Genomic DNA, 55,428 nt, shown 5'->3' with positions numbered 1-55,428 from the left:
AGTACTTCCGGCCGACAGGGGAACCCGACGCCGAGTACGACACCTACAAGCACCACCTGTAAAGGGCCTACCTGTAAATGAGCGCTCGCAACGTTGCGGTGGTCGGCTTTGCCCACGCGCCGCATGTCCGCCGCACCGACGGCACCACCAATGGCGTCGAGATGTTGATGCCGTGCTTCGCCCAGCTTTACGAGGACCTCGGAATCACCCAGGCCGACATCGGCTTCTGGTGCTCGGGTTCGTCCGATTACCTTGCGGGACGGGCGTTCTCGTTCATCTCGGCAATTGACTCGATCGGCGCCGTCCCGCCGATCAACGAGTCGCATGTCGAGATGGACGCGGCCTGGGCGCTCTACGAGGCGTACATCAAGCTGCTGACCGGGGAGGTGGACACCGCGCTGGTGTACGGATTCGGCAAGTCCTCGGCCGGGATTCTGCGGCAGATCCTGTCGCGGCAGACCGACCCCTACACCGTCGCGCCGCTGTGGCCCGACTCCGTGTCGATGGCGGGGCTCCAGGCCCGCATCGGGCTCGAGAACGGCAAGTGGAGCGAAGAGCAGATGGCGCGCGTAGCATTCGACTCCTTCGAGAATGCCCGGCGGGTGGACTCTGTGGAGCCGGCGATCAGCGTGGCCGAACTGCTCGAGCGGCCGTTCTTCGCCGAGCCCCTGCGGCGCCACGACATCGCGCCGATCACTGACGGCGCCGCCGCCATCGTGCTCGCGGCGGGTGATCGTGCGCGCGAACTACGCGAAAACCCGGCCTGGATAACCGGAATCGAGCACCGCATCGAGACGCCCTCGCTGGGTGCGCGCGACCTCACCGAATCCGTGTCCACCAAGGTGGCGGCCCAAGTGGCCACCGGCGGCAGAACCGACAACCTCGACGTTGCGGAGATCTGCGCTCCCTTCACCCACCAGCACCTGATCATCGCGGATGCCATCCGGATACCGGGGCCGACGAAAGTCAATCCGTCGGGCGGCGCGCTGGCCGCCAACCCCATGTTCGTCGCGGGCCTCGAGCGCGTCGGCTTTGCGGCGCAACACATCTGGAATGGGTCGGCCGAGCGGGTGCTCGCGCACGCCACCAGCGGGCCGGCGTTGCAACAGAACCTGGTCGCGGTCATGGAAGGAATGAACTGATGGCCGGTGCAGGGCCGAACCTCGCCGCGGTACTCGGTACCGGACAAACGAAGTACGTCGCGAAGCGACAAGATGTCTCGATGAACGGGCTGGTGCGCGAAGCGATCGACCGCGCGCTGGCCGACTCCGGCTCCACCTTCGACGACATCGACGCCGTGGTAGTCGGCAAGGCTCCCGACTTCTTCGAAGGCGTCATGATGCCCGAGCTGTTCATGGCCGACGCCATGGGAGCCACCGGCAAGCCGCTGATCCGGGTGCACACCGCAGGTTCGGTCGGCGGGTCCACCGGGGTGGTGGCCGCCAGCCTCGTCCAATCGGGCAAGTACCGGCGTGTGCTGGCGATGGCCTGGGAAAAGCAGTCCGAGTCAAACGCGATGTGGGCGTTGTCGATTCCGATCCCCTTCATCAAGCCGGTCGGCGCCGGGGCGGGCGGTTATTTCGCCCCACACGTGCGGTCGTACATCCGCCGATCGGGCGCACCGCTCAACATCGGCGCCATGGTCGCGGTCAAGGACCGGCTCAACGGGGCCCGCAACCCGCTGGCCCACCTGCACCAGCCCGACATCACCCTGGAGAAGGTGATGCAGTCGCCGATGCTGTGGGATCCCATCCGTTACGACGAGACCTGTCCGTCGTCGGACGGCGCCGCCGCGGTCGTGATCGGCAATGAGGAGGCCGCCGAAGCCCGTCTGGCGCAAGGACAACCGGTGGCATGGATCCATGCCACCGCGCTGCGCACCGAACCGCTGCAGTTCTCGGGCCGCGACCAGGTCAGCCCGCAGGCCGGGCGTGACGCGGCCGCCGCGCTGTGGAAGGCGGCGGGCATTACCAGCCCGATCGACGAGATCGACGCCGCGGAAATCTACGTGCCGTTCTCGTGGTTCGAGCCGATGTGGTTGGAAAATCTCGGGTTTGCGCCCGAGGGTGAGGGCTGGAAACTCACCGAAGCCGGCGAGACGGCGATCGGCGGACGGCTGCCGGTCAATCCGTCCGGCGGTGTGCTGTCTTCGAATCCGATCGGCGCCTCCGGCCTGATTCGGTTCGCCGAGGCAGCGATTCAGGTGATGGGCAAAGGTGGGGATCACCAGGTTCAGGGCGCGCGCAAGGCCTTGGGGCACGCCTATGGCGGCGGCTCGCAGTACTACTCCATGTGGGTGGTCGGTGCGGACAAGCCGACGCCTGAGAAAGTCGGCTCGTGAGCGAACACCCGGCGCACGAGGCCGGTCGGCGCTCGCGCGAGGCGGTCATAGCCAGGGACAAAGAGGCATGGCTGGCGGTGTTCGCCGACGACGCCATTGTGGAGGACCCGATCGGACCGTCGGCCTTCGACCCGGAGGGCAAGGGCCACCGGGGCCGCGACGCGATCTCGGCTTTCTGGGACAAGGCCATCGCCCCCACCACCAGAATCGAGTTCGTCTTCCGCGACACCTACCAATGCGGCAACGAGGAAGCCAACGTCGGGCACATCCTCATCACCCATGGTGACTACCAGGTGACCGCCGAAGGCGTGTTCACGTACAAGGCCGACGACGAGGGCAAGATGACCGCCCTGCGTGCGTACTGGGAGATGGACCGGGCGACAGCCACGTTGAAGAAGGTAACCAGCTAGGTCGGGGGGCGAGCATCGCACGTTAGTGCTGAATTCCCCTCGCTGCTCCGATTCTGCCGACCGTCGGCCCCGTCTGCTGGCAGGCTATCTTCATGCCCGGCAAGCACGCCGTTCTCGTGCACGGCTCATGGAGCCGCGGGGAGCAGTGGGCACCCGCCCGGGCGGCTTTTGCGGAACGTGGCTTCACGGTGCACACGCCGACATTGCGTCATCATGAATTGCCCCTGCACGACGGTGCGGCCAGGATCGCGTCGTTGAGCATCCGCGACTACACAGACGATCTCGTCGCGCTGGTCGCATCGTTGGATTCCCCGCCGCTGCTGGTCGGGCACTCGTTGGGGGGCCTGTTGGTTCAGCTGGTCGCGGCACGGACGGCACATGCCGGCGTCGTCGCCGCCTGCCCGTCGTCAGTGGGGCCCTCGGGTCTGAACGCAACGACGATCGGCATCGCGCTGCCGCACGCCCGTAAGCCACGGCCATGGGCCAGGGCCGTCTATCCCCCGGCGTGGCAACGGTTTCGGCGAGGGATCGCGAGCGCACAGACCGACGAAGCGGCTCGCGAGGTGTTCGACGACCTGGTCTGCGAATCCGGGCGGGTGCTGTTTTTCGAACTGGCGATGCCGTGGCTGGACCGGAATAAGGCCGCAAGAGTGGATTTCGGCACCGTCACGGGACCCGTGCTCGTCATCAGTGGCGCCCGCGACCGCATCATGCCGCCGCGCCTGGCGCGCCGGGCGGCGGACCGGTTTGCCAACGCGAGTTACGTGCAGATTCCGGGGTCTGACCACATGGTGTTTTCCGGAGCGGCGCTACCCGCCACCATGGGCCTCATCGACGATTGGATCGCGACGCATCGCCTTTTCGCCGGTGTCTGACGCGTTGGCGGCCGCGTCAGCCGGGAAGGTCTAGAGCGGCTCGAGCCCGGCCAGGTGCCGCTGAGCCAGCTCGCGATAGGCCTGCGGATTCACCTTGACCCACATCTCGGCGCCCGTCCCGGCGACCGGGCCCTTGATTTGCGCCGGTGCACCGACCGCCAGCATGCCGGCCGGAATCTGGGTGCCGGCCGTCACCAGCGAGTGGGCCGCGATCAGGCTGCGTGCGCCGATCACCGCACCGTCGAGAACGGTGGCGTGGTTGGCGATCAAGGCCTCGGATCCGACGTGCACCCCATGAATGCAGCACATGTGCGCCACCGTGGCGCCGGGGCCGATGTCGACCGGAATGCCCGGCGGAGCGTGCAGCACGGACCCGTCCTGCACGTTCGCGCCCTCCCGCACCACGATGGGCCCGTAATCGCCGCGCAGAACGGTGTTGAACCACACCGAGGCGCCGGCCTCGACGACAACGTCGCCGATCAGGGTGGCGGTCGGGGCCACGAACGCGGTGGGATCCACCCGCGGCGCCCGCCCCTCGAAAGCAAACAGCGGCATCGTCTAGATATACCCCGAGCGCGCACACGCCGCGGGAAAGCTCAGCCAGATTCGCCATCGTTGCGCGCCACCGCCGCAAAACTGTAACGTGTTCTAGTTAGAGGGGTCGTGAGTTGGAGGTGACTGGTGAGTACCGACACCAAAGCGGTCGGCATCCGGGAAATCGATCCCGGCGCGTTGCCGACGAGGTACGCCCGGGGCTGGCATTGCCTGGGCGTCGCGAAGGATTTCCAGGACGGTAAGCCGCACTCCGTCGAGGCGTTCGGTACCAAGCTCGTGGTGTTCGCCGACTCAAGTGGGGACCTGAAGGTGCTGGACGGTTACTGCCGGCACATGGGTGGCGACCTCTCGGAGGGCACCATCAAGGGCGACGAGGTGGCCTGCCCGTTCCACGACTGGCGCTGGGGCGGTGATGGGCGCTGCAAACTGGTGCCGTACGCCAAGCGCACACCCAAGACGGCGCGCACCCGCTCGTGGACGACCGATGTGCGCGGCGGCCTGCTGTTCGTCTGGCACGACCACGAGCAGAACCCGCCGGACCCCGCGGTGCGGATTCCCGACATTCCGGAAGCAGCCAGCGACGAGTGGACCGAATGGCGGTGGAACCGGATCCTTATCGAGGGCTCGAACTGCCGCGACATCATCGACAACGTCACCGACATGGCGCACTTCTTCTACATCCACTTCGGTTTGCCGACGTACTTCAAGAACGTTTTCGAGGGCCATATCGCGTCGCAGTATCTGCACAACGTGGGGCGGCCGGACGTCAACGACCTGGGCACCTCGTACGGTGAGGCGCACCTCGACTCGGAGGCGTCCTATTTCGGGCCGTCCTTCATGATCAACTGGCTGCACAACAGCTACGGCGGATACAAGGCCGAGTCGATCCTGATCAACTGCCACTACCCGGTGACCCAGAACTCGTTCGTGCTGCAGTGGGGCGTCATCGTCGAAAAGCCCAAGGGCATGGACGAAAAGATGACCGAGAAGCTGTCGCGAGTGTTCACCGAAGGCGTCAGCAAGGGCTTCCTTCAGGACGTCGAAATCTGGAAGCACAAGACCCGCATCGACAACCCGCTGCTGGTCGAGGAGGACGGCGCGGTTTATCAGCTGCGTCGCTGGTATCAGCAGTTCTATGTCGACGTTGCCGACATCCAGCCGGAGATGGTGGAACGCTTCGAGATCGAGGTGGACACCACGCGCGCCAACGAGTACTGGAACGCCGAGGTCGAAGAGAACCTGAAGACCAAAGAGACCGAAGACGTTCCTGCGGAGCAACACTGACCGATATGCCCGGTGATCAGGTTCCTGACGTCGATCGGCTCGCTCGGTCGATGTTGTTGCTGCACGGCGATCACCACGATCACGACGAGCGACCGGTCAGTTCCGAAAACAATGGCGGATCTTGGTCGAAGTCAAGGGATTTCGCCAACGATCCGCAGCGCGCCGCCGCCGTCGCCGAGGCCAGCCGCGCCGACCGAGAACGCTACCTCAGTTCGGGGTTGCTTCCGGTGGACTGCCGGTTCTGTCACGTCACGGTTACCGTCCGAAGGCTGGGCCCGGGCCACACCGCCGTTCAATGGAACACCGAAGCCTGGCAGCGCTGCGCGCACTTCGCCGAGGTGCGTAGCTCCGGTGGCGATACCGCACGCACCCGGTCGTGCCCCAAACTGAGCGACAGCATCGAGCACGCCGTCGCGGAGGGCTATCTAGGCGAGCCAGCGCCCGAGGACGACTGATCTACAGCCCGGCGAACCGCTCCTTGACGGTTTCGACGGTCAGCCCGTAATCGGCCAGCGAGTAGCGGTGTTTCGGCGCCCGCTCGCCGGACTGGCTGTCCGCGTGCGCCTTTTCCATCGCCGCCCGCGCCTCCTCGGTCAGCGACAAACCGAAGTGCCGGTAGATGTCGGCCACCGTGCCGATCGGATCGGCGATCAGTTCCTTGTAGTCAACGTCATAGAACTGTGCAGGCGAGTACTTGGCGCGGGCGGTGTTGAAGCGCTCCAGTCCACGCGACCAGGTATCCATTGCGTCAGCCCCGATTTGAGCTCCGTCGAACGATGTCGACCATCCCTCCGCGGTGTGCTGGGCAAGCGAGCACATCGAAGCCATGATCGTCTCGACCGGCCGATGCGTCTGAATCACCAGCGCGTCGGGATAGGTCGCCATCAAGGCGTCCAACGCAAACAGATGGCTGGGATTTTTCAGCACCCAACGCTTTTCGGCGTCGTTCAGTCCGATCAGCTGGAGGTTCTTGCGGTGCCGCTGGTAGGACGGCGTCCAGTCCTGCTCTGACAGCCACTGTGCGTAGGTGGGCACGTGCGCCAACGTCTCGTAGGAAACCGAATGCAGCGATTGCCGAAGCAGCTGCCAGCACTCCTCCAGTTCGTATGCGGCCATGAAATGCAGGCCGGTGTAGCCGGGGTTGTCGCGATGGTGCTGGTTGAATTGCGCGTCGAGTTGGCGGTAAAGCGGGTGCGAATCCCAGGTTTCACGCGGTGGACGCGGCTGTGGGAATTCGGCCAGCCACATGTGCAGGCCCTGATGAGCGGGGTCGGCGCCGAGCAGGCGGTGCAGCGCGGTTGTGCCGGTGCGCACCAGGCCGGTGACGAAGATCGGGCGTTCGATCACCATGTCGGCGTGCTGCGGATACTGCTTCCACGAAGCCTCGGAAAGCAACCTGGCCACCAGCGCGCCGCGTAAGAAGAACCGATTCATCTTGCTGCCCAACACGGTTAGGCCGGCTTCGCGCCGGTAGGAGTCCAGCAGGACCTCCAGCGCTTCGAGATAGTTGTCGTCGTCGGTGCCGAAGTCGTCGAGGCCGGTCAGCTTGGTGGCCGACGCGTGCAGTTCGTCGACGGTGCCGATATCGGTGCGATCGGTCATCAGTTGTGGTACTCCCCGCAGTTGACGTCCAGGGTCTGCCCGGTGATGCCGCTGGACAGATCGCTGGCCAGGAAAAGGATCGCCGAGGCGACTTCGTCTTCGGTCGGCAGGCGCTTCAGGTCGGAGTTCGCCGCGGTGGCCGCGTAGATCTGGTCCGCCGTGGTGCCGTACTTGCCGGCCTGGTGCTCGAAATAAGCCTGCAATGTTTCACCCCAGATATAGCCGGGGGCAACGGAATTGACGCGGATTCCCTTTTCACCCAGCTCGGTGGCCAGGGATTGCGACATGGACAGCAGCGCCGACTTGGCCATCTTGTAGGCGCCGTATTTGGCTTGGGAGTGCCGTAGCACCATGGAGTTGACGTTGACGATCGATCCGTGTGAGGACTCCAGCGCGGGCGTGAAAGCTTGGATGAGCCGCAACGCGCCGAGCGCGCTGAGCTCGATCGCGTCACGGATGTGCTGAAAGCTGGTGCCGGCCAACGGCTTCATGGACGGCACCCGGAACGCGTTGTTGATCAGCACGTCGACCTTACCGTAGGTCGCCATAGTGGTCTCGACGAGATAGTTGACCTCGTCGTCGTCGGTGATGTCGGCACGCACCGCCAACGCCTTGTTCCCGGTGTCATTGATCTGCTTGGCGACGCTTTCCAGCCGCTCCACGGTCCGCGCCGCCAACACCAGGTCTGCGCCGTCCTGGGAACACCGGTTCGCCAGGGTGGTACCGAGCCCCGGTCCGACGCCACTGATGACGACGACCTTGTCCTTGAGCAATCCTGACATCGTCACCCCAGCATCCTGGCCGCAATTTGTTGTTGACGCAGCGCTATTCGCGCGCGCCATTCGTCGTCGGAGATCTTGTTGTGCTCGAAGTACGGCAACGTGGCCGGTACGGCGTCGAAGTCGACCAATTCCACGGTCGGGCCGTCGGCCTCGGTGAGCTGACGGGACACCCGCTGCCAACGGAACTGCAAAAAGCCCCGCCGATGGTTCAGCGTCTCCACCCAGTTGGTCACGCCCGGGTTCTGGTCGGACACGACGATGCGCACCTTTCCATCCGGATCCGCTTGCGCCTGAGTGTTGTTCAGCGACGTCTGATGGTTGATGTAGTCCAGCGAGATGTACCACAGGCTGCCCAGCTGGAAGCCGAGATAGGGCGCGTCGGAGACCGGGATGGTGATCACCAGGGCCTGATCGGGCCGCAGGTCGTAGTGGCCCACCGACGAATACTGCGTCGCCAAGCCGCCCGGCGTCAGCCGGGGCGCGACCATCGTGTTGACCGGAAGGTCGAGATAAAACCACTGCGGAAATTGCAGCCAGGTCTTCACCCGGTTGACGAGCTGCTTTCCGGCTGTGACATAACGCTTTTCGATGGTTTCGCGGGTCAGCGGCGGCGGGGCGGTGCCCGCGGTGTCCAGCCGGGAAATGGCCAACGTCCCGCGCTGTGCCGACCAGTCGCCGTAGACCTCGCGGATGACCAGCTGCCCATTGCTGGTGGGCCGCACCCGCCACTCGAAGCTGCCGTCGGCCGCGATCTCGAGCTCGCGGTCGTCGAATGCGGCCTGGCTGGCCGGCACGTTGTCGTCGGTGTATTCACCACCGAGCAGCTGGAAGCTCAGGTCAGTCGTAGTGCCGCGCCGGCCCGTGACGACGTAGTCATGATTGGCGCGCACCCGGGTCCCGAAGTAGAGGGTGTCGGGATTGTCCAGACCCATCTTGGTGAACGGGCCGGTGCCCGACTGCAGGAACGGGTGGTCCCGGTCGTAGTCGAAGGCCAGGTGTACGCAGGCCGAGACGCAGCCCGCCAGGTACTGCAGCCCTTCGAGCAGGTCTGCCTCGGTCTCGATGAAGGGCGCATCGACGACCAGTTTCTCGGCTTCGGCGATCGCGGCGGTGAGCGGGCGTGAAAAAGAATCTGCGGACACGCCTAGACGCTAGAACGTGTTCTACTTTTTCGTCAATGGCGAACGTTCCCGCGCGTCGGCCGCACGTTCAAAGACGAGGCCGACTCGCTAGGGTGCGCACTGCTGCGACAGGTCGATCAGATGCTGCCGCACGTCGGGATGCCGATTCAGGTAGTCCATGACGTTGCCGTTGCCGCCCTCCGCCTCAGACTTGGCCTGCAACTGCTGATGGAGCTGGGGATGCTGCTTCAGGTACGAGTCGATGGAATTACCGACGGTCTGATTGCACTGGGGAGCCGCGTTGACTGTGCCCGCCAGTGGCACGGCGATCACCGCGGCGGCGGTAGCGGTCATCAGCCCCCCGGCGAGCAGGCCGTACAGCCCACGGCGGCGAGCGCCGACTGTGTTGGATGTGCTCATGCGCGCCAGCGTACTCGCGGCAGCTTTGCGTAGCCTGTGCGTTGCCGTCGCTCAGGGAGAAACTGTCAGCGCGAGGTCGCGGCACCGCTCTCTTGTTCGCGCTTGATTTCCAGCGCGATGTCGATGAGTTGGTCTTCCTGGCCGCCAATGAGCTTGCGCTGGCCCGCACGGTGCAGCAGCTGGTGGGCGGGCACGCCATAGCGCTCGGACTGGCGGATGGCGTGCTTGAGGAAGCTCGAGTACACCCCGGAGTAGCCCATGATCAGCGCGTTGCGGTCCAGCAGGCACTCGGCGGGCATGGCCGGGGCGACCACCTCTTCGGCGGCGTCGGCGATGTCGAAGAAGTCGATCCCGGTCTTGACGCCGATCTTGTCGAACACCCCAATGAGCGCCTCGACGGGCGCGTTGCCCGCGCCGGCGCCGAACCGGCGGCACGAGCCGTCGATCTGCTTGGCGCCGGCCCGCACGGCCTCCACCGAGTTCGCCACGCCGAGCCCGAGGTTCTCGTGGCCGTGGAAGCCGACCTGGGCGTCGTCACCGAGTTCGGCGACCAGCGCCGCGACGCGGTCGCGCACCCCCTCGAGAACCAGCGCCCCGGCCGAGTCGACCACGTAGACGCACTGGCAGCCGGCGTCGGCCATGATGCGGGCCTGGGCGGCCAGCTTCTCCGGCGGAATCGTGTGCGACATCATCAGGAACCCGACGGTTTCCAGCCCCAGCTCGCGGGCCAGGCCGAAGTGCTGAATCGACACGTCGGCCTCGGTGCAGTGGGTGGCGATCCGGCAGATCGAGCCGCCGTTGTTCTGGGCTTCCTTGATGTCCTCCTTGGTGCCCACGCCGGGCAGCATCAAAAAGGCGATCTTGGCTTCCTTGGCCGTTTCGGCAGCCAGCTTGATCAGCTCCTGCTCGGGCGTCTTGGAGAACCCGTAATTGAAGCTCGACCCGCCCAGCCCGTCGCCGTGGGTGACCTCGATGACCGGCACACCCGCGGTGTCCAGGGCCGCCACGATGGCCCCCACCTCTTCTTTGGTGAACTGGTGGCGCTTGTGGTGGGAGCCGTCGCGCAGCGACGTGTCGGTCAACCGCACGTCCCAGATCGGGTTGAAGAAAATGTCGGTACTCATGCCTGCGCTCCCGGCGCCGTTGCGGATAGGGACTCCTTGGCGATCTCCTCGCCGACCTTGGTGGCCGCGGCGGTCATGATGTCCAGGTTGCCCGCATACGGGGGCAGGTAATCGCCGGCGCCCTCGACCTCGACGAACGTCGTGACGACCGCCTGGCCACCGGAGTTCATCGACGGCTCGTCGAACTGCGGCTCGTTGAGCAGCCGATACCCCGGCACGTAGGTCTGCACCTCGGCCACGACATCGTGGATGGATTTGGCGATCGCGTCCCGGTCGGCGTCTTCGGGGATGGCGCAGAAGATGGTGTCGCGCATGATCATCGGCGGGTCGGCGGGATTGAGGATGATGATCGCCTTGCCGCGCTTGGCTCCGCCGATCGTCTCCACACCCTTGCTGGTGGTCTTGGTGAACTCGTCGATGTTGGCCCGGGTGCCCGGCCCCGCGGAGACCGACGCCACCGACGCCACGATCTCGGCGTACGGCACGCCGCCGTGGTCGACCAACGCGCGACTGACCGCGTACACGATCGGAATGGTCGCCTGTCCCCCGCAGGTGATCATGTTGACGTTCGGAGCATCCAGATGTTGGCGGAGGTTGGCCGGCGGGATGACCGCGGGGCCCACCGCGGCCGGCGTCAGGTCGATCGCCCGGATTCCCGCGGCCTCATACTTCGGCGCCGCCTCCCGGTGCACGTAGGCGCTGGTCGCCTCGAACACCAGGTCGGGCTTCTCGGACTGGGCAAGCAGCCAGTCCACCCCTTCGTGCGTGGTCTCCAGGCCCAGCTTGCGGGCCCGCGCCAGGCCTTCGCTTTCCGGGTCGATGCCCACCATCCAGCGCGGCTCCAGCCAGTCCGACCGCAGCAGTTTGTAGAGCAGGTCGGTGCTGATGTTTCCCGACCCGACAATGGCCACATTCGCCTTAGTCGGCATGACGCTCCTTTGCGAAGCTCTCGATATTTAAGTCCGACGATTTAATTCGAGACTATTCGAACGACAACTGAACGGAACCCAGGCCCGTGAAGTCGGCCACAAACTGGTCGCCGGCGTGCGCGTCGATCGCTCGCGTGCACGATCCGGGAAGCACCAGGTCGCCTTTGCGCAGCCGCACGCCGAAGCCCTCCACCTTGCGGGCCAGCCAAGCCACCGCGGTGACCGGGTTGCCCAGCACCGCGTCGGTGCGGCCCTCCGCGACCACCTCGCCGTTGCAGCGCAACACGGCGTCGATGCCCTTCAAGTCGACGTCGCGCGGCGAGACGCGCGCCTTGCCGAGAACGAAGCCCGCGGACGAGGCGTTGTCGGCGATGGTGTCGCACAACTCGATCTTCCAGTCGGTGATCCTGGTATCGATCAACTCGATCGAGGGGACCAGCGCCTCGGTGGCCGCCAGTACGTCATCCTCGGTGCAGCTGGCTCCCGGCAGGTCGGCGTTCAGGATGAAACCGACCTCGACCTCGACCCTCGGCCACAGGTAGCGGTTCGCCTTGACCGGCGTGTCCTCGGACAATTCCATCTCGTCCAGCAAATGCCCGTAGTCCGGCTCGTCGACCCCCATCATCTGCTGGATCGCCTTCGACGACAGGCCCACCTTGTGGCCCAGCACCCGGGCTCCCTCGGCGACCCGCTGACGGATGTTGATCAGCTGGATTTCGTAGGCGTCGACGACGTCGATGTCGGGGTAGGCGGCAGTCAGCGGCGCGATCGGCTCGCGGCTCCGCTCAGCCTGCGCCAAGTCGGCAGCAAGCTCGTCTCGCATCGCAACACTGAGCATCTGCAGAAGTCCCCTCGTCCGTGTGACCGGCCCAGTAGCGCCCGGCCTGGGCAATTCTATAACGTGTTCTACATGACAGCACAGGAGCTCGACGTCGTCGTGGTCGGAAGCGGCGGAGCCGGCATGGTGGCTGCCCTTACCGCCGCTCACCGGGGCCTATCCACAGTAGTCATCGAGAAGGCTCCGCACTTTGGCGGCTCCACCGCCCGCTCTGGTGGTGGCGTGTGGATTCCCAACAACGAGGTGCTCAAGCGCGACGGCGTCCGCGACAATCCCGAGGCGGCCCGGACCTACCTGCACGGGATCGTCGGCAACGTCGTCGAGCCGGAGCGCATCGACACCTACCTCGACCGCGGACCCGAGATGCTGTCGTTCGTGCTGAAGCACACGCCGCTGAAGATGTGCTGGGTTCCGCGCTACTCCGACTATTACCCGGAGGCGCCGGGCGGTCGCGCGGAAGGCCGCTCGATCGAGCCGAAGCCGTTCGACGCCCGCAAGCTCGGACCCGACGAGGCCGGGCTGGAGCCGGCATACGGCAAGGTGCCGCTCAACGTGGTTGTGATGCAACAGGACTACGTGCGGCTGAACCAGCTCAAGCGACACCCCCGGGGCGTGCTGCGCAGCCTGAAGGTCGGCGCCCGCACCATGTGGGCGAAGGCGACCGGTAAGAACCTCGTCGGCATGGGCCGGGCGTTGATCGGCCCGCTGCGGATCGGGCTCCAGCGGGCGGGCGTCCCGGTGTTGCTCAACACCGCGCTGACCGACCTGTACGTCGAGGACGGCGTGGTGCGCGGGGTCTACGTCCGCGATAGTGGCGCATCAGAGTCATCGGAGCCGCGCCTCATCCGGGCCCGGCGCGCCGTGATCCTCGCCTCCGGCGGCTTCGAGCACAACGAACAGATGCGGGTGAAGTACCAGCGCGCACCGATCACCACGGAGTGGACCGTGGGCGCCAAGGCCAATACCGGCGACGGCATTGTGGCCGCCGAAAAGCTGGGTGCCGCACTGGAACTGATGGAAGACGCCTGGTGGGGCCCGACGGTCCCGCTGGTGGGAGCACCGTGGTTCGCGTTGTCGGAACGCAATTCGCCGGGATCGATCATCGTGAACATGTCGGGCAAGCGGTTCATGAACGAGTCGATGCCCTACGTCGAGGCCTGCCACCACATGTACGGCGGCGAATTCGGTCAGGGGTCGGGGCCGGGCGAAAACATTCCGGCGTGGCTGGTGTTCGACCAGCAATACCGCGACCGCTATATCTTCGCGGGATTGCAGCCGGGACAACGCATTCCCCGCAAGTGGCTGGAGTCCGGGGTCATCATCCAGGCGGACACGCTCGAGGAGCTCGCCCAAAAGGCAGGCCTTCCGGCGGCCGAGTTTCTGGCTACCGTGCAGCGCTTCAACGGCTTCGCCCGGTCTGGTGTCGACGAGGATTACCACCGCGGCGAGAGCGCGTACGACCGCTACTACGGCGACCCGACCAACAAGCCCAACCCCAACCTTGGCGAGCTCACCCACGCGCCGTACTACGCCGCCAAGATGGTGCCCGGAGATCTGGGTACGAAGGGCGGCGTCCGCACCGACGTCCACGGCCGTGCGCTGCGCGACGACGGTTCGATCATCGAAGGCCTTTACGCCGCCGGCAATGTCAGTGCCCCGGTGATGGGTCACACCTACCCGGGTCCGGGCGGCACGATTGGCCCGGCGATGACCTTCGGTTACTTGGCCGCACTGCACATCGCGGGGGAAAACTGATATGCCTATCGATGTAGACGTCGCGCTGGCCGCCGAGCTGGACCCCATCGAATTCGCTTGGACAAGCAGCGATGTGCAGCTCTACCACTTGGCGTTGGGGGCCGGTAAGGATCCGATGGACCCGCGCGAACTGCGCTATCTCGTTGACGACACACCGCAGGTCCTGCCGACGTTCGGCAACGTGGCGGCGTCCTTTCACATGACCAAGCCGCCGACCGTGCAATTCCCCGGCATCGACATCGAGCTGGGCAAGGTGCTGCACGCCAGCGAGCGGGTGGAGGTGCCCGGGCCGCTGCCGCCCTCGGGATCTGCTCGCGCCGTCACCCGGTTCACGGACATCTGGGACAAGGGCAAGGCCGCGGTGATCTGGAGTGAGACGACGGTCAGCGCGCCCGACGGCACGCTGCTGTGGACCCAGCGGCGGTCCATTTTCGCCCGTGGCGAAGGCGGATTCGGCGGCGAGCGCGGGCCGTCCACCTCGGACGCGGCGCCAGACCGGGCGCCCGATGTCGAGGTGGCGGTGCCGATCCTGCCGCAGCAAGCGCTGCTGTACCGGCTCTGCGGGGACCGTAACCCGCTGCACTCCGACCCGGAATTCGCTGCGGCAGCTGGCTTTTCGCAGCCGATCCTGCACGGCCTGTGCACGTACGGCATGACGTGCAAGGCCATCGTCGACACGCTGCTGGACGGCGACGCCGGCGCTGTGGCCGCCTACGGCGCACGCTTCGCCGGTGTGGCGTTCCCCGGCGAGACGCTCAATGTCGGCATCTGGAAGGAGGACGGGCGGCTGCTGGCCAGCGTCGTCGCCCCTGCCCGCGACAACGCCGTGGTTTTGAGCGGCGTAGAGCTGGTGCCGGCGTAAGTTTCTTTTCCACCGAACGTGAAGTTAGTTGCACGTTCGGCTTCGAGCGTGAAACTACGTTCACACTCGACGGGCACGAGCCGCGCGCACTCGGCGGATAATTTCGGCTGGCCGGTCCCCTGCCAGCACCCGGATGACGATCCACCCAAGCCGCTCGAGCGTTTCCAGTCGCCGGACGTCCCAGGTGTATTGCCGACGATCGCTGCGGTGTTGCTCACCGTCATACTCGACCGCAACTTTTATTTCCTCCCAGCCCATGTCGAGATAAGCCACCAGGTCCCCGAAGTCATCTGTGACCGGGATCTGCGTCACAGGTGGCGGTAATCCGGCCTGGACTAGCACAACGCGCAGCCAAGACTCCTTCGGAGACTGCGCCCCACTGTCGAAGAGAGCTATTGCCTCCCTTGCCTGTACGATGCCTCGACGGCCCGAGTACCGGTCCGCGAGCAGCTCGACATCGGCCGTTTTGATTCGCGTTGCGCGAGCCAACGCGTCGATGCCGGCAACCGCCGCCGTGGTCGAATACCAACAACCGAGGTCCAGAGCCGTCCTGGCCGCCGAAGTCACCGCGATCCCCCCTAAGACGACAATTTCGTCTTCGTCGATACGGTCTCCATGAGCTCTGATCCCAGCCTGACGGTGGCGGTTGTCGTGAATGAGGTCCACGACCGTCGCCCCATCGACCCATTTGCTCCCGTGCAGTGCCGCCGCGGAGAACCCGGCGACCACGCCCTGTCGCCCAGTCCACAACCATCCGGCCCTCGCGCGTAGCGCGGCGGTAACGTCTGAATCCCGACTGACGTACACATCTCGGAAGAGCCGGGTATAGCCAGTGCTTAGCTGACCTCGGGTCAATGCTCCTCGAGCAACGGCCTCACTGCCAAGGAAAGGCTCACCCACGACGGCAGCGTCGCACGAGTCACGCGGGGCGTCACTTCAGTCGTCGAGCGTGAAGTTAGTTTCACACTCGGCCGCGAGCGTGAAGCCAACTTCACACTCGGCGGGAAGGAAACGAAGGGCGAAGCCCTAGCCCAGGATCAGGCCCGACGTGGGGACGCCGGTTCCCGCGGTGACGAGGACGTGTTCGACGTCGGGTACCGGGTTCACCGAGGTGCCGCGCAATTGCCGCACACCCTCGGCGATACCGTTCATGCCGTGGATGTAGGCCTCACCGAGCTGACCGCCATGCGTGTTGATGGGAAGCCGGCCACCAATTTCAATCGCGCCGTCGGCGATGAAGTCCTTGGCCTCGCCCTTGCCGCAGAATCCCAACTCTTCCAACTGGATCAGCGTGAAGGGCGTGAAGTGGTCGTACAAGATGGCGGTCTGAATGTCGGACGGCTTCAGGCCGGATTGCTGCCAAAGCTGCTGGCCCACCACACCCATCTCGGGTAGGCCCAGTTCCGGTCGGTAGTAGCTGACCATCGTGTACTGGTCCGGACTCGAGCCCTGCGATGCCGCCTCGATGACGGCCGGCCGCTGCTTGAGGTCCCGCGCGCGCTCGGGCGAAGCCACCACGATCGCGACCGCGCCGTCGGTCTCCTGGCAGCAGTCCAGCAGCCGCAGCGGCTCGGCGATCCACCGCGAATTCTGGTGGTCCTCAATGGTGATCGGCTTTTCGTAGAAGTACGCCTTTGGATTCTTGGCGGCGTGCTTACGGTCGGCCACCGAGATGGCGCCGAAGTCGCGGCTGTTCGCGCCGGACAGGTGCATGTAGCGCTGGGCGATCATGGCGACCTGCGCGGCCGGCGTCGAGAGGCCATGCGGGTAGGAGAACGAGTTGTCCGCAGCGGTCGAATCTGCCTGTGCACGGGCATCTCCCACGAGCCGAGTCTGCACCTGGCCGAACCGCATGCCCGAGCGCTCGTTGAACGCCCGATACGCCACCACGACGTCCGCCACTCCGGTGGCGACGGCCATCGCCGCCTGCTGGACGGTCGCGCACGCGGCGCCGCCGCCATATCCGATCTGCGAGAAGAACTTCAGATCACCGATGCCCACCGCCCGCGCGACAGCAGTCTCGTTGTTGGTGTCCATCGTGAAGGTGGTCAGCCCATCGACATCGGACGGCGAAAGACCCGCGTCGCCCAACGCGTCCAGCACCGCCTCGGCCGCCAACCGCAGCTCGCTGCGACCGGAATCCTTCGAGAAGTCGGTGGCGCCGATGCCGACGATCGCGGCTTTGCCCGACAACATCAGGAGTCCCCCATCCGCAGGGTCACGGTCGCGATGACGTGGTCACCAAGGCTGTTGCGCCCGAACACCTTAACCGTGATCAGGCCGTCGTCCACGGCGGTCACCTCACCGGAGAAGGTCACCGTGTCGTAGGCGTACCACGGCACCCCGAGCCGCAGCCCGATGGACTTGATCAGCGCCGACGGACCCGCCCAGTCGGTGACGTAACGCTGCACCAGCCCGGTGTCGGTCAGGATGTTCACGAAGATGTCCTTCGACCCCTTGGCCTGCGCCAGATCGCGGTCGTGGTGTACGTCCTGAAAGTCCCGCGTGGCCAGGGCCGTCGAGATGATGAACGTGGGATCACCGTGCAGCTTCAGCTCCGGCAGTACGGTGCCCACTTCGATGGTCGGGGCGCTCATGCGTCTGGCTCCCATGCGTACAGGGTCCACTCGGGGCCGGTGTCGCCCGCCGGAAAGTCGATATAGGTTGCGCGCACGGGCATCCCGATCGCCATCGAGCCCGGGTCCGCCCCGCGCAGCTCGCCGAGCATCCGCACGCCCTCCTCGAGTTCGACCAGCGCGATCACGAAAGGCAGCGTGCGCCCGGGCACCTTCGGTGCGTGGTGCACAACGAAACTGAAGACCGTGCCCTTACCGCTGGCCACCACGTAGTCGATCGGGGCGGCCTTGTCCTGCCACACGGCGGGCACCGGCGGATGCTGCAGGCTGCCGTCCGGCCGCCGCTGGATCCGCAGCTCGTGCGCCTTGACGCCCTCCCAGAAGAACGCCGTGTCGCGCGACGACGAGGGGCGCATCATGGCATCGGGGTCGAGGTCGTCGGGCACCGACGAAGCCTGCTCAGCGGCCTCGCGCGGCCTGAATTTCAGGATGCGCCAGTTCATCTCGGCGACATCCTCGTCGCCGACCCGCCAGATGATGTGCTGGTTGATGAAATAACCCTCACCCAAACCGGTCTGCTTGGGCCCGACTACGTCGCCCATCTCCGAGGTGATGCTGACGTGCTCGCCGGGTTGCAGGTAACGGTGATAGGTCTGCTCGCAGTTCGTGGCGACGACGCCGATGTAGCCGGCTTCGTCGAACAACTGCATGATGGGGCCCATCGGGTCGTCCTTCGGCCGTTCCCCGCTCAGGCCGAACATGGTCCACACCTGAATCATGGCCGGCGGGGCCACAATTCCCGGGTGTCCGGCGGCGCGGGCGGCGGCCTCGTCGACGTAGATCGGGTTGCCGTCCCCGATGGCCTCCACCCAGTTGTTGATCATCGGCTGGTTCACCGGATCGCGGCCGGCGCGCGGCTTCGGGCCCCCGGTCGCCTTGATCTCCGCGATCGCTTCCTGGATGTCGGTCACCTGGGCACCCTCGGCACCTTGAGGCCGGCGGCCGCGATCATTTCCCGCATCACTTCGTTCACGCCTCCACCGAAGGTGATCACCAGGTTCCGCTTGGTCTGCGAGTCCAGCCAGTTGAGCAGCTCGGCGGTCTCCGGCTCGGCCGGGTTGCCGTACTTGCCGACGATCTCCTCGGCGAGCCGGCCGATGTATTGAATACGCTCCGTACCAAAGACTTTCGTCGAGGCGGCGTCGGCTACGTTGATGTCCTCGCCCGCGGCGGCCACCTGCCAGTTCAGCAGCTCGTTGATTCGCCACATCGCGTGGATCTCACCGAGCGCCCGCTTGACGTCGGCGTGGTCGATCGGCGTGACCCCGTCAGCGCCGGGCTTGGACGCCCAGGCGTGCACCCGGTCGTAGATGCCGGCCGTACGGCCCGCGGGGCCCAGCATGACCCGTTCGTTGTTGAGCTGGGTGGTGATCAGCCGCCAGCCGCCGTTCTCCTCGCCGACCAGCATGTCCGCGGGCACGCGCACGTCGTTGTAGTACGTGGCGTTGGTGTGGTGGGCGCCGTCGGACAGGATGATCGGCGTCCAGGAATAACCGGGATCCTTGGTGTCCACGATCAGGATCGAAATGCCTTTGTGCTTCACGGCTTCCGGATCTGTGCGGCACGCCAGCCAGATGTAGTCCGCGTCGTGGGCGCCGGTGGTGAAGATCTTCTGCCCGTTGACGATGTACTCGTCACCCTGACGCACGGCGGTGGTCCGCAGGGAGGCCAGGTCGGTTCCCGCCTCGGGCTCGGTGTAGCCGATCGCGAAGTGCACCTCACCGGCCAGGATCGCCGGCAGGAACTTCTTCTTCTGCGCATCGCTACCGAACTGCTGCAGGACGGGACCCACCGTCTGCAACGTCACCGCGGGCAGCGGCACATCGGCTCGGTGCGCCTCGTTGACGAAGATCGACTGTTCGATCGGGCCGAAACCCAAGCCGCCGAACTCCTTTGGCCATCCCACCCCAAGCTTGCCGTCCCGGCCCATCCGCCGGATCACCGCACGATAGGCCTCGTTGTGACGGTCCTGCTCCATCGCCTTCATCTCGTCGGAGGAGATGAGGTTCGAAAAGTATTCCCGTAGTTCCGCTTGCAGCTGACGCTGCTCCGGAGTCAGGTCTATGAACATTGCGCTCCCACCAGGTCGAGACGATGAGAAGGCCCGCCCAGCAGCCGGGTCAGGTCTTTGATTGTGGAGTAGTACCGATGCATCGGATAGGTGATGTCCATTCCCATGCCGCCGTGCAGGTGGTGGCAGAGCTGCATCACCGGGGGCGCCTGCGAGGTGACCCAGTACCCCAGGACATCGAGGTCGTCATCCGCATCCCGTCCTTCGGAGAGTCGCCACACGACCGACTTCGCCGCTAAATCGATTGTGCGCGAGGCGATGTAGACCTCGGCGAGCTGGGCGGCCACCGTCTGGAACGTCGACAGCGGCTTGCCGAACTGCTTGCGATTGGCGACGTAGTCGGCGGTGAGGCGCAGCGCCCCGGCCACCAATCCGTCGGCGTAGGCGCCGATTGCCGCCAGCGCCAACTGGTTGACCCGGGGCGCCGTCGCGCCCGCCAGCACGTCGGAGTCACCGACCGCGACGTCAGCGAACGTCACCGTGTACTCATCGGCGTCGCTGGATGTCGGGGTCTGGATAAGCTGCACACCGTCGGCCGTCGGCGATACGACGACGACCGCGCTGTCCGCGGTGACGATCATCCAATCCGCTTGTCCGGCATAGCCAACGCCGACCTTGGTGCCCGACAGCCGCCCGTTGGCGAACGTGGTTGACGGCCGGTCGGGCAGCGCGGTGCCCGGCTCGTTGAGCGCGGCCGTCAGAAGGCCGCCCTTCGGGACCCCGGCCAGGAACCGGTCCTGCTGTTCATCGGACGCCAGGTCGAGCAGCGGCACCACGCCGAAACCGAGCGTGACCAGCGCCGGCGTGATAGCGCCGTGGCGACCCACCTCGGTCAGCACCGTGGCGACCTCGGGCAAGCCGACACCGTCGCCGCCCAGACGCTCGGGAACCGGCAGTGCGGGCACACCTCCGCTGACCAGCGCGTCCCAGCTGAGATCCCGGTCCAGAACGGACGTCACCACATCGGCGACGGCCTGTTGCGTCGCAGTGAGATTGAAGTCCATCAGGACGTCACCGTGTGGAGCCGGTGTAGTCGACCTGCCAGTGCTTGATCCCGTTGAGCCAACCCGACCGCAGTCGCTCGGGCTCACCGATCGGCTTGAGGTCCGGCATGTGATCGGCGACCGCGTTGAAGATCAGGTTGATGGTCATGCGGGCCAAGTTCGCGCCGATGCAGTAGTGGGCGCCGGTGCCGCCGAAGCCGACATGGGGATTCGGGTCGCGCAGGATGTTGAAGGTGTGCGGGTCGTCAAAGACCTCTTCATCGAAATTGGCCGACCGGTAAGACATCACCACCCGCTGACCCTTCTTGATCTGCACGCCGGCCAACTCGGTGTCCTCGTTGGCGGTGCGCTGGAAGGCCGATACCGGAGTGGCCCACCGGATGATCTCGTCGGCGGTGGTCGATGGGCGCTCCTTCTTGAAGAGCTCCCATTGATCGAGGTTGTTCGCCATGGCGATCATGCCGTGGGTGATCGAGTTCCGGGTGGTCTCGTTGCCCGCCACCGCGAGCATGACCACGAAGAAGCCGAACTCGTCGTCGGAGAGCTTCTCGCCGTCGATGTCGGCCTGGATGAGCGTGGTGACGATGTCGTCGGTGGGGTTCTTGCCCCGCTCCTCGGCCATGGCCATCGCGTACGTGATCAGCTCCATGGACGACTGCGCGGGATCGACGTGGGCGTACTCGGGGTCGGTGCCACCGGTCATCTCGTTGGACCAGCGGAAGAGCTTGTCGCGATCCTCCTGCGGAACGCCGAGTAGGCCCGCGATGGCTTGCAGCGGCAGCTCGCACGAGACCTGCTCGACGAAGTCGCCGCTACCCTCGGTCGCCGCGGTCTTGGCGATGTTCTGGGCGCGCTGGGCCAGCTCGGCTTCCAGCCGTCCGATGGCCCGCGGAGTGAAGCCGCGGGAGATGATCTTGCGCAGCCGGGTGTGGTGGGGTGCGTCCATGTTGAGCATGACGCTGCGCTGCAGCTCGACCTGCTCGCGCTTCATCTCCGGCGGCCACGTCGGGATAGCGCCGTTCATCCAGCTCGAGAAGATGTCGCTGCGCTTCGACACCTCCTTGACGTCGGCGTGCTTGGTGACGAGCCAGTATCCGTGGTCCTCGAAGCCACCCGAGCCGCCCGGAATGTCGACCCAGTGGATCGGCTCCGCCTTGCGCAGCCAGGCGAGTTCCTCAACGGGCAACCCTGCGAGGTTGACGTCAGGGTCGAGAAAGTCGAAGTCGGCGGGAATGTTGGGGGGTGCCATGATGTGTGCGCTCCTCAATTGCAACGTGTTCTAGTGCCAGTAAAACACGGCTCCTGCGCAGATAAAAGGCAGGTCACCATCCTCGCTTGTCAGACTAATGAAACGTGTTCTAGCCTGACGGAATGGGTAACCCGGTAATCGTCGAAGCCACCCGCAGCCCCATCGGCAAACGCAACGGATGGCTGTCGGGCCTGCACGCCACCGAGCTGCTTGGTGGGGTGCAGAAGGCACTGGTTGAAAAGGCCGGCATCGACGCCGGCGACGTCGAACAGGTCATCGGCGGCTGCGTGACGCAGTTCGGCGAGCAGTCGAACAACATCAGCCGGGTCAGCTGGCTCGTCGCCGGGCTGCCGGACCACGTTGGCGCCATGACCGTGGACTGCCAGTGCGGCAGCGGGCAGCAGGCCAACGGCCTGGTCGCGGGTCTGATCGCGGCTGGTGCCATCGACATCGGCATCGCCTGCGGCATCGAGGCGATGAGCCGCGTCGGGCTGGGCGCCAACGCCGGTCCCGACCGCAGCATCCTGCGGCCCGCGTCGTGGGACATCGACCTGCCCGACCAGTTCACCGCGGCCGAGCGGATTGCCAAGCGGCGTGGCATCACCCGAGAAGACATCGACAAATTCGGCTACCAGTCGCAGGCCAAGGCCAAGCAGGCGTGGGAGGAGGGCCGCTTCGACCGCGAGATCTCCCCGATCGAGGCGCCGGCGCTCGACGAGAACAAGCAACCGACGTCTGAGCGCGTCACCATCTCCCGCGACCAGGGCCTGCGCGACACCACCCTCTCGGGTCTGAGCTCGCTCAAGCCGGTCATCGAGGGTGGGATCCACACGGCGGGAACCTCGTCGCAGATTTCCGACGGGGCCGCGGCCGTGCTGTGGATGGACGAGGACAAGGCCAAGGCGCTCGGATTGCGGCCGCGGGCCCGCATCATCAGCCAGGCGCTGGTCGGCGCCGAGCCCTACTACCACCTGGACGGCCCGGTGCAGTCGACGGCCAAGGTGCTGGAGAAGGCCGGCATGAAGATGGGCGACATCGACATCACCGAAATCAACGAGGCATTCGCGTCGGTCGTGCTGTCCTGGGCCCGGGTGCACAATCCGGACATGGACAAGGTGAACGTCAACGGCGGTGCCATCGCGCTGGGCCACCCGGTGGGCAGCACCGGCAGCCGGCTGATCACCACCGCGCTGCACGAGCTGGAGCGCACCGACCAGAGCACCGCGCTGATCACCATGTGCGCGGGCGGTGCCCTGTCGACCGGCACCATTATCGAGCGCATCTAGCCCGTCTTGATCGTCTCGGAATCCAGCCGCATCGCCGCGGCGCAGTCCTACATCGACGCGCTCGTCAGCCATAACGGCGACTCCGTTCCGTTCGCCGCCGGCTGCACCCGCATCGAGCAGGGTGTCAAGAACGGATTCTCCGGAAACCACTTGCGCCGCAGCCTCAATCGCGGGGCTCAGTACCGATTGCTCAAGGAAACGACGCCGCCCGAGTACAAGATCGACGGCGACCGGGTGCACGCGGTCTACGCCGTGCTGACCAAGGCGGCGTTCGGCGCTCGGCGGCTGGCCGCACGGGTCGACGAGACGTTCGTGATTCCCGCCGAAACCCCGAGCGGCAGAGCCGAAATCCAGCACATCAGCGTCCGCTTTCATCCGTTCATCCAGCGCTAGGAATGCGATGCCGAAACCGAAACCAAGCTCACTGAATTCGCCTTGGGTTGGCTTGATCATCAAGTACATGGCCAAAGGCAACACGTGGATCTACCGGCGCAGCAACGGAAGATTCGGCGGCACCTTCCAGAACGCTCCAGTCGCACTGCTCACCACGACCGGCCGCAAAACGGGTGAACCCCGGGTGAGCCCGCTGCTCTACCTGCGCGAAGGGAACCGGGTAGTACTCGTCGCGTCAAAGGGCGGCAGCGACAGGCACCCGCTGTGGTACCTCAACCTCAAGGCCAATCCCAAAGTCTCCGTGCAGATCAAGGACGAGGTGCTGCAACTGCAGGCCCGCGATGCCACCGAGGCCGAGCGCGCGGAGTACTGGCCGAAACTGGACGCCATGTACCCGTCGTTCGACGACTACCGGTCCTGGACGGATCGGGTCATCCCGATCGTCATCTGCGACCCCTAAGGTATTGACGATTTCCTCAGCCAAGACTTGACTGAGGATCTCGCCGTGTGTGACGATTTCGTCAGAAAGTGCCGTTGCCGCACCCCGACGGGCAACGCGCTGTGAGGAGATTCGATGCGTCGCACCCCGGCGGGTGTCCGGGTATACCACCCCGACATCTACTCCACCGACGCCATCATCGATCCTTATCCGCACTACCAGCGGCTGCGCGACCTCGGCCCGGTGGTCTGGCTGGGCAAGCAGAAGGCGTACGCGCTTCCTCGCTACGCCGAGTGCAAGGCAGCGTTGCGTGATGACAAGACATTTCTCTCCGGCAGGGGCGTTTCACTCAACCCGATCACCAATCGCTTATCCCGCGGCACGACGCTCAACAGCGACGGGGATGAACACGATCAGCGACGAAAACTGGTGGCGCACCGGCTGTTACCGCGCGTGTTGCGAGGGATCAGCGAGAGCGTGGACGCAACCGCCGCCGCGGTCGTGGATGCCGCGCTCGCTAAGGGTGAGGTCGATGGCGTCAGCGATCTCGCGGCCGCCCTGCCGCTCGCGGTAGTGCCCGACCTCATCGGGTGGCCGCGCAACCATCGCGGTCGCCTCATCGAATGGGGTGGGGCCACTTTCGACGTCCTCGGTCCGCTGAACTGGCAAGCGATCAAATCGACGCCTCGAGCGTTGCAAATGCTGAGCTTCGCGCGTCGCGTGGTTCGCCAGCGCGCTGTTCTGGACGGCAGCATGGCACACGAGCTGCTGATTGCCGCCGACGAAGGCAAGCTGTCGCACCGCGAATGCCCGCCGCTGATGGTCGACTACCTCGCGCCGTCGATAGACACCACCATGAGTGCCATCTCCAACGCGTTGTATTTGTTCGCCAACCATCCCGAGCAATGGCGGCTCCTCAAAACGGAGCCGGCCCTCATGACGAACGCGATCAATGAAGTCGTCCGGTACGAGCCACCTTTGCGCGCATTCGCGCGTTGGGTAGCTCGACCGACTGAACTCCTCGGCACGACAATGCCATTCGGCGCTCGGGTGCTCGTGATGTACGCCTCGGCCAACCGAGACGAAAACGAGTGGGAGCAACCCGACGTCTTCGACATTCGCCGCGACGCCAGCCGTCAGATCGGCTTCGGCCAGGGTGCACACGCCTGCGCCGGCCAAGGTCTGGCGCGCTTGGAGACGGCCGCCATGCTGTGCGCGCTCGTCGACCGCGTCGACCGCATCGAGGTCACCGGCCCACCGAAATGGGCTATCAACAACATCATTCGCCGGCACCAATCCCTGCCACTCAAGCTGATTGCCGCTTAGCGATCTCATTCGGGATTGCCGACGTACAAACGGATCTGAGAGGAATCCAATGAGACTCCTACCGCCGGCCGCCGAGCCTTTCCTCCCACCGGCCGAGCGCGACATGCTCCCCTCGGAGCGCCGCGAATTCGTCCGCACACACCGAACGTGTGTGTTCGGCTACCGCCGCCGCCGGGACGGGCCGGCCATGTCGGTCGTCTATTACGTCCCGGCCGATGACGACCAATTGCTGGTGTCCACCATGGCCGGACGTGCGAAGACGAATGCCGTGGCGCGGGACCCGAAAGTCAGCATGTGTGTGCTGGACGAGCGCTGGCCGTTCTCGTTCTTGCAGGTCTACGCCGACGCGGTGATCGAACGTGACAACGACTTGATCGTCGACGTCATGATGGCCGTGGGCTGGCGCATGTCCGGACAGCAGCCAGGCGCCGAAGCACGGCCCTTCGTCAAGGAAATGGCCGAGCGCGAAGGCAGAGTGGTGATCCGTTGTCGCCCCTACGCGACGTTCGCCACGCCGCCGCGTCATCTGTATGCGAATGAAGAAGCAACCGAACTGACCCACTGGGGATCGTCTTCGGTCGCCTGGAGCGCTCCGGACCCGGTTGCCCAATAGCTGAGTTAGGCGCCGTAGACAGGGACCGCCGGGCGCGCCTTGGCGAGCAGATCGGCGACGACGGGTCCCAGTTCCTCGGGGTCCCACTTCGCGCCCTTGTCGATTTGCGGTCCGTGCGCCCAACCCTCGGCGATCCGGATCTTGCCGCCCTCGACCTCGAACACCTTCCCCGTGACGTCGCGGGATTCGGTGCTGCCCAGCCACACCACCAGCGGTGAGATGTTCTCCGGTGCCATCGCGTCGAAATCCTGGTCCTGCGTTGCCATCATCTCGGCGAAGACGGTCTCGGTCATGCGGGTGCGGGCCGACGGTGCGATGGCGTTGACGGTGACGCCGTAGCGGCCCATTTCGGCGGCGCCAACCAGCGTAAGTGCCGCGATGCCGGCCTTGGCGGCGCTGTAGTTACCCTGTCCGACGCTGCCCTGCAGGCCGGCACCCGAACTGGTGTTGACGATCCGCGCGTTGACGGTTTTGCCCTCTTTGGACAGCCCGCGCCAGTACGAGGCCGCGTGCCGCATCGTGGCGAAGTGACCTTTGAGATGGACGGCGATGACGGCGTCGAACTCTTCCTCGCTGGTGTTGGCCATCATCCGGTCACGCACGATGCCGGCGTTGTTCACCAGAACGTCCAGCCCACCGAAGGTGTCGACGGCGGTCTGGATCAGGCCCGCGGCTTCGTTCCAGTCGGCGATGTTGGATCCGTTAGCGACGGCTTCCCCACCGGCCGCGGTGATTTCGTCGACCACGCCCTGTGCGGCGCTGCCGCCGCCGGCCGGTGAACCGTCGAGGCCCACGCCGATGTCGTTGACCACCACGCGGGCGCCTTCGGCCGCGAAGGCCAGCGCATGCGCGCGACCGATGCCGCCGCCGGCTCCGGTGACGATGACAACGCGGCCGTCAACCACTCCCATTGTTCGTGTCTCCTCTACTTGATCGCGCTGGCGTTCGTTGTGGCCAGATAGTGCGGCGGCTCACCGCCGCCGTGCACCTCCAGCGAGGCGCCGCTGATGTAGGACGCGGTGTCCGACGCCAGAAACGCTGTGGCCCAACCGATGTCCTCAGGCTTGGCCAGCCGGCCCAGTGGCACGTTCTTTGAGATCGCGGCGATGGACTCGGTGTCACCATAGAAAAGCTCGGACTGCTCGGTCTCCACCATGCCGACCACGCAGGCATTCACCCGGACCTTCGGCCCCCACTCCACCGCCAGTGTCTGCGTGAGGCTTTCCAAGCCCGCCTTGGCCGCACCGTACGCGCCGGTGCCGGGCGACGGCCGTCGACCACTCAGGCTGCAGATGTTGATGATCGACCCGCCGCGGTCCTGGTTTTGCATCTGAGCGTTGGCGTGTTGCGAAACCGACAGCGAGCCAATGAGGTTGAGCTCGATGATCTTTCGGTTGAACTTTGCGCTGGACTCCGCGGTCAGCACGTACGGCGAACCGCCCGCATTGTTGACCACGACGTCGAGCCGGCCGTGTTCGTCGACGATGGAGTCGATCAGCGCCTTGACGGCGTCGTCGTCGCGGATGTCACACGAATGAAATTCATAGGGCAGGCCCTCGACGGGACGCCGTGCGCAGGTGATGACAGTCGCGCCCTGCGCGGCGAAGACAGAACTGATACCGGCGCCCACCCCCCGGACCCCGCCGGTGACCAGAACCACCCGCCCGGCCAGCCCCAAGTTGATGGCGTCGGGTGCTTCGGCGCGAGTCACTGTGCTAGCGTACCAAGCAAGTGCTTGCTTAGGTAGTTACCCCACAAGGAAGTGGCACCGTGCCCATCACATCCAAAACCACCGAACCGGGCATCGTCGCGGTCACCGTCGACTTTCCCCCGGTCAACGCCATCCCGTCGCGCGGCTGGTTCGAACTGGCCGACGTCATCACGGCCGCCGGTCAGGACCCCGAGACTCACGTCGTCATCCTGCGGGCCGAGGGCCGTGGCTTCAACGCCGGGGTCGACATCAAGGAGATGCAGCGCACCGAGGGATTCGCCGCGCTGATCGACGCCAACCGCGGTTGCTTCGCCGCCTTCCGCGCCGTCTATGAGTGCGCGGTGCCGGTCGTTGCCGCGGTGAACGGGTTTTGCGTCGGCGGCGGCATCGGCCTGGTCGGCAACTCCGACGTCATCGTGGCCTCCGACGACGCCACGTTCGGGCTGCCCGAGGTGGAGCGCGGCGCCCTGGGCGCGGCCACCCACCTCTCCCGGCTGGTGCCGCAGCACCTGATGCGGCGGCTGTTCTTCACCGCCGCCACCGTCGACGCCGCCACCTTGCACCACTTCGGTTCGGTGCACGAGGTGGTGCCGCGCGACCAGCTGGACGAGGCCGCTTTGAAGGTGGCCCGAGACATTGCCGCCAAGGACACCCGCGTCATCCGCGCGGCCAAGGAGGCGCTCAACCTCATCGATGTGCAGCGGGTCAACTCGAGTTACCGCATGGAGCAAGGGTTTACGTTCGAGCTCAATCTGGCCGGCGTCGCCGACGAGCACCGCGACGCGTTCGCCGGTACGGCGAAGGGCAAGAAGGAATGAGCGACAAAAGGACCAGCCTGGATGAATCCGTCGCGCAGTTGCGCAGCGGCATGACCATCGGCATCGGCGGCTGGGGCTCGCGGCGCAAACCGATGGCCTTCGTGCGGGCCATGCTGCGCACCGACGTCACCGACCTCACGGTGGTCACCTACGGCGGACCCGACCTCGGCTTGCTGTGCTCGGCCGGCAAGGTCAAGCGCGCCTACTACGGCTTCGTCTCGCTGGACTCCCCGCCCTTCTACGACCCGTGGTTCGCCAAGGCCCGCACCAGCGGCGCCATCGAGGCCCGGGAAATGGACGAGGGGATGCTGCGTTGTGGCCTGCAAGCCGCCGCGCAACGCCTGCCGTTCCTGCCGATTCGGGCCGGGTTGGGCAGCTCGGTCCCCGACTTCTGGGAGGGCGAACTGCAGACCGTGACCAGCCCCTACCCCGCACCCGGGGGCGGCTACGAGACGCTGATCGCCATGCCGGCGCTACGCCTGGACGCGGCCTTTGTGCACCTGAATCTCGGTGACTGCCAAGGCAATGCGGCCTACACCGGGATCGATCCCTACTTCGACGACCTGTTTCTGATGTCCGCCGAAAAGCGCTTCCTGTCGGTGGAGCGCGTGGTCTCCACGGAGGAGTTGGTCAAGGCTGTTCCCCCGCAGACCCTGCTGGTGAACCGGATGATGGTCGACGCCGTAGTGGAGGCGCCCGGCGGCGCCCACTTCACCACCGCGGCACCGGATTACGGCCGGGACGAGAAGTTTCAGCGGCACTACGCCGAGGCGGCCTCCACCGAAGAGGGCTGGCGGAAGTTCGTCCAGACCTACCTGTCGGGCAGCGAGGACGACTACCAGGCGGCGGTTCGCGCATTCGCAGAGGAGGCCTGAAAAGTGAGCAGCACCCGCGCCGAAGTGTGCGCAGTCGCCTGCGCCGAATTATTCAGGGATGCCGGCGAAATCATGGTCAGCCCTATGACCAACATGGCGTCGGTCGGTGCGCGGCTGGCGCGGTTGACCTTTTCGCCCGACATCTTGCTGACCGACGGCGAGGCGCAGCTGCTGGCGGACACCCCCGCCCTGGGGCAAGCCGGGGACCCAAAGAGGATTGAGGGCTGGATGCCGTTCGGCCGGGTGTTCGAGACGCTGGCCTGGGGGCGACGGCACGTAGTGATGGGCGCGAATCAGGTCGACCGCTTTGGCAATCAGAACATTTCGGCGTTCGGCCCGTTGCAACACCCGACCAGGCAGATGTTTGGCCTACGGGGCGCACCCGGCAACGCGATCAACCACGCGACCAGCTATTGGGTGGGCAACCACTCGAAGCGGGTGTTCTGCGAGGCCGTCGACGTTGTCTGCGGCATCGGCTGGGACAAGGTGGACGCGGACAATCCGGCCTTCCGCTTCGCCAACACGTACCGGGTCGTGTCCAACCTCGGCGTGTTCGACTTCGGCGGCCCGGACCACACGATGCGCGCGCTGACGCTGCATCCCGGGGTTTCACCCGATGACGTTCGCGAGGCCACGTCGTTCGACCTGCATGGCGTCGACGAGGCCGGTGAGACCAGGCTGCCGACGGACGAAGAGCTCCACCTGATCCGCGAGGTGATCGACCCGAAGTCCCTGCGCGACAGAGAGATACGTTGATGAAGTTGCGCACGCCGCTGACCGAGCTGGTCGGTGTCGAGCACCCGGTGGTGCAAACCGGGATGGGCTGGGTGGCCGGCGCCCGATTGGTGGCCGCCACCGCCAACGCCGGGGGGCTGGGCATTTTGGCTTCGGCCACCATGACGCTGGACGAGCTCGCGACCGCCATCGGAAAGGTCAAGGCCGCCACCGACAAACCGTTCGGCGTGAACATCCGCGCCGACGCCGCCGACGCCGGCGACCGCGTCGATCTGATGATCCGCGAGGGCGTGAAGGTGGCGTCGTTCGCGCTGGCGCCCAAGCAGGAGCTGATCGCCCGACTCAAAGACGCGGGCGCAGTGGTGATTCCGTCGATCGGCGCCGCCAAACACGCACGCAAGGTCGCGGCCTGGGGCGCCGACGCGATGATCGTGCAGGGCGGCGAGGGCGGCGGACACACCGGACCCGTCGCCACCACGCTCCTGCTGCCGTCGGTGCTGGATGCAGTGCAGGGCACCGGAATCCCGGTGATCGCGGCTGGCGGGTTCTTCGACGGGCGCGGTCTGGCGGCCGCGTTGAGCTACGGCGCCGCCGGCGTGGCGATGGGTACCCGTTTCCTGCTGACCTCCGACTCGACCGTGCCCGAAGCCGTCAAGCGCCGCTATTTGGACGCTGCGCTCGACGGCACGGTGGTCACCACACGCGTCGATGGCATGCCGCACCGGGTGTTGCGCACCGGCCTGGTCGAGCGGCTGGAAAGCGGTTCGCCGGTAAGGGGTCTCACCGCGGCGGTGCGCAATGCGGCCAAGTTCAAGCACATGTCGCAGATGACCTGGCGGTCGATGATCCGCGACGGCATGGCGATGCGCCACGGCAAGGAGATGACGTGGTCGCAGGTGGTGATGGCGGCCAACACCCCGATGCTGTTGAAGGCCGGACTGGTCGAAGGCAATACCGAGGCTGGAGTGCTCGCCTCGGGCCAGGTGGCCGGCATCCTCGAGGACCTGCCGTCGTGCGCCGAGCTCATCGACTCGATCGTGCGCGACGCGATCACCCATCTGCGGTCGGCGTCGGCGCTCGTCGAAGAACGGTAAGCCGGCGACCAAAGACCCTGGCACCGGCTCGTTGGGCGGCGTCACCCTGGATGGATGATGAAGCTGACACCCGAATCCTGGCCGACTCCACTATTGAACGCGGTTCGTACTTCCAACAAATACCTGCTCAATCCGCTGATGGTGCGACTGGCCGGCCGCAAGAACTGGTATGCGGCAGCGATCGAGCACACCGGACGACGCTCGGGCAAGGTCTACACCACACCGGTCGTCGCCGAGCGAACCCCCGACGGCTTCGTCGTACCGCTGCCCTACGGCACCGACGTCGACTGGTTGCAAAACATTCGTGCGGCAGGGCGAGCGACCATCACGTCCCATGGCGAGAAGCACGAGGTGGTCAGGCCCGAGATCATCGACGCGGCCGACGCCCTGCCCATGCTGTCGACTTCCCGGCGACGCACCTTCGAACGCGTCGGCATAGCGGAGTTCCTCCGTGTCAAGGACAGGCCTGCTGATTAAGCTATGGCCTAATTTCTGCGGAATTTAAGCTATGATCTTCATATGGTCCAAGTGAAGGAAAATCCTTCACTACGCGCGACGGTCATCGGCGACGTAGTCGGATCCCGGCTTGCCGCCGACCGGCCGGGCCTGCATCGACGGGTGGCCGCCGTCCTGCGCCAGGCCGCCGCCGGCGCGATCGACCCGCCCGCCTTCACCGTCGGTGACGAGTTCCAGGGCAGTTACCCCACCGTCGGCGCGGCCATCGACGCGGCATTGACGATCCGCCTACTGCTGGCGCCGGAGACCGACGTCCGGTTCGGCATCGGCTGGGGCATGGTCACCGTCCTCGATGCCGGCGCCGGCATCCAGGACGGGCCGGGCTGGTGGACCGCGCGCGAGGCCATCCAGCAGACGGCGGAAACTCAGCGACAGCCCGGCTTCACGCTGGTGCGCACCGCATTCAGGGCAGCTGACGACACGCGCGCCGACGCCGCCGCCGTCAACGCGGCCCTGATTTGTCGGGACCATCTGCTTGGATCGCTCGATGAAAGATCGTTGCGGATTGTGAGGGGCTTGATGACCGGCCGAACCAAGAAGGAGCTCGCCGTGGCCGAGGGCATCAGCCCGTCCGCGGTCTCCCAGCGGGCCGCGCGGGACGGTTTGGACCTGATTGTCGTTGCCTCTCAATACCTTCGGAGCCTGCCGTGAGTGCCGTTGCGGTATTGCTGCTCGCGGTCGGAGTCGCCGACCTGTGCCGGCGAGCGGTCCGCGCGGCGTGGCCCCCGCTGGCGGTCGGGCCGGTCGTCGTGCTGGCTTGCGCGGCGCTGGGCGCGCTGTGGCATGGCGGCGATATACCGCTGCTCGTGGTCGCGGCCACCACGGCGGTCGTCTGGGAATGGTTATGTTTGCGCAGCGAACGTAGCGGTCGCGGGCAAGCGGCCCCGTTGGCGGTATTCGCCGCCGCGCTGGTGCTGCTGATCGTGTTGTCCGGATGGTCGACCCGGGTGAGCGGCGTCGTCGGGCGGTGGTCGGCATGGGTACAGCTGCCGCTGAGCCACGTCACGCCGACCCGGCTGCTGATGATCGTCGGTGTGGTGCTGATGCAGTTCGCCACCGGAAATCAGTTGGTGCGCCTTGTGCTCGGCTCGGTGGGGGCGGTGCGCCCGGCGGGCGAGCCGCAGCCATCGGACAGCCTCAAGGGCGGGCGGCTGCTGGGGCCAATGGAGCGGCTGCTGATCCTGAGCCTCGGCGTCGGCGGCCAGGTGGCGGCGGCCAGCGCCGTCGTCGCCGCCAAGGGCATCATCCGATTTCCCGAGTTGAGCGCCCAGAAGAACCGCAACGGCGACGTCGGCATCGACGAGGTGACCGAGTATTTTCTGGTGGGCAGCTTCACGAGCTGGCTGCTGGCACTCGGCGGGATCGCGCTGGTGCTGGCCGCCCGGTGATCGCGGGCAGACTATGGGGGTGGCATCCGCACCGGTAGCCCGGCACCTGCTTAGGGCCAAAGACTTCGTCGACGCGCATTACCACGAGTCGCTGTCCGTCGCCGACCTGGCAGCGGCGGCAGGCCTTTCCCCCGCTCACTTCAGCCGGCGCTTCAAGGAGACGTTCGGCGAGTCGCCGCACCAGTATGTGCTGACGCGGCGGCTCGAACGAGCCGCCGCATTGCTGCGCACGACCGACTGGACGGTGGCCGCCGTTTGCGTCGCGGTGGGTTGGGAAAGCGTCGGCTCGTTCACCACGAGTTTTCGCCGCATGTTCGGCGTGACGCCACAGGGCTATCGGGCCACCTTCCCACCCGCCGAGCGTCACGTACGAATTCCGCGCTGTGTCGCGCAGGCCTACGGGCGTCCACAAAACCGCACGTTTCGAGAAGACGACGGACCCGCGAAGTCCGTAGCGTCGAAGCGAGACCACCGGAGTGAGGAGAACCGATGATCAAGATCGCAAACGCACAGTTCTGGGTGCATGACCAAGACGCGGCGCTGGCGTTCTACACCAAGACCCTGGGCTGGGCGGTCCGGTCGGACGTGACGATGGAAGCGTGGAACTTCCGGTGGCTGTGCGTCGGTCCCGTCGGGCAGGACGACGTCGGGCTGGTTCTCATGCCCGTTCCAGGGCTGCCGATGCTCGACGCCGCGGCCAGCGCGCAACTGGCAGAGCTGGTGGCCAAGGGAGCTGGTGGCACCTTGTTCCTGGAGACCGACGACTGCCAAGCCGCCTACGACGAATTATCCGCTCGCGGAGTCGAATTCAATGATCCTCCAACGCCGCAGGCGTACGGTATCGACACTTCCTTCCGCGACCCGTCCGGAAACAACATTCGGCTCACCCAGGTACTCGAGTTCGATCCGGCCCGGCACTGATCACCCGCCCGGCTCGCGGTAAAGCGGCCCCCGCGGGCCCTACAGCCGCTCGATGATGGTGACGTTCGCGGTGCCACCGCCCTCACACATCGTCTGCAAGCCGTAGCGGCCGCCGATGCGCTCGAGTTCGTTGAGCATGGTGGTGAACAGCTTGGCGCCGGTCGCGCCCAGTGGGTGGCCCAGGGCGATCGCGCCGCCATTCGGGTTGACCTTCTCCGGGTCGGCCTTGATCTCCTTGAGCCAGGCCATCACCACCGGTGCGAACGCTTCGTTGATCTCGACGGTGTCGATGTCGTCGATCGACAGCCCGGCCTTCTCCAGCGCGTGGCGCGTGGCCGGGATGGGCCCGGTCAGCATGAACACCGGGTCGGCCGCGCGGGCACTGATGTGGTGAATGCGGGCCCGCGGCTTGAGCTTGTGATCCTTGACCGCCTGCTCGGAAGCCAGCAGCACCGCGCTGGCGCCGTCGGAGATCTGGCTGGCCATCGCCGCCGTCAGCCGGCCGCCCTCGACGAGCGTCTTGAGGCCGGCCATCTTCTCCAGCGACGACTCGCGCGGACCCTCGTCGACCCGGAAAGGCCCCGATTCCGTTTCGACGGTGATGATTTCGTTGTCGAAGTGACCGCCGCGGATCGCGGCGAACGCGCGCTCATGGCTGGTCAGTGCGTAGCGCTCCATCTCTTCGCGCGACAGGTTCCACTTCTCGGCGATCAGCTCCGAGCCGCGGAACTGAGAGATCTCCTGGTCGCCGTAGCGGTGCAGCCACTGCTTGGACTCATTGGTCGGCGAGGTGAACCCGAACTGCTCGCCCACGGTCATGGCCGACGAGATCGGGATCTGGCTCATGTTCTGCACACCGCCGGCCACGATGAGGTCGGCGGTGCCGGCCATGATGGCCTGTGCGCCAAAGGAAATCGCCTGCTGGCTGGAGCCGCACTGCCGGTCCACGGTGACGCCGGGAACCTCCTCGGGGTAGCCCGCGGCCAGCCACGAGAGCCGGGCGATGTTGCCCGCCTGCCCGCCGATGGCGTCGACGCAGCCGGCGATCACGTCGTCGACGGCGGCGGGGTCGACGTCGACCCGGTCGAGCAGCCCACGCCAACCAAGGGCGCCGAGGTCTACGGGATGCACCCCGGCCAGCGATCCATTGCGCTTGCCGACCGCGGTACGCACAGCGTCGATGACATACGCCTCTGCCATTTGTCAGACTCCTTCTTTGGTAATCCCACCGAGAACGATGGCGAGGTATTGCTGACCCACCTGTTGTGCGGTGAGGGGTCCGCCGGGTTGATACCAGCGCACCGACACCCACGTGGTGTCACGAATGAAACGGTAGACGAGGTCGACGTTGAGGTCGGGCTGGAAATAGCCCTCATCGATGCCCTGGTTGATCACCTCGACCCACATCTTGCGCTGCTGGCGGTTCATGTCCTCGATATAGGAGAACCGGGGCTGCGACAACAGCCGTTGGGCTTCGTCCTGATAGATGACGACCTGCGCGTGCCGATGCTCGATCGCCTCGAACGACGCCATGAACAGCCCCTTGAGCCGCTCCAGCGGGTTGGCCTCGCTGTCCACGATCTCGCGGTAGCGGGCGAACAACCAGTCCAGGAAACTGCGCAGCAGCTCATCGACCATCTCCTCCTTGGAGGAGAAGTGGTGATAGAGGCTGCCGGACAGGATGCCGGCACTGTCCGCGATGTCGCGCACGGTGGTGGCGCGCAATCCGCGCTCGGCGAACATGGTCGCGGCGAGTTCCAACAACTCGTCGCGGCGGCTGTTTGCCTGACCGGCCACTCGGTCCACTCGATCAGAGTATCAACCAAGCGCTTGCTTGGCTAGCCGGCGCTTACGGATGCTGGCTGGACACCGAGATGACCTCGCCGGTCAGGTAGCTGGAATAGTCGCTGGCCAGGAATGCGATGGTGGCCGCCACCTCCCACGGCTCGGCCGCCCGCCCGAAAGCTTCACCGGCCGACAGCCGGTCGAGCAGGTCGGACGAGGTCGTCTTGTCCAGGAACTTGTGCCGCGCGATGCTCGGCGACACCGCGTTGATGCGGACCCCGTAGTCGACGGCTTCTATTGCACTGCAACGGGTTAACGCCATAACCCCCGCTTTGGCGGCCGCGTAGTGCGACTGCGAGTGCTGCGCCCGCCAGCCCAGAACGCTTGCGTTGTTGACGATCACCCCGCCGTGGTCCGCGTCGCGGAAGTAGCCCAGCGCCGCCCGGGTGGCGCGGAACACCGACGACAGCGTCACGTTCAGGACGCGGTCCCACTCGTCGTCGGTCATGTCGACCACCGGTGTCTGACCGCCCAGCCCGGCGTTGTTAACCAAAACGTCCAGCCGGCCCATCCGGGCGGTGGTCGACGCGATCAGCGCGTCCACCTGCGCGCTGGACGTCACGTCGCACAGCACGCTCTCGACCCGGCCCAGCCCCAGCCCCGACAGTTCGGCGGCGGTCTCCCCCAGCCGTCGTTCGTGGTGGTCCGACACCACCACGTCGGCGCCCTCGACCAGCGCCCGTCGCGCCGTCGCCGAGCCGATCCCGGTGCCGGCGGCCGCGGTTACGACGACCACCTTGCCTTGCAGAAGCCCGTGCCCGGCAACCTCTTTCGGAGCTTCGGACAGGCTCATCCCTTTACCTCCCGGGGCAGGCCGAGCACCCGCTCGGCGATGATGTTGCGCTGGATCTCGTTGGAGCCGCCGTAGATGGTGTCGGCGCGGGTGAACAGGAAAAGCCGCTGCCACTCGTCGAATTCGCCGTCCGACAAGGTCAGCCCCGGCTTGCCGATCACGTCCATCGCCAGCTCGCCCAGATCGCGATGCCAGTTGGCCCACAACAACTTTGACACGTTGTCCTGGCCGGGCTGCTCAACGTCCATGGTGGCCAGCGCATACGAACGCATGGCCCGCAGACCGGTCCACGCCCGCGTCAGCCGCTCCCGGATGAACGGGTCATCGGCGGCGCCGTTGCGCTGCGCAAGGCCGGCCAGGTTGGAAAGCTCACGGGCGTAGCGGATCTGCTGCCCGAGGGTCGACACGCCGCGTTCGAAGGTCAGCGTGCCCATGGCGACCCGCCAGCCGTCGCCGGGCTGGCCGACCACGAGATTGGCGTCGGTGCGGGCGTCGTCGAAGAAGACCTCGTTGAATTCCGAGTCGCCGGTCAGCTGGATGATCGGGCGGACCTGCACACCCGGCTGGTCCAGCGGCACCAACAGATACGACAGCCCGGCGTGCCGCTTGGAACCCTTCTCCGTGCGAGCGACCACGAAGCACCACTGCGCCCAGTGCGCCAACGAGGTCCACACCTTCTGGCCGTTGATCACCCAGTGGTCACCGTCCAGCTCGGCGGTGGTAGAGACGTTGGCCAGGTCGCTGCCGGCGCCGGGCTCGGAATAGCCCTGACACCACAGCTCGGTGACGTCGAGGATCTTCGGCAGGAAGCGCTGCTGCTGCTCGGGTGTCCCGAAGGCGATCAGTGTCGGCCCCAGCAGTTCCTCGCCAAAATGGTTCACCTTGTCCGGCGCGTCGGCTTTGGCGTACTCCTCGTAGAACGCCACCCGGTGCGCGGTCGAGAGCCCACGGCCGCCGTGTTCCACCGGCCAGCCCAGGCAGGTCAGGCCGGCGTTGGCCAGATGCTGATTCCACGCCCGGCGCTCTTCGAACGCCTCGTGCTCGCGCCCCGGTCCGCCAAGGCCCTTGAGAGCTGCGAATTCGCCGACCAGATTGTCGGCGAGCCACTGGCGGACCTCCGCCCGGAACTCCTCGACGTCCTGCATGCCCTGTAGGCTAACCTACCAAGCACTTGCTTTGTTAGAGGAGCATTCATGGGGAGCGATCCGCGCACCGTACCGGCGGCGCTCGATCGATTGGCGCAGCAACTCCCCGGTCACGACGCGTTGATCACCGACGAGCGGTCGTTCACGGCGGCCGCGCTGCGCGACGAGGTGCACCGGGCGGCGGCCGCGCTGATCAGCCTCGGCGTGCAAGCGGGGGACCGCGTGGCGATCTGGTCGCCTAATACCTGGCACTGGGTGGTGGCCTGCCTGGCGATCCACCACGCCGGCGCTGCCATGGTGCCCCTGAACACCCGCTATACGGCCGAGGAGGCCGCCGACATTCTGGCCCGCACCGGTGCGCCCGTGTTGTTCGGGATGGGCCGATTCCTCGGGCACGATCGCGTCGCCGACCTGGACCGCTTGGGCCCTGAAGCCCTCCCCGCGCTGCGGCATATCGTGCGGATTCCGATCGAGGCTGATGACGGGACGTGGGACGACTTCATCTCCCGCGGCTCCGACGTCAGCGCGGTCGCGGCCCGCGCCGCCGCCGTCACGCCCGACGACGTCAGCGACATCCTGTTCACCTCGGGCACCACGGGACGCAGCAAAGGGGTGCTCTGCGCGCACCGGCAATCGCTGTCCGCCTCGGCGTCGTGGGCCGCCAACGGCAAGATCACCAGCGACGACCGCTACCTGTGCATCAACCCGTTCTTCCACAACTTCGGGTACAAGGCCGGCATCCTGGCCTGCCTGCAGACCGGGGCGACGCTGATCCCGCACCTGACCTTCGACCCGCCCCATGCGCTGCGGGCGATCGGGCAGCACCGCATCACCGTGCTGCCCGGGCCGCCCACGATTTACCAGACCCTGCTGGACCATCCGCAGCGCAAGGACTACGACCTGAGCTCGCTGCGGTTCGCGGTGACCGGAGCGGCCACCGTCCCAGTCGTCTTGGTCGAGCGCATGCAATCCGAGCTTGACATCGACATCGTGCTGACCGCTTACGGGCTGACCGAGGCGAACGGCATGGGCACCATGTGCCGCGCGGACGATGACGCGATCACCGTCGCCACGACGTGCGGGCGCCCGTTCGCCGACTTCGAATTGCGCATCGACGCAACAAGTCCCGGCGAAGCCGGTGAGGTGCTGCTGCGCGGGCCGAACGTCATGCTGGGTTACCTCGACGACCCGGCCGCCACCGCGGCCGCCATCGACGCCGACGGCTGGCTGCACACCGGTGACATCGGTGCCGTCGACCCGGCCGGCAACCTGCGCATCACCGACCGGCTCAAGGACATGTACATCTGCGGCGGATTCAATGTCTACCCCGCTGAGGTCGAGCAGGTGCTGGCCCGGATGGAGGGCGTCGCCGACGCCGCGGTGATCGGGGTTCCCGACGAGCGTCTCGGCGAGGTCGGACGGGCGTTCGTGGTGACCCGGCCCGGCGTCGTCCTCGACGAGCAGTCCGTGATCGCTTACGCCCGTGAACATTTGGCGAATTTCAAGGCGCCGCGGTCGGTGCGGTTCGTCGAGGCGTTGCCGCGCAATCCTGGCGGCAAGGTGGTCAAACCACAACTGCGAGAGTGGACGTGAAGTGGATCTGGAACTAGACGAAGAGACCCTGGCGTTTGCGGCCGAGGTGCGGGACTTCTTGTCGGCCAACGCCGATTCCATCCCGACGAAGTCCTACGACAACGCCGAAGGCTTCGCCCAGCACCGGCAGTGGGACCGCGTGCTGTTCGACGCCGGGCTGTCGGTGATCACCTGGCCCAAGAAATACGGGGGTCGCGACGCGCCGCTGCTGCACTGGGTGGTGTTCGAAGAGGAGTACTTTCGCGCCGGCGCCCCGGGACGCGCCAGCGCCAACGGCACCTCCATGCTGGCGCCGACGCTGTTCGCACACGGCACCGAAGAGCAGCTGGACCGCATCCTGCCGAAAATGGCCAGCGGCGAACAGATCTGGGCTCAGGCGTGGTCGGAGCCGGAATCCGGCAGCGACCTGGCCTCGCTGCGCTCCACCGCGACCCAAACCGACGGCGGTTGGCTGCTGAACGGGCAGAAGATCTGGAGTTCCCGCGCGCCGTTCGCGGAAATGGGCTTCGGGCTGTTTCGGTCGGACCCGGCGGCCGAGCGGCACAACGGCCTGACGTACTTCATGTTCGACCTGAAGGCCAAGGGCGTCACCGTACGCCCCATCGTCCAGCTGGGCGGCGACACCGGCTTCGGCGAGATCTTCCTCGACGACGTGTTCGTCCCCGACCACGACGTCATCGGCACCCCGAACGAGGGCTGGCGGGCGGCCATGAGCACCTCGAGCAACGAACGCGGCATGTCCCTGCGCAGCCCGGCCCGTTTCCTGGCGACCGCCGAGCGGCTGGTGCAGCTCTGGAAGGACAGCGGCTCTCCCCCGGCCTTCGCCGACCGCGTCGCCGATGGCTGGATCAAGGCCCAGGCCTACCGGCTGCAAACCTTCGGCACGGTGACCAGGCTGACCGAAGGCGGTGAGCTGGGCGCCGAATCGTCGGTGACCAAGGTGTTCTGGTCGGACCTCGACGTGGAGCTGCACCAGACCGCACTCGACGTCCTCGCCGCCGACGGCGAGCTCGCCGGCAATTGGACCGATGGCCTGCTGTTCGCGCTGGGCGGCCCGATCTACGCCGGCACCAACGAGATTCAGCGCAACATCATCTCGGAGCGGCTGCTGGGCCTGCCCCGCGAGAAGTCCGGGGGCAAGAAGTGAAATTTGCGCTAGACGAACAGCAGCGCGACTTCGCGGCCAGCATCGACGCCGCCCTGGGCGCGGCCGACCTGCCCGGTGTGATCCGCGCGTGGTCGGCGGGCGATACCGCGCCCGGCCGCAAGGTGTGGGGCCAGCTGGCCGACCTGGGTGTCACCGCGCTGGCGGTCCCCGAGAAGTTCGACGGCATCGAGGCCCATCCGGTCGACCTGGTGGTCGCGCTCGAACGCCTGGGACGGTGGTGTGTGCCCGGGCCGGTGGCCGAATCCATCGCCGTGGCACCGGTTTTGCTCGCCTCTGACGATCAGGCCGAGCGCTGCGCCGCCCTGGCCTCCGGTGAGCTGGTCGCCACCGTCGCGCTGCCGCCGCACACCCCCCGCGCGGTGGACGCCGGCACGGCCGGGCTGGTGCTCGTGGCAACCGACGAGGGCGTCGCCGAAGCGACGCCGGGTGACCGGCACGAGTCGGTCGATCCGAGCCGGCCCCTCTACGACGTGACCCCAACCGGCCGGGCGTGGCAGGCGGACCTTGGGCGCGCCTACGAGTTCGGGGCGCTGGCCACCGCCGCACAGTTGGTCGGCGCCGCCGAGGCGCTGCTGCGCGACACCGTCGACTACGCCAAGCAGCGGTCGCAATTCGGCCGGGTGATCGGTTCCTATCAGGCGATCAAGCACAAGCTCGCCGACGTGCACATCGCGATCGAGCTGGCCCGCCCGCTGCTGTATGGCGCGGCCTTATCACTCGAGCCCCGCGACGTCAGCGCCGCCAAGGCGGCGGCGTCCGAGGCGGGCCTGCTGGCCGCGCGGTCGGCGCTGCAGACCCACGGCGCGATCGGGTTCACCCAGGAACACGACCTGTCGCTTTGGTTGCTGCGGGTGCAAGCATTGCGTTCGGCCTGGGGTACGCCCGAGGCGCATCGGCGGCGAGTGCTGGAGGCGCTATGACGATGACAGAAGAACGGGAGATGCTGCGGGAGACCGTCGCGACCCTGGTGGCCAAGCACGCGAACCCGGCGGCGGTGCGCGCGGCGATGGAGTCCGACCGCGGCTACGACGAGTCGCTGTGGCAGCTGCTCTGTGAGCAGGTGGGCGCCGCCGCGCTGGTCATCCCCGAGGAGTTGGGTGGAGCGGGCGGCGAACTAGCCGATGCCGCAACGGTTTTGCAGGAGCTCGGCCGGGCGCTCGTGCCTTCGCCACTGCTGGGCACGACGCTGGCGGAGCTGGCCCTGTTGGCCGCGCCCGAGCCCGACGCCGAGACGCTGGGCCGTCTCGCCGAGGGCACCTCGATCGGCGCGCTGGTGCTCGACGCCGACTATGTGGTCAACGGCGATATCGCCGACGTCGTAGTCGCCCTCGACGACGGCCAGTTGAGCCGGTGGACCCGATTCGACACGCAGCCCGTGACCCCCATGGACCCGACTCGGCGGCTCGCGCGGCTCGAGGCCGAGGCGACCGAACCGATCGGAACCGACCTCGGCATCACCCACAGCGCGGCCATCCTGCTGGCCGCCGAGCAGATCGGCGCCGCCGAACGCTGCCTGGAGCTCACCGTCGAATACGCCAAGAACAGAGTGCAATTCGGCCGTCCGATCGGCAGTTTCCAGGCCCTCAAACACCGGATGGCCGATTTGTACGTCGCGATAACCGCGGCAAAGGCCGTCGTTGCGGACGCTTGCAACGAGCCCACCCCGACCAACGCGGCCACCGCGCGCCTCGCCGCGACCGAGGCGCTGTGCACCGCCGCCGCCGAAGGCATCCAGCTGCACGGCGGGATCGCGATCACCTGGGAACACGACATGCACCTGTATTTCAAACGCGCCCACGGCAGCGCGCATCTGCTCAGCACACCGCAAGAACTGCTCGCACGACTGGAAGCCGAGGTGCTCGAGACGTCGTGAACGACCACGTCGCGCTGCGCGCCGCCATCCCGCCCTTCTATGTGATGGACGCGTGGCTGGCCGCGGCCGAGCGCCAGCGCAGCCACGGCGACCTGGTGAACCTGTCGGCCGGCCAGCCAAGCGTGGGAGCGCCGGAGCCGGTGCGCGCGGCCGCGGCCGCCGCCCTGCACCTCAACGAGCTCGGTTACACCGTGACGCTGGGAACCCCCGAGCTGCGCGCGGCGATAGCGGCGGATTACCAACGCCAGCACGGGCTTCGGGTGGAACCCGACGACGTGGTGGTCACCACCGGTTCTTCCGGCGGATTCCTGCTCGCGTTTCTGGCGTGCTTCGACGCCGGTGACCGGGTGGCGCTGGCCAGTCCTGGCTACCCGTGCTACCGAAACATCCTGTCCGCGTTGGGATGCGAGGTGGTCGAAATCCCCTGCGGACCGCAGACCCGCTTCCAGCCCACCGTGCAGATGCTCGCCGAACTCGACCCGCCGCCCCAGGGCGTGATCGTCGCCAGCCCCGCCAATCCCACCGGAACCGTGATAGCGCCGTCCGAGTTGGCCGCCATCGCGTCGTGGTGCGAGAAGTCCGGGGTGCGACTGATCAGTGACGAGGTTTATCACGGCCTGGTCTATGAGGGCGCGCCGCAGACCAGTTGCGCCTGGCAGACATCACGAGATGCCGTGGTGGTCAACAGCTTTTCGAAATATTGGGCGATGACGGGTTGGCGGCTGGGCTGGATGCTGGTGCCACCGGCGCTGCTGCGAGCGGTGGACCGCCTGACCGGCAACTTCACCATCTGCCCGCCGGTGCTGTCGCAACTCGCCGGGGTGGCGGCCTTCACCCCCGAGGCGATCGCCGAAGCCGACGGCAACCTGCACCACTACGCGACCAACCGCACGCTGCTGCTCGATGGGCTGCGCCAGATCGGCATCGACCGCCTCGCGCCCACCGACGGCGCGTTCTACGTCTACGCCGACGTGTCGGACCGCACCAACGACTCGATCGCATTCTGCTCGAAACTGTTGGACGACACCGGGGTTGCCATCGCGCCGGGGATCGATTTCGACACCACGCACGGCAACTCATTCGTCCGGTTGTCGTTCGCCGGGCCGACCGGCGACATCGAAGAGGCGCTGCGACGGATCGGCCCCTGGCTTTAGGCGTCCAGGATCTTGTCCAGTCGAGCCTCGAGGGCACCGCGGTCGCCGACGTCGGACACGTTGATGCCGAACCGCCCGCTGAGGGTGTCGACCACCGCCGCCGCGTCGTCCAGGCGGATCTTCTCGCTGGCGTCGGCGCGATGGATGGCCAGGTTCCTACCGGCCAGGTTCAGTCGGGCGTCGTCGGTCACGCGCGCGGCCGTCAGACCGGTGACGAAGTGCGACGAGGGATGCGTCGAGACGAACCAGCTGCCCACTTGCAGGTCGACGTCCGGCGCGGTCCGGGTGCTGAACTCGTAGAGCGGTTGCCACTCGCCGCGGACCTGGGCCTGCAAGACCAGGCCATCGCCGCGGTCCTCCAGCCGGTAGGGCTCGTGCGTCGTCTGCTGCACGCTGCCGGTCTCGATGCGCAGTGGCGAGGTGGGTGTCTGGCCTCCGAAACCCACGTCGACGAGGTACGAAGCGTGGGAGCCGGGGAACGTCACCGCCAACACGGTGTGTGTCTGCGGCGGTGACGGCGCGTCGAGCGGCCGCATCCACACCACCCGGCCGGCCAGGCGCCGCACGCGGAAGCCCAGCTCGGTCAGCACGTAGCCCATCAGGCCGTTCTGCTCGTAGCAGTAGCCACCCCGGCCCCGCCGAACCAGCTTGCCGGCGAGGGCGCCCGGGCTCAGGTCGTCGACAGCCACACCCAGCAGCGGATCGAGGTTTTCGAATGGAATCGCTTTGGTGTGCGCGCTCACCAAGGCCTGCAACACGTCGAGGTTGGGCGCCGCGGCGCCGCCATAACCGATGCGATCGAAATACTCGCCCAGCTTCAGCGTCATACGGCCATTCTGCTGCCAACGCCATCGGCAGGCGTGCGACGGCCGGTAGCGGGTATGCCGTCCCTAGCCCCAAGCCTTGGTCCGAAGGAGGAACCCGTGGCCGACGTCGACCTCTATCTCGATCCCGTCTGTCCGTTCTCTTGGGTGACAGCGCGCTGGCTGCGTGACGCCGCGCAATCGACGCACACCCCGGTCGCCCTGCGGCAGATGAGCCTGGCGGTGCTGAACGAGGGCCAGGACACCGACGCCAAACAGCAACGCATGATGGAGCGGTCGACACGGCTGGGCCGCCTGTTCGCGGCGGCCGTCGCCGAGCGAGGACCGGACGCGTTCGCGGGCCTCTACGACTCGATCGGCCGCCGGATCCATGTGCGGCAGGAGGACCTCACCGCAGCAGGAATCCGGGAAGCCCTCTCCGAGAACGGCCTCGAGGAGAGGCTCGCCGAAGCCGTCGACGACAGCGGCTTCGACGAAACGGTCAAGCGGGCGCACCAAGCCAGCCAAGACGCCTTGGGCGACGAGGCCGGCAGCCCGATCATCGCGATCGACGGCCACGCGTTCTCCGGCCCCGTCCTGACCCGAACACCGAACACGCAGGACGGTATTCGCTTGCTGGAGGCAGTGCTCACCATGGCCGGCATTCCGGAATTCGCCGAGCTGCAACGCCCCCATCAGGGCCCGCCGACCATCGACGCCTGAGCGCTACCGACGCGCGTCGTCGGCTAACTCCTCCGGCCCTGGCCCGCGACCGGGTGAACGAAGGTTGCCGAAAGAGACACCGGCGAGGTTCTGAGCGCTTAACCTTGAGCTCGCCTGTCACTATTTCGCGGAGGGTTGAGCGCCAGCAAATGCCTGAAGAGCCCCATTCCGACAATGTCGCACCGGTACCGAGCGGCATCGCCGCGGAGCTGGCGGCCGCGGGGTTCGAGGACGCGCGCCAGGTGGCCCGCGGCGGAGCGGGCGTCATCTACTGCTGCTATGAGACCGCGCTCGGGCGAAGCGTTGCGGTGAAGGTGCTGCCGTCCCACATCGACGAAGACAGCAGAGAACGGTTCCTGCGCGAGGGCTACGCGATGGGCGGGCTATCCGGCCATCCGAACATCGTCAACATCCTGCGGGTCGGCGTGACCCCGAGCGGCAAGCCCTACATCGTGATGCCCTATCACTCGGCGGACTCGCTGGCGGTCCGGCTGCGCCGGGAAGGGCCGGTCGCCTGGCCCGAGGCGTTGCACATCGGCGTAAAGCTCTGCGGCGCACTGGAAACCGCGCACCGGACCGGGACCCTGCACCGCGATATCAAGCCGGCCAACATCCTCCTCAATGACTACGGCGAGCCGCAACTAAGCGATTTCGGCATCGCCCACATCGAAGGTGGGTATGAGACCGCGACCGGGTTCTTCTCCGGGACGATCGATTTCACCGCGCCGGAGGTCATGACGGGCAACCCGGCGACGATCGCGTCCGACATGTATTCGCTTGGCGCCACGCTGTATGCGCTCATCGCGGGCAACGCCGCGCACGAGCGCAAGAAGGGCGAGGACCTGATCGCGCAGTATCTGCGCATCAGCACCACCGGGATCCCGGACATGCGGCCCGACGGCATCCCGGACGCGGTGTGCTCGGCGATCGAGAGGGCGATGTCGATCGACCCCGCCGAGCGGCCCGCCTCGGCCGAGGAGTTCGGCCGCGAGCTACAGGGCGCCCAGCGCCGCAACGGGCTGAAACCCGACGCGATGGCGATCACCGGACGCCCCTCGGCCGTGGCGGCGGATGCCCCGTATGCCGAGCCGGTCCCGCCCGGCGGCCACAGCGAGGTGGCGCACCCGCCCCTCCCCAACACGTCGAGCATGCCCGCACCGACGCGTGGGCCGAGAGGGCACGACGACCCGACCTCCGCGATCAGCGCCCCGCTCGGGCTCGAACATGCGCTGGAAACGGCGGCCCTTCCGCAGTCGGCGCCCGCTGAGCTGGCGAGCTTGCTGCGTGGCGGGCAGGCGCCGGCGACGCAACCGAAGGTGCGGCAACCCAACGCCGCCCCGCCGTCGGGCCGAAACGGCGGCGCCCAGGGCCCGCCGCGCGGCCCCAGGGACCGGGCCGCCGCATGGTTCGCGGAGCCGGGGAAGAAGCGGAACCGCATCGCGCTGGTGGCCGGAGCGGTCGCCGCGGTCGTGCTGTTGGTCATCGGCGGCGTCTTTCTCGCGCTTTCGCCGGACAACAAGGCCGGGTCTAAAGGGGCGTCCGGCCAGCCGACCGCGCAGCCGCCCATGCAATGGAAACCGATCACCAACGCGCGCATTTCGCGGGACGCGGCGGCCACCACGCAGGCCGACGGAACCATCTGGATCTTCGGCGGCATCCGCAGCGACGGCGGCCTGACCGGACTGCAGGAGGGCTACGACCCCGTCATCGACAGCTGGAAGGTCGGCGACGACCTGCCCGTCCCCGTTTCGCACGCGATGGCGGTCACCTGGCAGGGCAACCCGGTGGTGCTCGGCGGCTGGAAGTCCGAGGGCGGTAAAAACGTTGCGAGCGACCAGGTTTGGCGCGTCATCAACAGCCGCTGGGTCGAGCTTCCGCACCTGTTGCAGCCCCGGGCGGCCGCGGCCGCGGCCGTGGTCGGCGACCGGCTGGTCGTCACCGGGGGAGTCGACGCAAGCGGCGCGCTGCTGAACACGACCGAGGTGTTCGATGGCAACACCTGGACCCTCGGCGCGCCCATCCCGACGCCGCGTCAGATGCTGGCCGCGGCCTCGGACGGGAAGCTGCTGTACACCGTGGGCGGCGCCAGCGGCTCCACCGACCTGGCGACGGTCGAGGCGTACGACCCGGCCGCGAAGACGTGGACGCCGTTGCCCGCCCTGAGCCAGCCGCGCAGCGACCTCGGCGTGGCGATCGTCGACGGGCGCCTGGTCGCGGTGGGCGGCGTGTCGGCCGGCCAACTTCTCAAGAGCGTCTCCGCCTTCGACCTGATGACGAAGGCCTGGTCCGCGCTGCCCGACATGACCACCGCGCGGCACGGGATGGCCGTCGACGCGGTGGAGAAGTCCGTGTACGCGATCGGCGGGTCGACCGCCGTCGGCGACGGCCAGCTGACGTCGTCGGCCGAGGCGCTGAAGCTGCCGGCCCGCCGGATCCAGCCGGCGTCGCAGTGGCGGTCGCTGCCGGACGCGCCGACTCCCCGGCTGATGACGGCATGGGCCGTGGTCAACGACAAGATCTGGATCGTGGGCGGCCTGCGCAACGGCGTCGCGCTGCAGACCGTTGAGAGCTACGACCCGCAGACCGGCGCCTGGCAAACCGGGCCACCCCTGCCCATCCCGCTGCATCACGCGGCGGCGGCGGCCTACCGCGGCGAGGTGGTGGTGCTGGGCGGTGCCAGCGATCAGCTGGCCAACGCATCCGACAAGGTGTTCGCGCTGCGCGGCGGCAATTGGGTTGAGCTGCCGCATCTGACGCACGCGCGTGCGGCGCCGGCGGCGGCGGTGGTGGGTGACAAGCTCGTCGCGGTGGGTGGCCAGAACGCCAAACAGGTCGTCCCCCAGACCGAGGTCTTCGACGGCAATTCGTGGAACGACGCCGCCGACATGCCGACGCCGCGCGAACATCTGGCCGCGGTGTCGGACGGCACCTACGTGTACGCGATCGGCGGTAGGTTCCTTTCCGCCGACAAGAACTCCGCGGCGAACGAGCGGTTCGATCCGCAATCGGGCAACTGGACCAAGCTGGTGGGCATGCCGACCCCGCGCGGGAGCTACGGCGCGACCTACATCGACGGCCGCATCGTGGTCGTCGGCGGTGAGGAACCGACGATGGTGCTGAACGTCGTCGAGATGTACGACATCGCCGACGCGAAGTGGAGCACCCTGCCGCCGATGCCGACCGCGCGCCACGCCGAGGTGGTGGCGACGGTCGGGAACACCGTCTACTGCATCGGCGGCGCGAACCGGCCGACCCACGAGGGCCCGATCGCGACCGTGGAGGCGCTGGACTTCATGTAGTGACGGTCTCCGCTCCCGCGGTCTCATGATTTCGGCGTCCACGGCGGCCGGGTAGAGGCCAAGGTCACCAGCCAGAGACGCCGATCCCTGCCCATTGTTTTACTTGCGCCAGATACGGGGATTCCACTACGAGCCGGCGTCTCGCGCCAGGCGCAAACCCGACCTGATGGGAGCCAATGATGAATAGCAGCGCTATCTGGATCGTGGTCGCCGCCGCGGCGGTCTTGGTGATTCTTGTTGCCCTCGTCGCACTGAGCAGAATGCGGCACCGCCGGCGGCAGCGGCAGGCCGAAGAGATCCGCGAACAGGCCAAGCTGGAGACGGCAAAGGTCGAGCGGCGCGAAGCCCTCGCTCAGGAAACGGCCGCCAAGGCCCGCGCCGCGCAGGCCGAGGCGGAGGCCAAGGCGGCCGAAGCCGCCCGGCTGCAGGAGCGAGCGGCCAACCATCAGAGCGAGGTCGCGGCGTCGCGCGAACAACTGCAGGAGCAGTTCAAACGGGCCGATGAACTGCACCCGGAGGCCGCCGCGAAGCCAGCGGGTGAGCACGACGATCCCAACGCGGTGCGGTCCCCGGAGTCGCACGAGCCGACGACCGACGCCGAGGCCGTCGGGCACGAGACCTACCGGGGGACGCCCTAGAGCCAGGTGTCCTGGGTGGTGGCGGTGAGAAACGCCTCGAGGTCGTCGCGCCACTGCGCCGGTGTCGTTTTGTCCGGTTCTATCCCGGTGTACTCCCCGCGATAGAACAGCAGCGGCCGCGGCTTGATCTTGGGTGCCTCCGACAACGACTGAACCGCGCCGAACACGACGAAATGGTCGCCACCGTCGTGCACGGATGCCACCGTGCAGTCGATGTAGGCCAGCGACCCGTCGATGACCGGCGAGCCGAGTTCCGAGGCGTGCCAGTCGATCCCGGCGAACTTGTCGGGCTCCTTCGAGCCGAAGCGCGCGGAAACGTGCTTCTGCTTCTCGGTCAGCACGTTGACGCAGAACCGGCCGCTGGCCTCGATGGCCTGCCAGGATCGCGACACCTTGGTCGGGCAGAACAACACCAGCGGCGGGTCAAGCGACAGCGCGGCGAAAGACTGGCAGGCGAAGCCGACCGGGACCTCGTCATGCACCGTGGTGATGATGGTGATGCCGGTGCAGAACTGCCCCAGCACCTGCCGGAAGGCCCGCGGATCGATCGGCGCAGACATGATTATCCGCGGGCGCCGACCGTGAAGTCGTGGCCCCACAGGCTGACGGCCGTGCTTTCCCGGGCGACCCAGTCGTTATCCTCGACTTGCCTTCCCTCGCAGCCGAATTCGATGTCGAACCCACCGGGTGTCTTCATGTAGAAGGACAGCATCAGGTCGTTGACGTGCCGACCAAGCGTGGCCGACATGGGCACCTTCCGGCGCAACGCACGGTCCAGGCAGAGCCCGACGTCGTCGGAGTTCTCGACCTCCATCATCAGGTGCACGATGCCGCTCGGCGTCGGCAGCGGCAGGAAGGCCAGGCTGTGGTGGCGCGGGTTGCAGCCGAAGAACCGCAGCCAGGCGGGCGCGCCGTCGGCCGGCCGACCGACCAACTGGGGCGGCATCCGCATGGAGTCGCGCAGCTTGAAGCCGAGCACGTCCCGGTAGAAGTGCAGGGCCTCGTCGTCATCGCGCGTGGACAACACCACGTGGCCCAAGCCCTGCTCGCCGGTGACGAACTTGTGCCCGTACGGGCTGACCACGCGGCGGTGCTCCAGCGCGACCCCGTGGAAGACCTCCAGGCAGTTGCCGGACGGGTCGGCGAACCGGATCATCTCGACGACGCGGCGATCCGCCAGCTCGGCGGCGGTGGCCTCCTTGTAGGGCACGCCCTCGACATCGAGCCGGTTCCGGATCTCTTGCAGCCCTTCCGCATTGGCACATTCCCAGCCCGCCTCCATGAGGTGGTCGCGCTCGCCGGGCACGATCACCAGCCGGGCCGGGAAGTCGTCCATGCGCAGGTAGAGCGCCCCCTCGGTGTTGCCTTTGCCCTCGACCATGCCGAGCACCTTCAGGCCGTAGTCGCGCCAGGCCGCCATGTCGGTGGCCTCGATGCGCAGATAACCCAGCGAACGGATGCTCATCACGCACCTCCCAGGAAATCGACGGTCAACTTGTTGAACTCGTCGAACTTCTCCACCTGCGCCCAGTGCCCACATTGCCCGAAAACGTGGAGCTGCGCACGCGGAATGGTCTTCAGCGCGACGAGCGCACCGTCGAGCGGGTTGACCCGGTCCTCGCGGCCCCAGATCAACAGCACGGGCTGGCGCAGCCGGTGCACCTCGCGCCACATCATGCCGAGCTCGAAATCGGCCCCCGCGAACGACATTCCCATCGCACGGGTGGCGGTCAGCGATTCCGGCGTGCTGGCCAGCGCGAACCGCTCGTCGATCAGCTCAGGCGTGATCAGCTTCTGGTCGTAGACCATGACCCGCAGGAACGCCTCGAGGTTCTCCCGGGTGGGTTCGACCGAGAACTTGCCCAGTCGTTTGACGCCCTCGGTCGGGTCGGGGGCGAACAGGTTGATGCTCAGCCCGCCGGGCCCCATCAACACCAACCGCCCGGCCCGGTCGGGATAGTCGAGGGCGAACCGGACCGCGGTGCCCCCGCCCAGCGAATTGCCCACCAGCGGAACACGTCCCAGGCCGATTTGGTCGAAGAGCCCCTTGAGCGCCCGCGCGGCATAGTGGTTGAACTGCCCGTGTTCGGCGCGCTTGTCGGACAGCCCGTAGCCGGGCTGATCGACGGCCAGCACGTGAAATCGCTGCGCCAGCACCGGAATGTTGCGCGAGAAGTTCGTCCAGCTGGCAGCGCCGGGACCCCCGCCGTGCAGCAGCACCACGGTCTGGTCGTTGCCGACCCCGGCCTCGTGATAATGCAGCTTCAGCGGGCCGTCGACATCGACTTCGGCGAAGCGCGAGGTCGACTCGAACGTCAACTCCCCCGTTGTGGCCGTCACGGCTAGACCATCGTGTCGCCCGGCGGCAACCCGAACTCGTTGTTTCCGAAGATCTGGTACGCCCGCTCGGGGTCGTTGGCCGCGTGCACCCGTCCCGCGTGCGCGTCACGCCAGAACCGTTGGACCGGTTGGTCGTTGCCCAGGGCGGTGGCGCCGGAAGCCTCGAACAGCCGGTCGATGGAGGCGATCGCACGCCCGGTCGCGCGCACCTGGTCGCGCCGGGCGCGGGCGCGCAGCTCGAACGGGATCTCCTTACCGGCGGACAGCAATGCGTACTCGTCGGCGACGTTGCCGCTCAGCTGGCGCCAGGCCGCGTCGATGTCGCTGGCCGCCTCGGCGATGCGCACCTTGGCGAACGGGTCGTCCTTGGCCTTCTCCCCGGCGAACGCCGCGCGCACCCGCTTGCCCTGGTGCTCCACGTGCGCGTCGTACGCGCCGTAGGCCATGCCGACGATCGGCGCGGAGATGGTGGTGGGGTGCATTGTGCCCCAAGGCATTTTGTAAACCGGGGCGGTGTTGGTCTGGTACCCGCCAGCGGTGCCGTCGTTCATCGCCTTGTAAGAGAGGAACCGGTGCCGCGGCACGAACACGTCCTTGACCACCACCGTGTTGCTGCCGGTGCCGCGCAGGCCCACGACATGCCACACGTCGTCGATGCGGTACTCGCTGCGCGGGATCAGGAAGCTGCCGAAGTCGACCGGTCGGCCGTCCTTGATCACCGGACCGCCGAGGAAGGCCCACGTCGCGTGGTCACATCCGGACGACCAGTTCCAGGAACCGTTCACCAGATAGCCACCGTCGGTCACCACGCCGGCGCCCATCGGCGCGTAAGACGACGAGACCCGCACGTTCGGGTCGTCGCCCCAGACTTCCTCCTGGGCCTGCTGGTCGAACAGGGCCAGATGCCAGTTGTGCACGCCGATGATCGAGCTCACCCAGCCGGTGGACCCGCAGGCGCTGGCGAGCCGTCGCACCGCCTCGTAGAACAGGGCCGGATCGCATTGCAGGCCGCCCCACTGCTCGGGCTGCAGCAGGGTGAAGAAGCCGATGTCCTGCAGTTCCTGAACGGTCTCTTCGGGCAGGCGCCGCAAATCCTCCGTCGCCTGAGCGCGCTCCCGAATCCGCGGCAGCAGATCATCGATGCCAGCCAAAACCGACTGCGCGTCGCGTTGTTGAATGGACGTCACTAGGTTTGCCTCCTGGGCCAAACTTACTCAGCGGACTTACACCAGAGACTAGAACACGTTCCGATTTGTGTCGAGCAGGGTATTCCTGCGGCTGGTAGCGATACGAATCCGCTTTTCTGTAACATGTTCTAGTTGTAACGAGAGGGAGGATGGGTCTTGGCCGAGGCCAATCTCGACGAGCCGCTCGGTGACCACGTCCTTGAACTGCAGATCGCCGAGGTCGTCGCCGAAACGGACGACGCGCGGTCGCTGGTGTTCGCGGTGCCCGACGAGCCGGGCGATCCCGACATCCCGCCCGAGCGGCTGCGCTACGCACCGGGCCAGTTCTTGACGTTGCGCGTTCCCAGCGAGCGCACCGGATCGGTGGCCCGCTGCTACTCGCTGTGCAGTTCGCCGTTCACCGACGACGCGCTGACCGTCACGATCAAACGGACCGCCGACGGATACGCGTCGAACTGGCTGTGCGAGCACGCGCGGGTGGGCATGCGGATCCACGTGCTGGCGCCGTCGGGCAATTTCGTGCCGAAGACGCTCGACGACGACTTCCTGTTGATGGCCGCGGGCAGCGGGATCACCCCGATCATGTCGATCTGCAAATCGGCCCTCGCCGAGGGCAGCGGCCAGGTGACGCTGCTCTACGCCAATCGCGATGAGAAGTCGGTGATCTTCGCCGACGCGCTGCGCGAGCTGTCGGCCAAATATCCCGACCGGCTCACGGTGGTGCACTGGCTGGAATCGCTGCAGGGCATGCCGAGCGTCACCGCGCTGGCGAAGCTCGCCGCCCCCTATACCGATCGCCCCGTGTACATCTGCGGGCCCGGCCCGTTCATGGATGCCGCCCGCGAAGCGCTGGAATCACTGAAAGTGCCCGCGCCGCAAGTGCATATCGAGGTGTTCAAGTCGTTGGACTCCGACCCGTTCGCGGCGGTGAAGATCGACGACACCGCCCCGGGCGACCAGCCGCCGGCCACCGCGGTGGTGCAGCTGGACGGTGAAACCCACACCGTGTCGTGGCCGCGCAACGCCAAGCTGCTCGACGTGTTGCTCGCGAAAGGTTTGGATGCGCCGTTCTCCTGCCGCGAGGGCCATTGCGGTGCGTGTGCGTGCACCTTGCGCAGCGGCAACGTCAGCATGGAGGTCAATGACGTGCTCGAGCAGCAGGACCTCGACGACGGCCTGATTCTGGCCTGTCAATCTCACCCGGAATCTGATTCGGTAGAAGTCACCTACGACGAGTAGTGGCGGGGTTAGGTTCACGGCTAGGGTTGGCGAACCGAGAGGGGAACAGCATGAAGCGGCTGATAACCGGGTTTGCGGTGGTCGGATCGGCGCTGACGTTCCTGCCCGGCCCGGTCGCCGGCGCGGCCAGCAACACCGCGACCACGTTGTTTCCGCTGGACGGACCCAACCAGCTCGAGACGCGCACCATCCTGAATTGCTTCAAGTCCGACGGCCACTGCGACTTCACCGCCGGCGCGGACATGCTGACACCCGACGGGGTGACCGGCTTCCCGCACGAGCTGTGGGCCCGCCAAACCACCGAGATCCGGTCGTCGAACCGGCTGGCCTACCTGGACGCGCACGCCACCGGCCAGTACGAGCGGGTGATGAAGTCGATGGGGTCCGACGAGATCACCACCGTCTACTTCGGTGAGGGCCCGCCGGACAAGTACCAGACGACCGGCCGCATCGACTCCACCGATTGGCAGACCGGTCAGCCCAAGACCGACAACAACGTCATCGTCTGCACCCACATCCAGGTGGTCTACCCCGGGGTCAACATCACCTCGCCCAGCACCTGCGCCCAGACCACGTTTTCCTAGAGCCGCCGCTCGCCGAGATTGCGTGCATGGCTGTGAAATTGTGCGATCCACGACCGTGGTGGCGACCTCGCCGGATGCCCCGCGAACATCATGGGTGAGCGCGTAACACTCGCGGGGACACAGCAGACCGCGCTGGTCACCCTCTACGGCAAGGCGCTGGAAAGCCGCCGGCCCGATTCCATCCTCGGCGACGATGAAGCCGACCGGGCCGTGCGGCGCCTCGACTACGACTTCGGCACCCTGCGCATGCGCCGTCGCGATCAGCAGTCCTCCGCGGTGCGCTCCAAGGCCTACGACCGGCGGGTAGTGCGATTCCTCGACGATCACCCCGCCTGTGTCGTATTGCATTTGGGCTGCGGGTTCGACACGCGGGCCTACCGCGTCAACCCGCCGGCCACGGTCGACTGGTACGACATCGACCTGGCCGATGTTATCGCGTTGCGCCGCAAGCTGTTTGAACCGCGCGCTGGACTGCACGTTGTCGGCGCCTCGGTCACCGACCCGCAGCTGCTCGGCGGGATCGCCGGGGACCGTGAGGTTCTGGTGGTCGCCGAGGGGCTGACGCCGTACCTACGGCGCGCCGACGGCGTCGCGATGCTGCGCCGCATCGTGGGGCATTTCGGAACCGGGGAGATGCTGCTGGACGGCTATAGCCGGGCCGGAGTTTGGCTCCTGCAGCGCTACCCTCCGGTCAAAGCCTCCGGCGCGCAATTGGATTGGAGCATAGGCGATCCGCGCGAGCTGGAACGGGCGGTGCCGGGGCTGGTGTTCGACTGCGAGTGGTGGTTCGCCGACGCCGAAGACATCCGCCGGTACTACTCGCCGTGGTATTGGTGGCTGATGCAAGCGCTCTTCCGGATCACCCCGGTTCGTCGCCTGGGCCGGGGCCTGCGTTACCGCTTCGGTTCAGGCGGGTGACCTGGAGTCAGCGCGGTAAGCCGAGGAGTCGCTCGGCGGCCACGGTGAGCAGGATCTGCTCGGTGCCGCCGGCGATGGTGAGGCAGCGGGTGTTCAGGAAGTCATACACCGCGTGGTTGCGGACCAGGCCGCCGCCCTCGGCGACGTCCATCA

At 66.8% G+C, this 55,428-nt stretch carries 61 protein-coding genes (2 of these 61 running past the window's edge); 34 read left to right on the top strand and 27 right to left on the bottom strand.

What is annotated here, in order from left to right; translation table 11 throughout:
• The 5 genes from A5773_RS13715 to A5773_RS13695 form a co-directional block, all read left to right on the top strand.
• On the top strand, nt 1–62 hold the end of the coding sequence (locus tag A5773_RS13715) for a Zn-ribbon domain-containing OB-fold protein (protein WP_067264540.1). Its footprint begins 934 nt before the window's first position; the window shows 62 of its 996 coding nt (coding positions 935–996); its start codon lies off the left edge, out of view; the stop codon is at nt 60–62.
• Between the two features lie 15 nt (nt 63–77).
• Complete coding sequence (locus A5773_RS13710; RefSeq protein WP_066955222.1) at nt 78–1,142, top strand: thiolase domain-containing protein; 1,065 nt, start codon at nt 78–80, stop codon at nt 1,140–1,142.
• Nucleotides 1,142–2,341, top strand: a complete 1,200-nt coding sequence (locus tag A5773_RS13705; protein WP_066955225.1) for a thiolase domain-containing protein — start codon at nt 1,142–1,144, stop codon at nt 2,339–2,341. Before A5773_RS13710 ends, A5773_RS13705 begins: the two co-directional genes overlap by 1 nt.
• Complete coding sequence (locus tag A5773_RS13700) at nt 2,338–2,751, top strand: nuclear transport factor 2 family protein (RefSeq protein ID WP_067791308.1); 414 nt, start codon at nt 2,338–2,340, stop codon at nt 2,749–2,751. Before A5773_RS13705 ends, A5773_RS13700 begins: the two co-directional genes overlap by 4 nt.
• Nucleotides 2,752–2,843: 92 nt before the next feature.
• Complete coding sequence (locus A5773_RS13695; RefSeq protein WP_067791306.1) at nt 2,844–3,626, top strand: alpha/beta hydrolase; 783 nt, start codon at nt 2,844–2,846, stop codon at nt 3,624–3,626.
• 30 nt (nt 3,627–3,656) lie between these two features.
• Here the strand turns inward: A5773_RS13695 and A5773_RS13690 are convergent, their stop codons facing one another.
• On the bottom strand, nt 3,657–4,181 hold the full coding sequence (locus A5773_RS13690; RefSeq protein ID WP_066955234.1) for a gamma carbonic anhydrase family protein: 525 nt from the start codon (nt 4,179–4,181) through the stop codon (nt 3,657–3,659).
• Nucleotides 4,182–4,307: 126 nt separating this feature from the next.
• On the opposite strand from A5773_RS13690, the gene A5773_RS13685 reads away from it, so the two are divergent.
• Both A5773_RS13685 and A5773_RS13680 read left to right on the top strand, forming a co-directional pair.
• Nucleotides 4,308–5,465: a Rieske 2Fe-2S domain-containing protein gene (locus A5773_RS13685; protein WP_066955237.1), complete on the top strand. Its 1,158-nt coding sequence runs from the start codon at nt 4,308–4,310 to the stop codon at nt 5,463–5,465.
• A 5-nt stretch (nt 5,466–5,470) separates the two neighbouring features.
• Nucleotides 5,471–5,920, top strand: coding sequence for a hypothetical protein (locus tag A5773_RS13680; protein WP_067791304.1), 450 nt, complete (start codon nt 5,471–5,473; stop codon nt 5,918–5,920).
• 1 nt (nt 5,921) lies between these two features.
• On the opposite strand, the gene A5773_RS13675 is transcribed toward A5773_RS13680, so the two are convergent.
• From A5773_RS13675 to A5773_RS13645, 7 genes are all read right to left on the bottom strand, one after another.
• Nucleotides 5,922–7,067 carry a sulfotransferase gene (locus A5773_RS13675; protein ID WP_067791302.1) on the bottom strand — a complete coding sequence of 382 codons (1,146 nt, stop codon included), beginning with the start codon at nt 7,065–7,067 and terminating at the stop codon, nt 5,922–5,924.
• Entirely contained in the window at nt 7,067–7,849 is a 783-nt protein-coding gene (locus A5773_RS13670) for an SDR family oxidoreductase (protein ID WP_066955249.1), read from the bottom strand. The genes A5773_RS13675 and A5773_RS13670 overlap by 1 nt, the downstream gene beginning before the upstream one ends.
• 2 nt (nt 7,850–7,851) lie before the next feature.
• The gene (locus A5773_RS13665; protein ID WP_067791300.1) at nt 7,852–8,991 is read right to left on the bottom strand and encodes a hypothetical protein; all 1,140 of its coding nucleotides are present in this window, start codon (nt 8,989–8,991) and stop codon (nt 7,852–7,854) included.
• Nucleotides 8,992–9,078: 87 nt separating this feature from the next.
• On the bottom strand, nt 9,079–9,390 hold the full coding sequence (locus tag A5773_RS13660) for a hypothetical protein (protein WP_066955255.1): 312 nt from the start codon (nt 9,388–9,390) through the stop codon (nt 9,079–9,081).
• A 65-nt stretch (nt 9,391–9,455) separates the two neighbouring features.
• Nucleotides 9,456–10,514, bottom strand: coding sequence for a 4-hydroxy-2-oxovalerate aldolase (dmpG, locus tag A5773_RS13655; RefSeq protein WP_066955259.1), 1,059 nt, complete (start codon nt 10,512–10,514; stop codon nt 9,456–9,458).
• On the bottom strand, nt 10,511–11,443 hold the full coding sequence (locus A5773_RS13650) for an acetaldehyde dehydrogenase (acetylating) (RefSeq protein ID WP_067264551.1): 933 nt from the start codon (nt 11,441–11,443) through the stop codon (nt 10,511–10,513). Before A5773_RS13650 ends, dmpG begins: the two co-directional genes overlap by 4 nt.
• Nucleotides 11,444–11,495: 52 nt before the next feature.
• Nucleotides 11,496–12,281: a 2-keto-4-pentenoate hydratase gene (locus A5773_RS13645; protein WP_066955265.1), complete on the bottom strand. Its 786-nt coding sequence runs from the start codon at nt 12,279–12,281 to the stop codon at nt 11,496–11,498.
• 72 nt (nt 12,282–12,353) lie between these two features.
• Here A5773_RS13645 and kstD point away from each other — a divergent pair, with 72 nt between their 5' ends.
• A complete protein-coding gene (gene kstD, locus A5773_RS13640; RefSeq protein ID WP_067791336.1) occupies nt 12,354–14,036 on the top strand; it encodes a 3-oxosteroid 1-dehydrogenase in 1,683 nt (560 codons plus the stop codon).
• Between the two features lies 1 nt (nt 14,037).
• Nucleotides 14,038–14,898: a MaoC/PaaZ C-terminal domain-containing protein gene (locus A5773_RS13635; protein ID WP_067264556.1), complete on the top strand. Its 861-nt coding sequence runs from the start codon at nt 14,038–14,040 to the stop codon at nt 14,896–14,898.
• Between the two features lie 60 nt (nt 14,899–14,958).
• Here A5773_RS13635 and A5773_RS13630 read toward each other — a convergent pair whose 3' ends face one another.
• From A5773_RS13630 to A5773_RS13600, 7 genes are all read right to left on the bottom strand, one after another.
• On the bottom strand, nt 14,959–15,798 hold the full coding sequence (locus A5773_RS13630; protein WP_066955271.1) for a DUF559 domain-containing protein: 840 nt from the start codon (nt 15,796–15,798) through the stop codon (nt 14,959–14,961).
• A gap of 126 nt (nt 15,799–15,924) precedes the next feature.
• Nucleotides 15,925–17,094 carry a lipid-transfer protein gene (locus A5773_RS13625; protein WP_067791297.1) on the bottom strand — a complete coding sequence of 390 codons (1,170 nt, stop codon included), beginning with the start codon at nt 17,092–17,094 and terminating at the stop codon, nt 15,925–15,927.
• Nucleotides 17,094–17,495, bottom strand: coding sequence for a MaoC family dehydratase (locus A5773_RS13620; protein WP_067264566.1), 402 nt, complete (start codon nt 17,493–17,495; stop codon nt 17,094–17,096). The genes A5773_RS13625 and A5773_RS13620 overlap by 1 nt, the downstream gene beginning before the upstream one ends.
• Nucleotides 17,492–18,445: a bifunctional MaoC family dehydratase N-terminal/OB-fold nucleic acid binding domain-containing protein gene (locus A5773_RS13615; protein ID WP_067264569.1), complete on the bottom strand. Its 954-nt coding sequence runs from the start codon at nt 18,443–18,445 to the stop codon at nt 17,492–17,494. The genes A5773_RS13620 and A5773_RS13615 overlap by 4 nt, the downstream gene beginning before the upstream one ends.
• Complete coding sequence (gene fadE29, locus A5773_RS13610) at nt 18,442–19,605, bottom strand: acyl-CoA dehydrogenase FadE29 (protein ID WP_066955282.1); 1,164 nt, start codon at nt 19,603–19,605, stop codon at nt 18,442–18,444. The genes A5773_RS13615 and fadE29 overlap by 4 nt, the downstream gene beginning before the upstream one ends.
• Nucleotides 19,596–20,609 (bottom strand): acyl-CoA dehydrogenase family protein, encoded by a 1,014-nt coding sequence (locus A5773_RS13605; protein WP_066955285.1) that lies wholly within the window; start codon nt 20,607–20,609, stop codon nt 19,596–19,598. Before A5773_RS13605 ends, fadE29 begins: the two co-directional genes overlap by 10 nt.
• 7 nt (nt 20,610–20,616) lie before the next feature.
• Nucleotides 20,617–21,858, bottom strand: coding sequence for a cytochrome P450 (locus A5773_RS13600; protein ID WP_067264571.1), 1,242 nt, complete (start codon nt 21,856–21,858; stop codon nt 20,617–20,619).
• Nucleotides 21,859–21,980: 122 nt separating this feature from the next.
• On the opposite strand from A5773_RS13600, the gene A5773_RS13595 reads away from it, so the two are divergent.
• From A5773_RS13595 to A5773_RS13575, 5 genes are all read left to right on the top strand, one after another.
• Entirely contained in the window at nt 21,981–23,144 is a 1,164-nt protein-coding gene (locus A5773_RS13595; RefSeq protein ID WP_067791295.1) for a steroid 3-ketoacyl-CoA thiolase, read from the top strand.
• A gap of 6 nt (nt 23,145–23,150) precedes the next feature.
• A complete protein-coding gene (locus tag A5773_RS13590; RefSeq protein WP_066955294.1) occupies nt 23,151–23,537 on the top strand; it encodes a hypothetical protein in 387 nt (128 codons plus the stop codon).
• A gap of 7 nt (nt 23,538–23,544) precedes the next feature.
• Nucleotides 23,545–23,997, top strand: coding sequence for a nitroreductase family deazaflavin-dependent oxidoreductase (locus A5773_RS13585; RefSeq protein WP_066955296.1), 453 nt, complete (start codon nt 23,545–23,547; stop codon nt 23,995–23,997).
• A gap of 114 nt (nt 23,998–24,111) precedes the next feature.
• Nucleotides 24,112–25,302: a cytochrome P450 gene (locus A5773_RS13580; protein WP_067791293.1), complete on the top strand. Its 1,191-nt coding sequence runs from the start codon at nt 24,112–24,114 to the stop codon at nt 25,300–25,302.
• Nucleotides 25,303–25,351: 49 nt separating this feature from the next.
• Nucleotides 25,352–25,915: a pyridoxamine 5'-phosphate oxidase family protein gene (locus A5773_RS13575; RefSeq protein ID WP_082948224.1), complete on the top strand. Its 564-nt coding sequence runs from the start codon at nt 25,352–25,354 to the stop codon at nt 25,913–25,915.
• A gap of 5 nt (nt 25,916–25,920) precedes the next feature.
• Here the strand turns inward: A5773_RS13575 and A5773_RS13570 are convergent, their stop codons facing one another.
• Complete coding sequence (locus A5773_RS13570; protein WP_067791292.1) at nt 25,921–26,826, bottom strand: SDR family oxidoreductase; 906 nt, start codon at nt 26,824–26,826, stop codon at nt 25,921–25,923.
• 14 nt (nt 26,827–26,840) lie between these two features.
• Nucleotides 26,841–27,626 (bottom strand): SDR family oxidoreductase, encoded by a 786-nt coding sequence (locus tag A5773_RS13565; RefSeq protein ID WP_197507881.1) that lies wholly within the window; start codon nt 27,624–27,626, stop codon nt 26,841–26,843.
• 59 nt (nt 27,627–27,685) lie between these two features.
• Between A5773_RS13565 and echA20 the strand changes: the two genes are divergently transcribed.
• The 9 genes from echA20 to A5773_RS13520 are packed head-to-tail and all read left to right on the top strand — an operon-like array spanning nt 27,686 to nt 33,973.
• The gene (gene echA20 / locus A5773_RS13560; protein ID WP_066955304.1) at nt 27,686–28,444 is read left to right on the top strand and encodes a (7aS)-7a-methyl-1,5-dioxo-2,3,5,6,7,7a-hexahydro-1H-indene-carboxyl-CoA hydrolase; all 759 of its coding nucleotides are present in this window, start codon (nt 27,686–27,688) and stop codon (nt 28,442–28,444) included.
• The gene (ipdA, locus tag A5773_RS13555) at nt 28,441–29,319 is read left to right on the top strand and encodes a cholesterol ring-cleaving hydrolase subunit IpdA (protein ID WP_066955307.1); all 879 of its coding nucleotides are present in this window, start codon (nt 28,441–28,443) and stop codon (nt 29,317–29,319) included. The genes echA20 and ipdA overlap by 4 nt, the downstream gene beginning before the upstream one ends.
• 3 nt (nt 29,320–29,322) lie before the next feature.
• Nucleotides 29,323–30,075, top strand: coding sequence for a cholesterol ring-cleaving hydrolase subunit IpdB (ipdB, locus tag A5773_RS13550; RefSeq protein ID WP_066955310.1), 753 nt, complete (start codon nt 29,323–29,325; stop codon nt 30,073–30,075).
• Nucleotides 30,075–31,148 carry a (3aS,4S,5R,7aS)-5-hydroxy-7a-methyl-1-oxo-octahydro-1H-indene-4-carboxyl-CoA dehydrogenase gene (ipdC, locus tag A5773_RS13545; protein ID WP_066955312.1) on the top strand — a complete coding sequence of 358 codons (1,074 nt, stop codon included), beginning with the start codon at nt 30,075–30,077 and terminating at the stop codon, nt 31,146–31,148. The genes ipdB and ipdC overlap by 1 nt, the downstream gene beginning before the upstream one ends.
• A gap of 54 nt (nt 31,149–31,202) precedes the next feature.
• Nucleotides 31,203–31,625 (top strand): nitroreductase family deazaflavin-dependent oxidoreductase, encoded by a 423-nt coding sequence (locus A5773_RS13540; RefSeq protein ID WP_082948223.1) that lies wholly within the window; start codon nt 31,203–31,205, stop codon nt 31,623–31,625.
• A 42-nt stretch (nt 31,626–31,667) separates the two neighbouring features.
• Nucleotides 31,668–32,315 (top strand): SatD family protein, encoded by a 648-nt coding sequence (locus tag A5773_RS13535; RefSeq protein WP_067264590.1) that lies wholly within the window; start codon nt 31,668–31,670, stop codon nt 32,313–32,315.
• The gene (locus A5773_RS13530; protein ID WP_067791290.1) at nt 32,312–33,052 is read left to right on the top strand and encodes a hypothetical protein; all 741 of its coding nucleotides are present in this window, start codon (nt 32,312–32,314) and stop codon (nt 33,050–33,052) included. The genes A5773_RS13535 and A5773_RS13530 overlap by 4 nt, the downstream gene beginning before the upstream one ends.
• A 13-nt stretch (nt 33,053–33,065) precedes the next feature.
• A complete protein-coding gene (locus A5773_RS13525; RefSeq protein ID WP_067791287.1) occupies nt 33,066–33,545 on the top strand; it encodes a helix-turn-helix domain-containing protein in 480 nt (159 codons plus the stop codon).
• Nucleotides 33,542–33,973 (top strand): VOC family protein, encoded by a 432-nt coding sequence (locus A5773_RS13520; RefSeq protein WP_067791285.1) that lies wholly within the window; start codon nt 33,542–33,544, stop codon nt 33,971–33,973. The genes A5773_RS13525 and A5773_RS13520 overlap by 4 nt, the downstream gene beginning before the upstream one ends.
• 39 nt (nt 33,974–34,012) lie before the next feature.
• Here A5773_RS13520 and fadA6 read toward each other — a convergent pair whose 3' ends face one another.
• From fadA6 to ipdE1, 4 genes are read right to left on the bottom strand one after another with little or no spacing between them, the layout of a single operon-like run.
• Nucleotides 34,013–35,173, bottom strand: a complete 1,161-nt coding sequence (gene fadA6, locus A5773_RS13515) for a steroid 3-ketoacyl-CoA thiolase FadA6 (RefSeq protein ID WP_066955326.1) — start codon at nt 35,171–35,173, stop codon at nt 34,013–34,015.
• Between the two features lie 3 nt (nt 35,174–35,176).
• A complete protein-coding gene (gene kstR2, locus A5773_RS13510; protein WP_156664354.1) occupies nt 35,177–35,779 on the bottom strand; it encodes a TetR family transcriptional regulator KstR2 in 603 nt (200 codons plus the stop codon).
• 43 nt (nt 35,780–35,822) lie between these two features.
• Entirely contained in the window at nt 35,823–36,611 is a 789-nt protein-coding gene (ipdF, locus tag A5773_RS13505) for a (5R,7aS)-5-hydroxy-7a-methyl-1-oxo-2,3,5,6,7,7a-hexahydro-1H-indene-carboxyl-CoA reductase (protein ID WP_067264596.1), read from the bottom strand.
• Nucleotides 36,608–37,756 carry an acyl-CoA dehydrogenase IpdE1 gene (ipdE1, locus tag A5773_RS13500; RefSeq protein ID WP_066955334.1) on the bottom strand — a complete coding sequence of 383 codons (1,149 nt, stop codon included), beginning with the start codon at nt 37,754–37,756 and terminating at the stop codon, nt 36,608–36,610. Before ipdE1 ends, ipdF begins: the two co-directional genes overlap by 4 nt.
• Before the next feature lie 48 nt (nt 37,757–37,804).
• On the opposite strand from ipdE1, the gene fadD3 reads away from it, so the two are divergent.
• The 5 genes from fadD3 to A5773_RS13475 are packed head-to-tail and all read left to right on the top strand — an operon-like array spanning nt 37,805 to nt 43,544.
• Nucleotides 37,805–39,349 carry a 3-((3aS,4S,7aS)-7a-methyl-1,5-dioxo-octahydro-1H-inden-4-yl)propanoate--CoA ligase FadD3 gene (gene fadD3 / locus A5773_RS13495; RefSeq protein ID WP_067791283.1) on the top strand — a complete coding sequence of 515 codons (1,545 nt, stop codon included), beginning with the start codon at nt 37,805–37,807 and terminating at the stop codon, nt 39,347–39,349.
• A 1-nt stretch (nt 39,350) separates the two neighbouring features.
• Entirely contained in the window at nt 39,351–40,496 is a 1,146-nt protein-coding gene (locus A5773_RS13490) for an acyl-CoA dehydrogenase family protein (RefSeq protein WP_067791281.1), read from the top strand.
• Complete coding sequence (locus tag A5773_RS13485) at nt 40,493–41,437, top strand: acyl-CoA dehydrogenase family protein (protein ID WP_067791280.1); 945 nt, start codon at nt 40,493–40,495, stop codon at nt 41,435–41,437. The genes A5773_RS13490 and A5773_RS13485 overlap by 4 nt, the downstream gene beginning before the upstream one ends.
• Nucleotides 41,434–42,390, top strand: coding sequence for an acyl-CoA dehydrogenase family protein (locus A5773_RS13480; protein WP_156744844.1), 957 nt, complete (start codon nt 41,434–41,436; stop codon nt 42,388–42,390). Before A5773_RS13485 ends, A5773_RS13480 begins: the two co-directional genes overlap by 4 nt.
• Complete coding sequence (locus A5773_RS13475) at nt 42,387–43,544, top strand: pyridoxal phosphate-dependent aminotransferase (protein WP_067264605.1); 1,158 nt, start codon at nt 42,387–42,389, stop codon at nt 43,542–43,544. The genes A5773_RS13480 and A5773_RS13475 overlap by 4 nt, the downstream gene beginning before the upstream one ends.
• Here A5773_RS13475 and A5773_RS13470 read toward each other — a convergent pair.
• Nucleotides 43,541–44,371, bottom strand: coding sequence for an arylamine N-acetyltransferase (locus A5773_RS13470; protein WP_066955350.1), 831 nt, complete (start codon nt 44,369–44,371; stop codon nt 43,541–43,543). The genes A5773_RS13475 and A5773_RS13470 overlap by 4 nt on opposite strands.
• 96 nt (nt 44,372–44,467) lie before the next feature.
• On the opposite strand from A5773_RS13470, the gene A5773_RS13465 reads away from it, so the two are divergent.
• The 3 genes from A5773_RS13465 (at nt 44,468) to A5773_RS13455 (ending at nt 49,007) form a co-directional block, all read left to right on the top strand.
• Nucleotides 44,468–45,070 (top strand): DsbA family protein, encoded by a 603-nt coding sequence (locus A5773_RS13465; RefSeq protein ID WP_066955353.1) that lies wholly within the window; start codon nt 44,468–44,470, stop codon nt 45,068–45,070.
• Nucleotides 45,071–45,219: 149 nt separating this feature from the next.
• The gene (locus A5773_RS13460) at nt 45,220–48,369 is read left to right on the top strand and encodes a serine/threonine-protein kinase (protein ID WP_066955356.1); all 3,150 of its coding nucleotides are present in this window, start codon (nt 45,220–45,222) and stop codon (nt 48,367–48,369) included.
• 179 nt (nt 48,370–48,548) lie between these two features.
• On the top strand, nt 48,549–49,007 hold the full coding sequence (locus A5773_RS13455; protein WP_231989241.1) for a hypothetical protein: 459 nt from the start codon (nt 48,549–48,551) through the stop codon (nt 49,005–49,007).
• Here the strand turns inward: A5773_RS13455 and hsaB are convergent.
• The 4 genes from hsaB to hsaA are packed head-to-tail and all read right to left on the bottom strand — an operon-like array spanning nt 49,004 to nt 52,534.
• A complete protein-coding gene (hsaB, locus tag A5773_RS13450) occupies nt 49,004–49,567 on the bottom strand; it encodes a 3-hydroxy-9,10-secoandrosta-1,3,5(10)-triene-9,17-dione monooxygenase reductase subunit (RefSeq protein ID WP_066955361.1) in 564 nt (187 codons plus the stop codon). The two genes, A5773_RS13455 and hsaB, sit on opposite strands and share 4 nt — an antisense overlap.
• 2 nt (nt 49,568–49,569) lie before the next feature.
• Nucleotides 49,570–50,472 (bottom strand): iron-dependent extradiol dioxygenase HsaC, encoded by a 903-nt coding sequence (gene hsaC, locus A5773_RS13445; protein WP_066955365.1) that lies wholly within the window; start codon nt 50,470–50,472, stop codon nt 49,570–49,572.
• The gene (gene hsaD, locus A5773_RS13440; protein ID WP_067264612.1) at nt 50,472–51,347 is read right to left on the bottom strand and encodes a 4,5:9,10-diseco-3-hydroxy-5,9,17-trioxoandrosta-1(10),2-diene-4-oate hydrolase; all 876 of its coding nucleotides are present in this window, start codon (nt 51,345–51,347) and stop codon (nt 50,472–50,474) included. Before hsaD ends, hsaC begins: the two co-directional genes overlap by 1 nt.
• A 2-nt stretch (nt 51,348–51,349) precedes the next feature.
• Nucleotides 51,350–52,534 (bottom strand): 3-hydroxy-9,10-secoandrosta-1,3,5(10)-triene-9,17-dione monooxygenase oxygenase subunit, encoded by a 1,185-nt coding sequence (gene hsaA / locus A5773_RS13435; protein WP_066955370.1) that lies wholly within the window; start codon nt 52,532–52,534, stop codon nt 51,350–51,352.
• A 156-nt stretch (nt 52,535–52,690) separates the two neighbouring features.
• Between hsaA and A5773_RS13430 the strand changes: the two genes are divergently transcribed.
• The 3 genes from A5773_RS13430 (at nt 52,691) to A5773_RS13420 (ending at nt 55,275) form a co-directional block, all read left to right on the top strand.
• Complete coding sequence (locus A5773_RS13430) at nt 52,691–53,773, top strand: ferredoxin--NADP reductase (protein ID WP_066955373.1); 1,083 nt, start codon at nt 52,691–52,693, stop codon at nt 53,771–53,773.
• A gap of 50 nt (nt 53,774–53,823) precedes the next feature.
• The gene (locus tag A5773_RS13425; RefSeq protein WP_066955376.1) at nt 53,824–54,357 is read left to right on the top strand and encodes a hypothetical protein; all 534 of its coding nucleotides are present in this window, start codon (nt 53,824–53,826) and stop codon (nt 54,355–54,357) included.
• A 90-nt stretch (nt 54,358–54,447) separates the two neighbouring features.
• A complete protein-coding gene (locus A5773_RS13420; RefSeq protein ID WP_067791276.1) occupies nt 54,448–55,275 on the top strand; it encodes a class I SAM-dependent methyltransferase in 828 nt (275 codons plus the stop codon).
• Nucleotides 55,276–55,282: 7 nt separating this feature from the next.
• Here the strand turns inward: A5773_RS13420 and A5773_RS13415 are convergent, their stop codons facing one another.
• Nucleotides 55,283–55,428: the end of an acyl-CoA dehydrogenase gene (locus tag A5773_RS13415; protein ID WP_067791273.1), read on the bottom strand. The gene runs 1,978 nt beyond the window's last position; only the last 146 of its 2,124 coding nucleotides appear in the window; the start codon falls outside the window, past its right edge; its stop codon occupies nt 55,283–55,285.

The sequence above is a fragment of the Mycobacterium sp. 852014-52450_SCH5900713 genome, from assembly GCF_001667075.1.
GTDB lineage: Bacteria > Actinomycetota > Actinomycetes > Mycobacteriales > Mycobacteriaceae > Mycobacterium.
This window is presented reverse-complemented; position numbering and strand designations above follow the sequence as displayed.

Bases quoted from the DNA above. Each gene is read 5' to 3' on its own strand.
- A5773_RS13710 (WP_066955222.1), top strand. From the start codon at position 78: ATGAGCGCTCGCAACGTTGCGGTGGTCGGCTTTGCCCACGCGCCGCAT.
- A5773_RS13705 (WP_066955225.1), top strand. From the start codon at position 1,142: ATGGCCGGTGCAGGGCCGAACCTCGCCGCGGTACTCGGTACCGGACAA.
- A5773_RS13695 (WP_067791306.1), top strand. From the start codon at position 2,844: ATGCCCGGCAAGCACGCCGTTCTCGTGCACGGCTCATGGAGCCGCGGG.
- A5773_RS13690 (WP_066955234.1), bottom strand. From the start codon at position 4,181: ATGCCGCTGTTTGCTTTCGAGGGGCGGGCGCCGCGGGTGGATCCCACC.
- A5773_RS13680 (WP_067791304.1), top strand. From the start codon at position 5,471: ATGCCCGGTGATCAGGTTCCTGACGTCGATCGGCTCGCTCGGTCGATG.
- A5773_RS13675 (WP_067791302.1), bottom strand. From the start codon at position 7,067: ATGACCGATCGCACCGATATCGGCACCGTCGACGAACTGCACGCGTCG.
- A5773_RS13670 (WP_066955249.1), bottom strand. From the start codon at position 7,849: ATGTCAGGATTGCTCAAGGACAAGGTCGTCGTCATCAGTGGCGTCGGA.
- A5773_RS13660 (WP_066955255.1), bottom strand. From the start codon at position 9,390: ATGAGCACATCCAACACAGTCGGCGCTCGCCGCCGTGGGCTGTACGGC.
- dmpG (WP_066955259.1), bottom strand. From the start codon at position 10,514: ATGAGTACCGACATTTTCTTCAACCCGATCTGGGACGTGCGGTTGACC.
- A5773_RS13650 (WP_067264551.1), bottom strand. From the start codon at position 11,443: ATGCCGACTAAGGCGAATGTGGCCATTGTCGGGTCGGGAAACATCAGC.
- A5773_RS13645 (WP_066955265.1), bottom strand. From the start codon at position 12,281: ATGCTCAGTGTTGCGATGCGAGACGAGCTTGCTGCCGACTTGGCGCAG.
- kstD (WP_067791336.1), top strand. From the start codon at position 12,354: ATGACAGCACAGGAGCTCGACGTCGTCGTGGTCGGAAGCGGCGGAGCC.
- A5773_RS13635 (WP_067264556.1), top strand. From the start codon at position 14,038: ATGCCTATCGATGTAGACGTCGCGCTGGCCGCCGAGCTGGACCCCATC.
- A5773_RS13625 (WP_067791297.1), bottom strand. From the start codon at position 17,094: ATGTTGTCGGGCAAAGCCGCGATCGTCGGCATCGGCGCCACCGACTTC.
- A5773_RS13620 (WP_067264566.1), bottom strand. From the start codon at position 17,495: ATGAGCGCCCCGACCATCGAAGTGGGCACCGTACTGCCGGAGCTGAAG.
- fadE29 (WP_066955282.1), bottom strand. From the start codon at position 19,605: ATGTTCATAGACCTGACTCCGGAGCAGCGTCAGCTGCAAGCGGAACTA.
- A5773_RS13605 (WP_066955285.1), bottom strand. From the start codon at position 20,609: ATGGACTTCAATCTCACTGCGACGCAACAGGCCGTCGCCGATGTGGTG.
- A5773_RS13600 (WP_067264571.1), bottom strand. From the start codon at position 21,858: ATGGCACCCCCCAACATTCCCGCCGACTTCGACTTTCTCGACCCTGAC.
- A5773_RS13595 (WP_067791295.1), top strand. From the start codon at position 21,981: ATGGGTAACCCGGTAATCGTCGAAGCCACCCGCAGCCCCATCGGCAAA.
- A5773_RS13585 (WP_066955296.1), top strand. From the start codon at position 23,545: ATGCCGAAACCGAAACCAAGCTCACTGAATTCGCCTTGGGTTGGCTTG.
- A5773_RS13580 (WP_067791293.1), top strand. From the start codon at position 24,112: ATGCGTCGCACCCCGGCGGGTGTCCGGGTATACCACCCCGACATCTAC.
- A5773_RS13575 (WP_082948224.1), top strand. From the start codon at position 25,352: ATGAGACTCCTACCGCCGGCCGCCGAGCCTTTCCTCCCACCGGCCGAG.
- A5773_RS13570 (WP_067791292.1), bottom strand. From the start codon at position 26,826: ATGGGAGTGGTTGACGGCCGCGTTGTCATCGTCACCGGAGCCGGCGGC.
- ipdA (WP_066955307.1), top strand. From the start codon at position 28,441: ATGAGCGACAAAAGGACCAGCCTGGATGAATCCGTCGCGCAGTTGCGC.
- ipdC (WP_066955312.1), top strand. From the start codon at position 30,075: ATGAAGTTGCGCACGCCGCTGACCGAGCTGGTCGGTGTCGAGCACCCG.
- A5773_RS13540 (WP_082948223.1), top strand. From the start codon at position 31,203: ATGATGAAGCTGACACCCGAATCCTGGCCGACTCCACTATTGAACGCG.
- A5773_RS13535 (WP_067264590.1), top strand. From the start codon at position 31,668: ATGGTCCAAGTGAAGGAAAATCCTTCACTACGCGCGACGGTCATCGGC.
- A5773_RS13525 (WP_067791287.1), top strand. From the start codon at position 33,066: ATGGGGGTGGCATCCGCACCGGTAGCCCGGCACCTGCTTAGGGCCAAA.
- A5773_RS13520 (WP_067791285.1), top strand. From the start codon at position 33,542: ATGATCAAGATCGCAAACGCACAGTTCTGGGTGCATGACCAAGACGCG.
- fadA6 (WP_066955326.1), bottom strand. From the start codon at position 35,173: ATGGCAGAGGCGTATGTCATCGACGCTGTGCGTACCGCGGTCGGCAAG.
- ipdF (WP_067264596.1), bottom strand. From the start codon at position 36,611: ATGAGCCTGTCCGAAGCTCCGAAAGAGGTTGCCGGGCACGGGCTTCTG.
- ipdE1 (WP_066955334.1), bottom strand. From the start codon at position 37,756: ATGCAGGACGTCGAGGAGTTCCGGGCGGAGGTCCGCCAGTGGCTCGCC.
- fadD3 (WP_067791283.1), top strand. From the start codon at position 37,805: ATGGGGAGCGATCCGCGCACCGTACCGGCGGCGCTCGATCGATTGGCG.
- A5773_RS13480 (WP_156744844.1), top strand. From the start codon at position 41,434: ATGACGATGACAGAAGAACGGGAGATGCTGCGGGAGACCGTCGCGACC.
- A5773_RS13470 (WP_066955350.1), bottom strand. From the start codon at position 44,371: ATGACGCTGAAGCTGGGCGAGTATTTCGATCGCATCGGTTATGGCGGC.
- A5773_RS13460 (WP_066955356.1), top strand. From the start codon at position 45,220: ATGCCTGAAGAGCCCCATTCCGACAATGTCGCACCGGTACCGAGCGGC.
- A5773_RS13455 (WP_231989241.1), top strand. From the start codon at position 48,549: ATGAATAGCAGCGCTATCTGGATCGTGGTCGCCGCCGCGGCGGTCTTG.
- hsaB (WP_066955361.1), bottom strand. From the start codon at position 49,567: ATGTCTGCGCCGATCGATCCGCGGGCCTTCCGGCAGGTGCTGGGGCAG.
- hsaC (WP_066955365.1), bottom strand. From the start codon at position 50,472: ATGAGCATCCGTTCGCTGGGTTATCTGCGCATCGAGGCCACCGACATG.
- A5773_RS13425 (WP_066955376.1), top strand. From the start codon at position 53,824: ATGAAGCGGCTGATAACCGGGTTTGCGGTGGTCGGATCGGCGCTGACG.
- A5773_RS13420 (WP_067791276.1), top strand. From the start codon at position 54,448: ATGGGTGAGCGCGTAACACTCGCGGGGACACAGCAGACCGCGCTGGTC.